The 57,671-nt window shown below is 74.1% G+C and carries 33 protein-coding genes and 2 pseudogenes (1 of these 35 running past the window's edge); 30 read left to right on the top strand and 5 right to left on the bottom strand.

Translation table 11 applies throughout. The annotated features are described in order from the left end of the window. The 6 genes in view from ACVV2G_RS09385 to ACVV2G_RS09360 are tightly spaced (at most 50 nt apart) and all read left to right on the top strand, a layout consistent with a single transcriptional unit that may run on beyond the window. Positions 1-1,265 carry the 3' portion of an alpha/beta fold hydrolase gene (locus tag ACVV2G_RS09385; RefSeq protein WP_453842151.1) on the top strand. It extends 466 nt beyond the left edge of the window, so only the last 1,265 of its 1,731 coding nucleotides appear in the window; its start codon lies beyond the left edge, outside the window; the stop codon is at positions 1,263-1,265. Next, positions 1,262-1,840 carry a hypothetical protein gene (locus ACVV2G_RS09380; protein ID WP_453842150.1) on the top strand — a complete coding sequence of 193 codons (579 nt, stop codon included), beginning with the start codon at positions 1,262-1,264 and terminating at the stop codon, positions 1,838-1,840. Before ACVV2G_RS09385 ends, ACVV2G_RS09380 begins: the two co-directional genes overlap by 4 nt. Before the next feature lie 50 nt (positions 1,841-1,890). Beyond that, positions 1,891-2,646: a class I SAM-dependent methyltransferase gene (locus ACVV2G_RS09375; protein ID WP_453842149.1), complete on the top strand. Its 756-nt coding sequence runs from the start codon at positions 1,891-1,893 to the stop codon at positions 2,644-2,646. After that, the gene (locus ACVV2G_RS09370) at positions 2,643-4,370 is read left to right on the top strand and encodes an ABC transporter ATP-binding protein (protein ID WP_453842148.1); all 1,728 of its coding nucleotides are present in this window, start codon (positions 2,643-2,645) and stop codon (positions 4,368-4,370) included. The genes ACVV2G_RS09375 and ACVV2G_RS09370 overlap by 4 nt, the downstream gene beginning before the upstream one ends. Continuing rightward, the gene (locus ACVV2G_RS09365; RefSeq protein ID WP_453842147.1) at positions 4,367-5,851 is read left to right on the top strand and encodes a phytoene desaturase family protein; all 1,485 of its coding nucleotides are present in this window, start codon (positions 4,367-4,369) and stop codon (positions 5,849-5,851) included. Before ACVV2G_RS09370 ends, ACVV2G_RS09365 begins: the two co-directional genes overlap by 4 nt. Next, positions 5,848-6,699 carry a nuclear transport factor 2 family protein gene (locus tag ACVV2G_RS09360; RefSeq protein WP_453842146.1) on the top strand — a complete coding sequence of 284 codons (852 nt, stop codon included), beginning with the start codon at positions 5,848-5,850 and terminating at the stop codon, positions 6,697-6,699. Before ACVV2G_RS09365 ends, ACVV2G_RS09360 begins: the two co-directional genes overlap by 4 nt. Here ACVV2G_RS09360 and ACVV2G_RS09355 read toward each other — a convergent pair. Further along, on the bottom strand, positions 6,684-7,511 hold the full coding sequence (locus tag ACVV2G_RS09355) for a M23 family metallopeptidase (RefSeq protein ID WP_453842145.1): 828 nt from the start codon (positions 7,509-7,511) through the stop codon (positions 6,684-6,686). The genes ACVV2G_RS09360 and ACVV2G_RS09355 overlap by 16 nt on opposite strands. 147 nt (positions 7,512-7,658) lie before the next feature. Here ACVV2G_RS09355 and ACVV2G_RS09350 point away from each other — a divergent pair, with 147 nt between their 5' ends. From ACVV2G_RS09350 to ACVV2G_RS09295, 12 genes are all read left to right on the top strand, one after another. Next, a complete protein-coding gene (locus ACVV2G_RS09350; RefSeq protein WP_453842144.1) occupies positions 7,659-8,702 on the top strand; it encodes a 3-oxoacyl-ACP synthase in 1,044 nt (347 codons plus the stop codon). Then, positions 8,699-8,980, top strand: a complete 282-nt coding sequence (locus ACVV2G_RS09345) for an acyl carrier protein (protein WP_453842143.1) — start codon at positions 8,699-8,701, stop codon at positions 8,978-8,980. Before ACVV2G_RS09350 ends, ACVV2G_RS09345 begins: the two co-directional genes overlap by 4 nt. Then, on the top strand, positions 8,964-10,118 hold the full coding sequence (locus ACVV2G_RS09340) for an acyl-CoA dehydrogenase family protein (protein WP_453842142.1): 1,155 nt from the start codon (positions 8,964-8,966) through the stop codon (positions 10,116-10,118). The genes ACVV2G_RS09345 and ACVV2G_RS09340 overlap by 17 nt, the downstream gene beginning before the upstream one ends. Then, positions 10,115-11,194, top strand: coding sequence for an HAD-IIIC family phosphatase (locus ACVV2G_RS09335; protein ID WP_453842141.1), 1,080 nt, complete (start codon positions 10,115-10,117; stop codon positions 11,192-11,194). Before ACVV2G_RS09340 ends, ACVV2G_RS09335 begins: the two co-directional genes overlap by 4 nt. Beyond that, positions 11,184-13,286 carry a non-ribosomal peptide synthetase gene (locus ACVV2G_RS09330; RefSeq protein ID WP_453842140.1) on the top strand — a complete coding sequence of 701 codons (2,103 nt, stop codon included), beginning with the start codon at positions 11,184-11,186 and terminating at the stop codon, positions 13,284-13,286. The genes ACVV2G_RS09335 and ACVV2G_RS09330 overlap by 11 nt, the downstream gene beginning before the upstream one ends. 16 nt (positions 13,287-13,302) lie before the next feature. After that, positions 13,303-17,988, top strand: coding sequence for a condensation domain-containing protein (locus ACVV2G_RS09325; RefSeq protein WP_453842139.1), 4,686 nt, complete (start codon positions 13,303-13,305; stop codon positions 17,986-17,988). A gap of 38 nt (positions 17,989-18,026) precedes the next feature. Further along, complete coding sequence (locus ACVV2G_RS09320) at positions 18,027-18,953, top strand: 3-hydroxyacyl-CoA dehydrogenase family protein (protein WP_453842138.1); 927 nt, start codon at positions 18,027-18,029, stop codon at positions 18,951-18,953. Next, the gene (locus tag ACVV2G_RS09315; RefSeq protein WP_453842137.1) at positions 18,946-25,950 is read left to right on the top strand and encodes an amino acid adenylation domain-containing protein; all 7,005 of its coding nucleotides are present in this window, start codon (positions 18,946-18,948) and stop codon (positions 25,948-25,950) included. Before ACVV2G_RS09320 ends, ACVV2G_RS09315 begins: the two co-directional genes overlap by 8 nt. Then, positions 25,947-35,330, top strand: a complete 9,384-nt coding sequence (locus ACVV2G_RS09310; protein ID WP_453842136.1) for an amino acid adenylation domain-containing protein — start codon at positions 25,947-25,949, stop codon at positions 35,328-35,330. The genes ACVV2G_RS09315 and ACVV2G_RS09310 overlap by 4 nt, the downstream gene beginning before the upstream one ends. Then, positions 35,327-35,542, top strand: a complete 216-nt coding sequence (locus ACVV2G_RS09305; RefSeq protein ID WP_453842135.1) for an MbtH family protein — start codon at positions 35,327-35,329, stop codon at positions 35,540-35,542. Before ACVV2G_RS09310 ends, ACVV2G_RS09305 begins: the two co-directional genes overlap by 4 nt. A 65-nt stretch (positions 35,543-35,607) precedes the next feature. Next, positions 35,608-36,144, top strand: coding sequence for an ArsR/SmtB family transcription factor (locus ACVV2G_RS09300; protein WP_453842134.1), 537 nt, complete (start codon positions 35,608-35,610; stop codon positions 36,142-36,144). Between the two features lie 396 nt (positions 36,145-36,540). After that, positions 36,541-37,455, top strand: a complete 915-nt coding sequence (locus tag ACVV2G_RS09295; RefSeq protein WP_453842133.1) for a HipA family kinase — start codon at positions 36,541-36,543, stop codon at positions 37,453-37,455. 71 nt (positions 37,456-37,526) lie between these two features. Here ACVV2G_RS09295 and aceB read toward each other — a convergent pair whose 3' ends face one another. Both aceB and ACVV2G_RS09285 read right to left on the bottom strand, forming a co-directional pair. Next, positions 37,527-39,149, bottom strand: coding sequence for a malate synthase A (aceB, locus tag ACVV2G_RS09290; RefSeq protein ID WP_453842132.1), 1,623 nt, complete (start codon positions 39,147-39,149; stop codon positions 37,527-37,529). A gap of 183 nt (positions 39,150-39,332) precedes the next feature. Next, positions 39,333-39,932 carry a nucleotidyltransferase family protein gene (locus ACVV2G_RS09285; RefSeq protein ID WP_453842131.1) on the bottom strand — a complete coding sequence of 200 codons (600 nt, stop codon included), beginning with the start codon at positions 39,930-39,932 and terminating at the stop codon, positions 39,333-39,335. A gap of 212 nt (positions 39,933-40,144) precedes the next feature. Here ACVV2G_RS09285 and ACVV2G_RS09280 point away from each other — a divergent pair, with 212 nt between their 5' ends. Further along, entirely contained in the window at positions 40,145-40,459 is a 315-nt protein-coding gene (locus ACVV2G_RS09280) for a DUF5955 family protein (RefSeq protein WP_453842130.1), read from the top strand. A gap of 199 nt (positions 40,460-40,658) precedes the next feature. Here the strand turns inward: ACVV2G_RS09280 and allR are convergent, their stop codons facing one another. Further along, positions 40,659-41,462 carry an allantoin degradation transcriptional regulator AllR gene (gene allR, locus ACVV2G_RS09275; RefSeq protein WP_453842129.1) on the bottom strand — a complete coding sequence of 268 codons (804 nt, stop codon included), beginning with the start codon at positions 41,460-41,462 and terminating at the stop codon, positions 40,659-40,661. 232 nt (positions 41,463-41,694) lie between these two features. Here allR and allB point away from each other — a divergent pair, with 232 nt between their 5' ends. Together allB and alc are read left to right on the top strand one after the other, a co-directional pair. Further along, the gene (gene allB / locus ACVV2G_RS09270; RefSeq protein ID WP_453842128.1) at positions 41,695-43,050 is read left to right on the top strand and encodes an allantoinase AllB; all 1,356 of its coding nucleotides are present in this window, start codon (positions 41,695-41,697) and stop codon (positions 43,048-43,050) included. A gap of 43 nt (positions 43,051-43,093) precedes the next feature. Then, on the top strand, positions 43,094-44,224 hold the full coding sequence (alc, locus tag ACVV2G_RS09265; RefSeq protein WP_453842127.1) for an allantoicase: 1,131 nt from the start codon (positions 43,094-43,096) through the stop codon (positions 44,222-44,224). 321 nt (positions 44,225-44,545) lie between these two features. On the opposite strand, the pseudogene ACVV2G_RS09260 reads toward alc, so the two are convergent. Then, positions 44,546-45,544, bottom strand: a pseudogene (locus tag ACVV2G_RS09260) (Gfo/Idh/MocA family protein); the annotation flags it as partial. Between the two features lie 129 nt (positions 45,545-45,673). On the opposite strand from ACVV2G_RS09260, the gene ACVV2G_RS09255 reads away from it, so the two are divergent. The 9 genes and pseudogenes from ACVV2G_RS09255 to ACVV2G_RS09215 all read left to right on the top strand — a co-directional run bounded on the left by ACVV2G_RS09255 (position 45,674) and on the right by ACVV2G_RS09215 (position 57,610). Continuing rightward, positions 45,674-46,411: a myo-inositol degradation transcriptional regulator gene (locus ACVV2G_RS09255; RefSeq protein WP_453842281.1), complete on the top strand. Its 738-nt coding sequence runs from the start codon at positions 45,674-45,676 to the stop codon at positions 46,409-46,411. A 206-nt stretch (positions 46,412-46,617) separates the two neighbouring features. Further along, entirely contained in the window at positions 46,618-47,622 is a 1,005-nt protein-coding gene (locus ACVV2G_RS09250) for a sugar ABC transporter substrate-binding protein (RefSeq protein ID WP_453842126.1), read from the top strand. Further along, positions 47,619-48,659, top strand: coding sequence for an ABC transporter permease (locus tag ACVV2G_RS09245; protein ID WP_453842125.1), 1,041 nt, complete (start codon positions 47,619-47,621; stop codon positions 48,657-48,659). Before ACVV2G_RS09250 ends, ACVV2G_RS09245 begins: the two co-directional genes overlap by 4 nt. Beyond that, entirely contained in the window at positions 48,656-49,450 is a 795-nt protein-coding gene (locus ACVV2G_RS09240) for an ATP-binding cassette domain-containing protein (protein ID WP_453842124.1), read from the top strand. The genes ACVV2G_RS09245 and ACVV2G_RS09240 overlap by 4 nt, the downstream gene beginning before the upstream one ends. Positions 49,451-49,601: 151 nt before the next feature. Next, on the top strand, positions 49,602-50,750 hold the full coding sequence (locus ACVV2G_RS09235; protein ID WP_453842123.1) for an ROK family glucokinase: 1,149 nt from the start codon (positions 49,602-49,604) through the stop codon (positions 50,748-50,750). Further along, positions 50,747-51,328 (top strand): sugar kinase, encoded by a 582-nt coding sequence (locus ACVV2G_RS09230; protein WP_453842122.1) that lies wholly within the window; start codon positions 50,747-50,749, stop codon positions 51,326-51,328. Before ACVV2G_RS09235 ends, ACVV2G_RS09230 begins: the two co-directional genes overlap by 4 nt. 111 nt (positions 51,329-51,439) lie before the next feature. Beyond that, positions 51,440-54,487 (top strand): DEAD/DEAH box helicase, encoded by a 3,048-nt coding sequence (locus ACVV2G_RS09225; RefSeq protein ID WP_453842121.1) that lies wholly within the window; start codon positions 51,440-51,442, stop codon positions 54,485-54,487. 1,511 nt (positions 54,488-55,998) lie between these two features. Beyond that, a pseudogene (locus ACVV2G_RS09220) lies at positions 55,999-57,318 on the top strand (SWIM zinc finger family protein); the annotation flags it as partial. A gap of 136 nt (positions 57,319-57,454) precedes the next feature. Next, positions 57,455-57,610, top strand: a complete 156-nt coding sequence (locus tag ACVV2G_RS09215) for a hypothetical protein (RefSeq protein ID WP_453842120.1) — start codon at positions 57,455-57,457, stop codon at positions 57,608-57,610. Positions 57,611-57,671: the final 61 nt, after the last annotated feature.

The raw sequence follows: 57,671 nt of genomic DNA, 5'->3' as shown, positions 1-57,671 counted from the left end.
AGATCACGCAACACGCGGTCCTGGCCATGGAATGCCTCTTCCCCGTCGTGTACCTCGCCGGCGGGCGGATGACCCGGCCGATGATCGGCGCAGCCGGTAGCTTCCACGTGGTCAATGCCTTCGTGATGGGGCTGGGCCGCTTCATGACGGCGTTCCCCGCGATGCACCCCATGGTCGCGTACACGTCCGCGCCCAAGACGTTCCCGGTGGTCGCCGGCCGCGACGACCGGATGGTCAAGACTGCGCTCATGCTCCTCGCGGCCGGGGTCACCGCTGCTGGTGTCGCGGCCACGCAGCGCCGCGCCCACGCGCTGGCCGGCTGGCCCAACTCCCGTACCATCACCACCCGGTACGGCAACACGCTCTCGTACGACGTCGGCGGCCGGGACCTGGCCGGCCGCCCCGTCCTGGTCTTCAACCACGGCCTCGCCTCCACCACCGAGCACTTCTCATGGATGATCGAGCGACTGGCGTTCGACTTCGGCCAGCCGGTGCTCAGTTACGCGCGCGCGGGCTACGGGCCCAGCCGTCGGCTGCGGGACGCCCCCTACTCCGTACAGGAGTCGGTGGACGACCTGGAGGACCTGATCCGCGAGGCTCTGCCGGACGACCGCCAGGTGGTGCTCGTCGGGCACTCCCTTGGCGCCGAGCTCAACCGTCGGGTGGCGCAGCGACTCGGCGACCGCGTGGCCGGCGTTGTCTACCTCGACCCGACGCACCCGGCGCAGCTGATCCGATCGGACCGGCAGCGGCGAGGCAGCGAGCTGTTCACCACGTCGCTGGCCGAGCTGGCACGCTGGACGCGGCTGGGCACCGGTGCCCTCATGACCCGCCCCAACTGGGTGGACCACCTCCCGTCCTCGTACCGGGACAAGGCCTTCGCTCTGTACACCGACGCGCGCCTCTGGCAGGCGGCCTCCCGCGAATGGCAGGCCGTTCGCGCGGAACTGGAGGCCTACGAAGGCGACCTGGCCCCTGTGCGGGCCCCAGGGCTGGTCGTCGCCGCGCAGGTCACGGTCGACATGGACCCGGACCAGCTGCTGATGTATCACGACATCGTCCGGTCCCACCAGCAGGCCGGCGGCCACGGTGACGTGACGGTCGTCGAGCAGGGCGGGCACGACACGATCCTCACCGACGCCCGGCACGCGCGGACGGTGGCCGACCTGATCATGGGCTTCGTGGAGGAGCACTGCACACCGCCGGCCGGCGACGGCGGCGAACCGGCCGGGAGCGTCCCGGAGAAGGTGGAGGAATCGAAGTGAAGGCCGCCGCATTCGTCAAGGACACCCTCACGGGACCGGGCGCCGTCACGCGCGCGATGGGGGCCGCGCTGCTTCTGACGACGCTGGCCGCGCAGCATCCGCACCCGGCGTTCGAGCGCGGGCGGAACAAGGACCTGTTCTCGCTCGTTCCGAACTGGAAGTTCTTCGCGCCGAACCCCGCGACGCACGACTACCACTACCTCTACCGCACTCTCGACGAAAACCGCGAAACCTCGCCCTGGATCGAGTTGGACCTGATCCAGAACCGTCGGATGATCCAGGCGATATGGTTCTCGTCCCGGCGGACCGAAAAAGCGGTTTTCGATATCTGCAGTGCCATCATCAAAAACATCGCGAAGGGCGAGGACCCGACAGGTTCTCCTTCGTTCCGGGTGCTGGCCGAATTCATCAGAAAGCAGATCAGGGACGCTCAGGACGTTTCCGCCGCGCGGGGATTCCAGTTCTCCGTCGTGCGTGCCAGCGGTCATGACGACAGCGAGGATCCCGAGGTTCTCTACGTCTCCACTTATCAGCCGATGGTCGCCCCTGCGCCCGGATTCCTGAAAGCCGCCTGAGAGATCAGAATTCCGCACGGCGGTATCACTCACGCAGGAACGGAGAAGCAATGACTATTGCGGACATCGGGTACGGCAAGCAGTTCGACGGCTGGTACGACCGGATCTTCCAGGACGACGCCTCCACCCGGGCCGCCGTCGACGGACTCGCCGCGCTCCACCCGGATCCCGCCTCGGGGACGCTGGAGCTCGGCGTCGGCACCGGCCGGATCGCGTTGCCCCTGTCGCACCGCGTCGGTCCCGTGCTCGGTGTCGACTCCTCGCCGGAGATGCTGACCGCTCTGGAGAAGAAGGGCGACCGGGGGGAGGTGACCGGTGAGCTGGCGGACATCCGGACCTACCGCTCCGGCCGCGAGTTCGGCCTGGTCTACTGCGTCTGCTCCACCCTCTCGCTCGTCCTTGACCCCGACGGCCAGCGGGAGGCGATCGCCCGCGCCGCCGAGCAGCTGCGGCCCGGAGGCCGTCTGGTGGTCGAGGCGCACAACCGGCCGGGCATCGTCGCCCAGCACGAGGGCCAGACGCGTGCGTCGATCTTCCTGCCGTACGCCGAGCCGAACACGGCCATCCACCTGCACGCGATGCTCGTGGCGGACCAGCGGATCTGGCAGGTGTCCACGGTCTGGTACGAGGCGGACGGCACCCACCGCATCGGCACCGAGACGGTGCGGCTGCTGACGCCTGACGAAGTGGACGGGTACGCCCGGGACGCCGGCCTGGTTCCCGAGGGGCACTACAGCGACTGGGAGCGCGCCCCGTACGTCCCCGCCGCCGGCCTGTTCATCGCCTCGTACACCAAGCCCGCGTGAACCTGCGGGAGATCGTCCGCGGCCACCGGGTCCTGCTGATCGTCGGCGTCGGCATGGGCCTGGTGGGCGCGGCCGCCACGCTCGCCCAGCCCTGGATGCTGGGCCGGCTGATCGACGGCGTGGCGTCGGGCGAGCCGATCGCCGGCACCATCACACTCATCGCGGTCTTCTTCGTCGCGGACGCGGCGCTGAGCGCGGGGCACGCGTACACGATCGGCCGGGCCGGCGAGAACATCACGTTCGACGTACGGCGCATCCTCGGCGGTCGGCTGTTGCGCAGTCAGTTCCCGCACTTCTCACGCCTCGAACAGGGGGACGTCTTCTCGCGGACCGTGTCCGACACCTCCATCGCCTGCCTGGTCATCACGCAGGCCCTGGCGCAGGTCGTGTCCTCCGTGTTCATGGTGATCGGCTCGGTCGTCCTGATGGCCCGGCTCGACTGGAAACTGCTGCTCGCGACGGTCGCCTGCCTGGGCCTGGCGAGCGGGATCGCGCTGCTGCTGGCCCGCCAGGTGCGGGTGGCCGCCCTGCAGGCCCGGGAGAACGTGGGCGCGTTCGGTTCCGGCCTCCAGCGCGTGCTGGGCGCGATCACCACGGTCAAGGCATCGCGCGCGGAGGAGCGGGAGACCGAGGAGCTGGGCCGGCTCGCCGGGCGGGTCCGGGTGAGCGGGATCCGGGTGAGCGGGTTCAGCGCGCTGCTGACCCCGATGATGAACGTGGGGACGCAGCTGTCGCTGGCCGTGGTCATCGCCTGGGGCATGGCGCGGGTCGCGACCGGTTCGCTGTCGCCCGCCGACCTCACCGCGTTCGTGATGTACCTCTTCTACGTGGTCGCGCCGCTGGTGATGCTGTTCATGTCGATCGGCCAGATCCAGCAGGGGCGCGCAGCGGTCCAGCGGGTCAAGGAGTTGGGCGGCATCCCGCAGGAGGAGGAGGGCGACGCCCGGGCGGTGCCGGAGCGCCGACCGGTCGCGGACACCATGCCGGCCGTCGAGTTCGAGGGGGTCGGCTTCGCGTACCGCGAGGGCGTGCCGGTCCTGAGCGACGTCTCCTTCACCCTGCCGCGCCGCGGTCTGACCGCGATCGTAGGTCCTTCGGGCGCCGGCAAGACGACGATGTTCCAGCTGATCGAGCGCTTCTACCGGCCGGAGTCCGGCACGATCCGGGTCGGGGGCCACGACACGGCCACGCTCGGGCTCGCCGAACTCCGCGCGATGGTGGGGTACGTGGAGCAGGACGCGCCGCTGCTGCGCGGCACGATTCGGCAGAACCTCACGTTCGCGAATCCGGGGGCGGACGACGCTGACATCACTCGGGCGCTGCGGCTGGCGAGCCTGGAGGAGTTCGTGGCCGGACTGCCGGACGGTCTGGACACGGAGCTCGGCGAGCGGGGTGCCGGTCTCTCCGGCGGACAGCGCCAACGGCTCGCGATCGCCCGCACGATGCTCCAGCGGCCCGAAGTGATCCTGCTGGACGAGGTCACTGCACACCTGGACAGCGACACGGAGGCCGCGCTGCGGGACACGATGACGGAGGCGGCGGGGGAGTGCGCCGTGCTCGCCATCGCACACAGGCTGTCGACGGTGGTGCACGCGGACCGGATCCTCGTGATGGAGGACGGCCGGATCCGGACGATCGGCACCCACCACGAGCTGGTCGAGTCCGACAAGGTGTACCGGCGGCTCGCCGGGCAGCAGTTCGCCACCGAGGCGGCGCCGGCATGACCCGTCCCGATGTCGCGGTGGTCGGCAGCGGGCCCAACGGGCTGGCAGCCGCCGTCACCATGGCCCGCGCCGGTCTGACGGTGCACGTCCACGAGCAGGCCTCCACCCCGGGTGGCGGCCTGCGCGGGGAGGCGCTGTTCGACTCAGAGGTGTGGCACGACGTGTGCGCGGCGGTCCACCCGATGGCGGCGGCATCCGCCTTCTTCCGTGAGTTCGACCTGGGAGCACGCGGGGTCGACCTGCTGCACCCGCCGGTCGGCTACGCGCACCCACTGGACGGCGGTGTCTCCGGGCTCGCCCCCCGCGACTTGGCGGAGACGGCGTCCCGGCTCGGCGCGGACGGGCCACGCTGGCGGCGGTTGATGGCCCCGCTGGTGAGGCACAGTAGGGGAGTGACCGACTTCGTGCTGTCCGGCCAGCGGACCTTTCCGGAGGACCCCGCCGTACCCGCACTCCTCGGTCCCCGTCTCCTGGGCCACCTTGCACGGGGCAGCGGGCTGCGTACCGAGGCCGGCCAAGCCCTGCTCGCCGGCGTCGCCGCGCACGCTGTGGGGCGGTTGCCAAGCTTTCCCGGCGCAGCCATCGCGCTGTTGCTCGGGCACCTCGCTCACGCGAGCGGCTGGCCCCTGCCGCGGGGTGGCAGCGTCCGGATCGCCGAGGCGCTGGTGGCGGATCTGCGGGCGCACGGAGGAGTGGTGCACACGGATCACCGGGTAAGGGATCTGGCCGAGCTGGACGCCCCGGTGATCATGCTGGACACGACGCCGAAGGGGTTGCTCGTCCTGGCGGGAAACCGGCTTCCGGCGTCCTACCGGCGGGCGTTGGGCCGGTTCCGCTACGGTCCCGGCGCTGCCAAGGCGGACTTCCTGGTCAGCGGGCCCGTGCCGTGGACCGACCCCGAGGTGGGACGGGCCGGGACCGTGCACCTGGGCGGCACCCGTGCCGAGACGCTGGCTGCGGAGAACGCCGCCGTCCGCGGCGAGCCGACCGACGAGCCGTTCGTCCTGCTCGTCGACCCGGCGGTGGCGGATCCCGGGCGCGTGGTGCGCGGCCGCCGCCCGCTGTGGGCGTACGCGCACGTGCCGAACGGCGACGACCGGGACCCGGTGCCACTGATCACTCGCCGTATAGAAAGGTACGCCCCGGGCTTCGCCGACACGGTGATCGCCGCCCGGGGCATCTCTGCGGCCGCGTACGAGGCGTACAACCCGAACTATCCGGGGGGCGACATCGGCGCGGGGGCGATCACGCTCACGCAGTCCGTGTTCCGGCCGGTGCCTGCCTGGAATCCGTACCGCACGCCGCTGGCCGGCGTGTATCTCTGTTCCGCGTCCACTCCGCCCGGGCCGAGCGTGCACGGCATGTGTGGCTACCTCGCCGCCCGGGCCGCGCTGCGGCGCGAGTTTCATTTGTCCACCCCGCCGCCCCTCGGGCCGCAGGGTGGTGCCACGTCCCGCCCGACAGCCAGGAGAACAGCATGAGTACCGCCGACCACATCCTCGCCGCCGAGGACTTCACGGGATATCTGCGCACCTTCCATGCCGACGCGTTCGATGGTTCGGAGCCGGTCGAGCAGGTCTGGGACCGCTACCACCTGCCCGCGGGGACCCATGTGGTCAACGGGAAGGTGTGGGACCGGAAGAAGATGCTGCGCGACATCGAGTCGCGGCGGGCCCTGGGTGCGCCGTACGAGCTCCACATCCACGAGGTCGATGTGGAGGGACGCCTCGCTGCCGTGCGGTACACGGTCAGCACGCCGATGATGTGGAAGGTGCAGAGCGCGACGGAGAAGGCCGTCTTCGCGGAGATCGCCGAGGACGGGCGGGTGGCGCGCACCATGACCTTTGCGACGACGGGAACCGGCTGGTCCGGTGCCGGAGGAGAGATCCCGTACGACAGTGCGGCCCGTCCCGCGCCGGGCACGGTACCCGCGCCGCGGCCCGAGGCGGGCGTCGAGCCGACGCCGGCGCAGGACCCCGCGCACTTCCTGAACACCTACTACGCGGACGGGTACGACAGCGCGTTGCCGGTGGCCGAGGTGTACGACCGGCTCTTCACCCCCGACGCCGTGCACGTGATCGGGGGGGAGACGATGCAGCGGTCAGGGGTGCTGAAGGCGCTGGAGGAGGGCCGCGCGCGGAAGCACGCGTACCCGGTGGAGGTGCACGAGGCGCTGCGGGACGGCAACCGCTTCGCGGCCCGGTACACCACCAGCCGGGGCGGTAAGCCGTCGAAGACCCAGGAGGTCTTCGTCTTCGGGGAGTTCGCCGAGGACGGCCGCGTGAGGTTCGCCCGCTTCCTGCTCGAACCGGGTCACGGGGCGGTGTAGGGGACCGTCGGAAGCGAGTCGACCGGGACGAAGCAGGTGTTGTCGGCGGGGGCGCCCTCGTGCTCCTCGCCGTTGTCGTCCCGGAACCGCCAGGTGAAGCGGAGGCCGCGGGCCGAGGTGAAGTCGGGGCCGTCCATGAGCTGGAAGTGCAGGTGCGGTTCGGCGGAGTTGCCCGAGTTGCCGCACTCGGCCAGCGGCTGGCCACGCTTCACCAGGTCGCCCGCGGCCACCTTGACCGAGTGCCGCCGCAGATGCGCGAAGACCGCGTACGTGCCGTCGCCGAGATCGAGGACGACGTGATTGCCCAGTAGGTGCCGGGGACCGCCGAGGGAGCGGATGAACGTCTCGGCGAGAACGTACAACAGTCCGCCCAGCGAGGTCCGCGTGAAGTGATCCCGTTGCCGGTCCGATACGGACTCGACGCGGGCATCGGCGGGCGCGTACAGGGGTTCACCGAAGGTCGGGTAGGACTCGGGGCGACGGGCCACCGGCCAGAGCCAGACGGGCTCCGGCGCCGGGCGCCGGGCAAGGTCGATGGCGTAGGTCTGCGCGAGGTTGTGGGTGTGGCTGGGCACCTTGGTCGCGGGGCCGTTACGGGCCATCCAGCGGCCGGACACCGGGATCGCGAGCGGCAGCGGAGGGACCTCGTCGCGCGGCCGCTGACCGAGGGTCATGGCACGGCGCATCAGCAGGCCGCCGACGAGCAGGGCGATCCCGGTGAACCATAACGGGCCCATTCCCTGGCGGTTGACGAGGATGCACACGGCACCCGCGACCAACACGAGGCCGTGGCGTTTCCAGAGGGTCTGCACGATGGCGCCTTTCGCGGTGGGAGACGTCGGGGAGGACCTCAGCATTCCAGATGCAGACCCTCTCTGGTTAAGTTATTACGTACTTGCGCAATACCGTATGACGGCCCTAGTGTTCCGCTGACGAAGCGTCGAAACGCGGGGGGCCACATGGGCGCCGAGGGCACGTTCCGCACCACCGCACCGAGGGTCGCGATCAACGCGGTCGGCCGGCACCTGCCGGACCGCCCCCGGCCCCTCGCGGACCTCCCCGAACTCGCCGGGCTCGACGAGGCCGAACAGCTCACCTGCCGCGGACTCGGCATCGACACCGTCGCCGTCGACGAGGGCCTCACCGCCGCCGGCCTCGCCGAACGGGCCGCCCGCGACGCCCTCGACACCGCCGGGATCCCGGCCGCCGCGCTCGGCGCCCTGATCCTCGTCGAACCGCGCGCCCCCGAGACCCTGATCAGCTCCGAGGCCACCCGGCTCCAGCACGCGCTGGGCGCCGGCACCGCGCTCACCTTCTCCGTCGGCGGACTCGGCTGCGTCTCCTCCACCCCCGCGCTGCTCACCGCCCGCGGCCTGCTCGCCGCCGACCCCGGCCTCGGACCCGTGCTCGTCGTGCACGGCAGCAAGCCGGCCGCCGCCCGGCGCTACCGGCACCCGGTGACCGTCAACGGCGACAGCGGCCTGGCGCTCCTGCTCGGCCGCCCCCACACCGCCGCGCCGGTCCACCTCCTCGACCTCCTCCAGTGCACCAACGGCCACTACTGGGACCTCTTCGGCCTGGAGTACCGCGACCGCCCCACCGCGGAGTGGCGCGAGAGGTGCTCCGACCTGCCGGGCTACTCCTTCCGGCTCGCCATGGAGACCAGGAACCGCCTCGCCGACCTGGTCGCCGAACTGCTCGCGCGCAACGGACTCACCCGCGCCGACATCGCCGGTTACGTCAGCCAGAACCTCTCGGCCGGCGGCCTGGCCTTCATCGAGGAGTCCCTCGGCATCGCCCTGCTGCCGTCCTGCCGGGACAACCTCCGCGCCCTGGGCCACCTGGGCGCCAACGACACCTTCCTGAACCTCTCCACCGCCCTGGACCGCAAGGAACTGGCCGAGGGCGAACTCGCCGTCCTCATCAACGTGAGCCCGGTGGCGGCGTGGAGCGTCCTGCTGGTCGAGACAGGTCCGCCGAGCGGACCGGGGAGCATCGCATGAGCCGTGGACCCGCGGAAACCCTCGACGAGATCACCCGCTTCCTGACCGAGGCCCTGCGCAGGGAGGTCGGCCCCGACGACGACTACTTCGCCCTCGGGCTCGTCGACTCGCTGTTCGCGCTGGAACTCGTCACCTACGTCGAGGACCGGTTCGAGCTGACCGTCGAGGTCGAGGACCTCGATCTCGACAGCTTCCGCACCGCCCGCCGCCTCACCGCCTTGGTGCACGCCAAGAAGGCCGGCGCCGAAACCGCCCCGGCCCATGCCGGCGACAGCTGAGGCGGACGGCGCGACCGGGACCTCGCCCCTGGTCGCCGCCGCCGCCGAACTGGCCGCCCGGGTCCGGGAACCCGCGAGCCGGTGGGACGCCGAGGGCCGCGTGCCGCCGGACGCCCTGCGTGCCCTCGCGGCCACCGGCCTCCTCGCCGCCGACCTCCCCTCCCGACACGGCGGACGGGACCTCACCCCGGCCGACCTGGGAGAGATCGCCGCCCACCTCGGCGGTGTCTGCAGCGCCCTGCGCGGCCTGCTCACCGTCCAGTCCATGGTCGCCGCGGCACTGCTGCGCTGGGGGACCCGGGCCCAGCGCGCCGACTGGCTGCCACGCCTGGCCGACGGCACTCTCACCGCCGGTTTCGCCGCCACCGAGGACGGGGCCGGCAGCGCCCTCGGCGAGGTGACGACGGCCGTCGAGGGCTCCGGCGACGGACTCCTCGTCACCGGCCGCAAGAGATGGGTCACGTGCGGGCAGAACGCCGACGTCCTGCTCGTCCTCGGCCGCCACGCGGAGGGACTCACCACCGTCCTCGTCGAGACCGACCGGCCCGGCGTTCATCGGGAGTCCGTCACCGGCCAGCTCGGCATGCGCGCCGCCGGGATCGCCCACGTCACCCTGGACGGCGTCCGGGTCCCCGCCGGCCACCGGATCGCCCCGCCCGGCGCCGGACTGTCGCACGTCGCCGCGACCGCTCTCGACCACGGCCGCTACACCGTCGCCTGGGGCTGCGTCGGCATGGCGGAGGCCTGCGTCGCCGACGCTGCCGCGCACGCCGCGACCCGGCTCCAGGGCGGAGTGCCGCTCGGCCGCCACCAGTCGGTCGGCGCACTCCTGGCCCGGAGCGCGGTCCGGGCCGCCGCCGCCCGCGAACTCGCCGCCCGGGCCGCACGCGCCAGGACCCGCGGCCCCGGTCACGGCGTCACCGAGACGATCATGGCGAAGTACGCGGCTGCCGACGCCGGCGCCGAGGCCGGACGGGCCGCCGTGCAGGTCCTGGGCGCCGCCGGCATCGCCCCGGACAGCCGCGCCGGACGGCACTACCGGGACGCCAAGGTCATGGAGATCATCGAAGGAGCCCAGGAAGTGGCCGAATCCCATATGGCCGAACAGCTCTTACGCCGCTTCGGAGCGGTCACATGACCGCCACCGCGGCACGGCCCACCGTCAAGTGCCTCGTCTGGGACCTGGACGACACCCTCTGGGACGGCGTGGTCCTGGAGGGCGATCACCCCCCGCCCTTCCCGCCGGCGACGACGACCCTGAAGACCCTGGACTCCCGCGGCATCCTGCACGCCGCCGCCAGCCGCGGCGACCACGCCACCGCCACCGCTCACCTCGACGCCACCGGGCTCGGGGAATGGTTCTGCGCGGCGCGGATCGGCTGGGGCGACAAATCGGCCGCCGTACGGCACATCGCCGAGACCCTCAACATCGGCCTCGACACCGTCGCGTTCATCGACAACGACCCCGCCGAACGGGCCGAGGTCCTCGCCGCGCTCCCCATGGTCCGCTGCTATCCCGCCGACCTCGCCGGGCAGCTCCCCGGACTCCCCGAGTTCCGTCCCGCGCACGTCACCGCCGAGGCGGCCGGCCGACGCCTGCTCTACCGCACCGAATGGCGCCGCCGCCAGGCCGAGGAGGAGTCCGGGGGCGACCGGCGGGCTTTCCTCGCCTCGCTCGGCCTCGTCATGGAGATCGCCCCGGCCACCGAGAGCGACCTCGCCCGCGCCAGCGAACTCACCGTGCGTACCCACCAGCTCAACAGCACCGGCCTGGTCTACGGCGAGGAGGACCTGCGCCGCCTGATCGCCGCACCCGACCACCAGGTCAGGCTCGCCCGGCTCAGCGACCGATTCGGCGACTACGGCATCGTCGGCCTCTCCGTCACCGAACTCACCCCGACCGAGTCCGTGCTGCGGCTGCTGCTGATGTCCTGCCGGGTCGCGTCCCGGGGCGCGGGAGAGCTGATGCTCTCCCACATCGTCCGGCAGGCCCGCGCCGAGGGCCGCAGACCCGTCACCCACTTCGTACCGACCGCGGTGAACCGCACCATGCTCGTCACCCTGCGGTTCGCCGGATACGCGCCCGTCACGCGGGACACGGGCGACGGGGCGCCGATGGTGCTCGAAGTGCCGGCCGACCATCCGGTCCGCGAGCCCGGCAGCCACGTCCGACTGCTCGTCCGTTCCGTACGAGGAGACCGAAGTGACCGCTGAGCGGGCCGGAGCGAGCGAGCGGGCCGAAAGGACGGGAGCACCCGCCGGCCCGGTCCGCAGGACCGCAGCGGCCGGACCGGGCCAAGGCACCGAAACGGCCGCCGAGGGCACGGATGTGACCGCCGGGCGGGCCGGCGGGGCCCCGGCCCTCTCCGGGTCGCTGCTCGACGCCTTCCTCGCACAGGCCGACCGCACCCCACGGGCCACCGCCCTCGTCATCGGCGACACCGCGCTCCGCTACCGCGAACTGGCCGACGCCTCCGCCGGACTCGCCGCACGACTGCGCGCGGCCGGAGCCCGCCCCGGGACCACGGTCTGCCTCCGGCTCGAACAGTGCGCCGTCGCGGTCGTCGCCGTCCTCGCCGCGCTCCGCGTCGGCGCCGCCTGGGCCGCGCTGGAGCCCGACCTTCCCGAAGCCAGACTGCGAGCCCTCCTGCACGACACCGACTGCGCCGTCGTCATCGGCAGCCGGGACGACCGGACGCTGGCCCGCCTTCCCGACCCACCGCCCCTCCTGCCCGCCGAGGACCTCGACCCCACCGCCCTCGCCGAGGCCGGGGCCCGCACGGCCGCGTCCACCGCGCCCCCGGTCCCGGAGAACGCCCCCGCCTACCTCATCTACACCTCGGGATCCAGCGGCCCGCCCAAAGGCGTCGTGGTCACCCGCCGCCAGCTCGCAGACTCCGTCCGCCCGCGCGGCACCGTCTACGGCACCGCCCCCTCGGTCTTCCTGATGGCGATGCGCCTCTCCTTCGACGGCATGCTCGCCGGCATGTTCTGGTCGTTCTCGCACGGCCACACCCTGCTGCTGCCGACCGCGCGCGAACTCCGGCTCGCTCCCGAGTTCACCCGGCTCGCCCACCGCCACCGGGCGACCCACCTTATCGTCGTACCGTCCTACTACCGGCTGCTCCTCGCCGGCTCCGAACGACTCCCCGACAGCCTCCGGGTCGTCGTCGTCGCCGGTGAGGTCTGCACGCCCGAGCTGGTCAGGACCCATCGCACGCAGCTGCCGGGCGCCCGGCTCGTCAACGAGTACGGGCCCACCGAGACCGTCGTCTCCTGCACCGTCGAGAGCCGGCCCGACCCCGACGCGGAACGCGTCCCCATCGGCCGCCCCTGGCCCGGCGCCACCGCCCACGTCCTGGACGACCGGCTGCGCGAGACGGGCCCCGGAGAGAGGGGCGAGCTGTACATCGGCGGAGCCTTCGTCGCCCTCGGCTACGCCCGCGCGCCCGGCCTCACAGCCGAACGCTTCGTCGCCTCCCCGTTCGGCCCCGCCGGAGCCCGCCTCTACCGCACCGGCGACATCACCCACCGCGACGCCACCGGCGCCCTGCACTACCACGGCCGGACCGACCAGCAGGTGAAGATCCGCGGCACCCGCGTCGAACTCGGCGACGTCGAGGCCGCCCTCGAAGCCCATCCCGCCGTCGACCAGGCCGTCGTGACCTGTACACGGCCGCAGGACGGCGAACCGGTCCTGACCGCGTTCCTCACCCCCGCACCGGACCGGACCGTCCCCGCCCCCCGGGAACTGCGCCGCCACTGCCGCTTCCACCTCGTCGAGCAGGCGCTGCCGCACCGGTTCGTGGCGCTCGACCGGATGTCCCTCACCTCCACCGGCAAGGCCGACCGCAGGTCCCTCGCCGCCCTCGTGCCCGCCCCGGGAGAGCCCGGCTCCCGGCCTGCCGACAGGGACGGGGACACGGACGGGGACACGGACGGGGGCGGGGGCGGGGGCGGGGGCGAGCGGACCGCGTCCCGTAGCGGAGCGCCCAGGCCCGGGACCGAGGACGGGCCGTCCGCGCTCCGGAACACGGTCCGGGAGATCTGGGCCGAGGTGCTGGGACACGAGGACGCAGGCCCCCACGACAACTTCTTCGGCGTCGGCGGCAACTCGCTCAAGGTCATCGAGCTGTACAGCGCCCTGGAGGAGCGGTGGCCCGGAACGGTACGCGTGGGGGAGCTGTTCGACCTCACCACCATCGCCGTCCAGACGGCCGCCCTCGAAGAACGGACCGCGAACACCGGCGACGCCGGCCCCCCACCACCGCCCGCCCGCCCCGCCCCGGTCGCCTACGAGCTGTGACGAAGGAGTGTTCCGCGTGAAGGCGCAGACAACCGGTGCCACCCCCGGCGGCATCGCGGTGATCGGCATCGCGACCCGCCTGCCCGAGGCGGCCGACCTCACGACCCTGCGCGCGAACCTGCGCGCCGGGCGGGACTCCGTACGCCCCGTCCCCCCGCAGCGGATCGCCGCCACCGGCCTCGACCCGGAACCTGACTATCCCGACATGGGCTACCTGGACCGGATCGACCTCTTCGACCACGAGCGATTCGGCCTCTCCCGCCACGAGGCGGAGGTCACCGACCCGCAGCACCGGCTGGCGCTCCACCTCACCCAGGAGGCGCTGGAGAACGCCGGGTACACCTCCGCGGCGCTGCGCGACAGCCGGACGGCCGTGGTGTTCAGCTCGCCCGGCAACGGATACCTGCCGTTCGTCAGCGAACCCGGCACCCTCAGCCTCATGGGCAACATGCCCTTCGCGCTCCCCGCCCGCGTCGCCCACCGCTTCGCCCTCACCGGGCCCTGCTACGGCGTCGACACCGGGTGCAACGGCTCGCTCGTCGCCGTCCACCAGGCCTGCCGCGAACTCCGGGACGCGGAAGCGGGGTACGCGGTCGTCGGCGGCGTAAGCCTGCGCCACGCCATCGCTCCGGCGGCAGCCGTCGGCGACTTCCCCGGCATCGCCTCGCCCACCGCCCGCTCCCGCGCCTTCGACGCGGCGGCGGACGGCGCGGGCGCCGGAGAGGGCGGCGCGGTCCTGCTCCTCACCACCCTCGAACGCGCCCTGGACGAGGGCGCGCACGTGCACGCGGTGATCCGGGGCACCGCCACCGCGCACAACGGCCGCCACTCCGCCACCATCGCCACCCCCAGCGCCCGCGCCCAGGCCGACGTCATCAACCGTGCCTGGGACCGGGCCGGCCTCGACCTCGCCACGGCAGGCTACCTGGAGGCCCACGGCTCCGGCACCCGGCTGGGCGACGCCGTCGAGGTGGAGGGCCTGGCCCTCGCGCGCCGAGGACGGGGCGGCACCCTCCCGATCGGCTCCCTGAAGACCAACCTCGGCCACCTCGACCACGCGGCCGGCATCGCCGGTCTGGTCAAGGCGATCCTCAGCGTGCGGCACGCGGAGCTGTACCCGTCCCTGCACTTCCGGCAGGCCGCACCGGAGGTGGACCTGACCGGCGCCGGCCTCGACGTGGTGACCTCGCTGCGGCCGTGGCGGTCCGCCGGCCCCCGGCGAGCCGGCGTCAGCTCCTTCAGCCTCGGCGGGGTCAACGCGCACTGCGTGGTCGAGGAGCCGCCCGCGCTGCCGCGCCCGGCCCAGGACGGCACGGCCCGGCTGATCGGCGTCTCGGGACGCACGGAGGCCGACCTGTACGCGGTGTGCGAGCGGCTCTCGCTGGCGCTCCGCTCCGGCGATTTCACCCTCGACGACGTGGCACGGACCCTGAACACGGGCCGGGAGCACCATCCCTTCCGGCTGGCCGTGGTGGCCGACCGCACCCGGCACCTCGCGGCCGAACTGGCGGCGGCGGTGACCTGGAGCGGGGCGGGCGGGGGAGGGACGGGGCCGTCCCCGGCGTGGCCGGAGGCCGCCGCGGCCTCGGGAGCCAAGGCTGCTCCGGAGCCGCAGGGGGCCCAGGGGGCTTCCGTGCCCGCGCGGCCCCGTGTCGTGTTCCTCCTGTCAGGCGACGCGGCACTGCCCTCCGGGCTTTCCGGCACGGACCCCCTGCCCGGCGCCCTCCCGCTCCCGGAGCACGACGCCGATGCCGTGAAGGGACAGCTGGCCGCCCACGCGGCGCTGGTCCGGGCGGGGATCACCCCGGACGGACTGATCAGCTCCGGACTCTCCCGCTACGCGGTCCGTCACCTCAACGGCACCCTCACCGACGAGGACCGCACGCAGCTGTCCGAGGGGGACGTCACCGCCCCGCCCCTGCACGCGGACCGTCTGAGGTCCGTTGCCGATGAGCAACTCGCCCTTGGCCCCGTGGTGTTCGTGGAGCTGGGCTCCCGGGGCGAGCTCAGCGACCTGCTGGCCGAGCACCTGGCCGGCCGGCCGGGCGCCGAGGTGCTCACCGCCGCAACCGCCACGGACGGCGTGCCCGGCATACTGGCCCGGCTCTACGAGCGGGGCCACGACCTGGACTGGAGCACCCAGACCCCGCCGGAAGCCCGGCTGGTGCCCCTGCCGGGCGAGCCGTTCCGGGGCGTGCCGTGCTGGGCGCGGCGCCCCGCCCCGGCCGTTTCCGCTGCCGCTGCCGCTGTTCCGGCCGCTCCCGCGGAGGCCGTCACGTCTGCCGCGTCCACGGCGCCCACCACGCCCGCCGTTCCCACCACGCCCGCCATCCCCACGGGTCCCACGGCCGCCACGGCTGCCACGGGTCCCACGGCTGCCACGGGTCCCACGGCTGCCACGGGTCCCACCGTCCCCACCGAGCCCATCGCCCCCACCGAGCCCGTCGCCCCCACCAAGTCCACCGGTCCCACCAAGCCCACCGGTCCCACCGAGCCCACCGGTCCCGGCTCCTCCGACGTGCTGCCCTGGCTGCGGGAAACGCTCGCCGAGCTGCTCTACGCGGACGCCGTCACCCCCGGCGACGACTACTTCGCTCTCGGCGGCAACTCGATCATCGCCCTGCTTCTCCTCAGACGCGTCGAGCAGCGCTACGGGATCGGGCTGCGCATGATCGACGTCTACGACCACCCCACCGTCGCCGACCTGGCGGCCGCCGTCGAGGCCCGGTGGCCGACCGCCGGCACCCCGGCCGTGCCCCCCGCACCGGCACCGGCGGTCCCCGACGGAGACGCGCTCCCGCCGATCCGGCGGACCGACGCGCAGGTGCTCTCGTACGGGCAGGAGCGCATGTGGTTCCACCACCAGCTCGACGCCGGCACCACCCTCTACAACCTTCCCGGCGCCTCCCGCCACCGCGGCCCGATCGACGCGAACGCCATGCGCCTCGCCTGGGAGGATCTGGCCGAGCGGCATGAGGTACTGAGGTCGAACTTCGTCTCCGTGGACGGCCGCGCACGGCTCTCCGTCCGTCCCGAACTCGGTGACTTCTTCCGCTTCGAGGACCTGACCGGACGGCCCGACGCCGAGCGGACGGCCCGCGAGATCCTCCGTACCGAGTCCCAGCGCTCCCTCGACGTGGAACGCGACCCGCTGGTCCGGGTCACCCTGATCCGGCTCGCCCCCGACGACCACCTGTTCTGCTGGCTGACCCACCACGCCGTCAACGACGGTTGGGCCCCCCAGATCCTGATGCGCGAACTGATGGAGTTCTACGAGGCCCGCCGCGAGGGCCGGACGCACCGGTTCGAGCCCCTGCCCGTCCAGTACCGCGACTACGCCCACTGGCAGCGCGAACTGATGGACCGGGGGCTCCTCGAAGGCCAGCTGCGGTACTGGCGGGAACGGCTCACCGACCCCCCTGTGCTGACGCTGCCCACCGACCGCCCGCGCGCAGCGCGGAGGGACTACGCCGGCGCCGCGCACAGTCTCACCCTCCCGCCCGGGCTCGTCGACCGGCTCCGCGCGGTCGGGGTCGCGGAGTCCGCCACTCTCTTCTCGGTACTGCTCACCGGCCTCAGCATGACGCTGTCCCGGTGGTCCGGCCAGGACGACATCGTGGTCGGCACCCCCACCATCGGACGCACCCGCCCCGAACTGTGGGGTCTGCTCGGCTTCTTCAACAACACCATCGCGCTGCGGGCGGACCTGTCGGGCGACCCGGGGTTCCGCAGACTGCTGCGGCGGGTACGCACCGACGTCATCGAGGGCCTGGAGAACCAGGAGATCCCCTTCGACGCCGTCGTCCGCGAGATCGCGCCCGACCGCGATCCGGCCCGCAATCCGATCTTCGACGTCATGTATGTCCACCAGACCCTGCCTCCGCACTTCGTCTTCGGCGAGAGCCTGTTCGGCCCGGCCGTCGACGAGGAGGGCGGCCCGCTCTTCCCGGGACTGCCGCCGGGGACGTCCAAGTTCGACCTGTCGGTGGTCGTCGGCGAACGCGCTGGTGCGGACGACCTGGACGTGGTGGTCGAGTACAGCACCCACCTGTTCGACCGGAGCACGGTCGCCGACCTCGCTCGGTCCTGGGTCGACCTGCTGTGGGCCGTGACGGAGGACGCGGACGTCCCGCTCTCCGCGTTGCCCGGCCGGCCCGCCGGGCCCGGACCTGACGACGCCCTGACCGGTTTGCGGCCGTTCGAGCCGCCCACCGACAGGCCGCGGCCCCAGGGCGGCGGCACCGGTGCGACGGCCCGTCACACGCTCGCCCTGCCGGACGGCACCCTCCCGGGCCTCAGCGCGTCGGGGCTGCTCGCCGCCCTCGTCACCCTGCTCACCGACCGGGCGGAGGCCGACGGGCTGCTGCTGGGGCTCGTCCGCGCCGACGGCCCGCCACTCGCGCTGCGGGTCGACGTGGCGGACGAGCCGTCCCCGACGGAGCTGGCCGCGCGGATCGCCCGGCTGACCGCCGAGGCGGAGGCCGCCCCGCCCACCGAGGGACCGTGGCCGTTCGACGTCACCGCCGATCCGCACGGCACCGGCGGCCGCACCGACGGGCCCGTACCCGACCTGCACTGGAGCGTCACCGACGACGGGGTCACCGTCGACTACCGCACCGAGCTGTTCGACGAGGCGACCGTGCTCGCCCTCGCCGACGACCTCGTCGCCCTGGCGCGCGTCGTCGCCGCGTCCGCCGCATGACACCACGAGCCCGCACCGACCGGGAAGGAACCCCCCACGTGGGTGAGAGCAAGGACAGTGAGCCGTTGGACACGGTCGGGGTACCGGTCGGCATCGTCGGAGCCGGCACCATGGGCGCCGGCGTCGCACAGTGTTTCGCCGCCGCCGGACACCCCGTCGTGGTCGTCGACCCGGCCCCGGCGGCGCGGGCGGGCGGGCCGGAGCGGATCCGCTCCTGGACGCGCGCCGCCCGGCTGCTGCGCGGACAGGACGCCGGCCCGGTCGAGCAGCGGGTGGTCTGGGCGGCCGACCCCGCCGCCCTGTCCGGCGTCCGTCTCGTCGTGGACTGCGCCCCCGAACGCGTCCCCGTCAAGGAGGAGATCTTCCGGACGCTGGACCGGGTCTGCCCCGCCGACGCGGTGTTCGCCTCCTGCACCTCGGCGATCCCCATCAGCCACCTCGGCTCCGTCACCGGACGCCCCGAACGGGTCGTAGGCACCCACTTCATGAACCCGGCGCCGCTGAAGGACACCGTCGAGGTTGCCGCCTCCCCGGCCACCGCCGGCCGGACCGTCCAGTGGATCCTGGACGTCCTCGCGGGCCTCGGGAAGAAAGCCGTCGTCGTCGGCGACGGCCCGGGATTCGTCAGCAACCGGGTGCTGATGCTGACGGTCAACGAGGCGGCGGCCGTCGTCGAGGCCGGCACCGCCGACGCCGCCACCGTCGACCGCGTCTTCCAGGACTGCTTCGGACACGCGACCGGGCCGCTGCGCACCGCCGACCTCATCGGCCTCGACACCGTCGTCGACACCCTGGCCGTCCTCGGCCGGTTCACCGGCGACGCGCGGTTCCGCCCGACCCCGCTCCTCGCCCGGCTCGTCGCCGAGGGGAACGTCGGCCGGAAGGCCGGCCGGGGCTTCCACCCGTACCCGTCGAACAGGTCCCCCGTCCCCTCGCGGCCCGCAGGAGCTGACACCCATGTCTGAGCACGCCCACGCACGGACCACGACCGGGGACTTCGTCGCGGAGGCCGTCCACATCGAGGGACCGGTGGACATCGCCCTGCTGCAGCGAGCGATCCGGCAGGTCACCGGAGAGGCGGAGGCCGTACGCCTGCGCTCCGACGGCGGCGCTTCCAGCGGTACGGAGCTCACCGACGGCGGCGCCGTGCCACTGGACCTGGTGGACCTGGCCGGCACACCGGACCCGGCCGCTGCCCGCGAGGACTGGCTGAGCGCCGCGACCCGGGCCGGCCGGGCGGCGTCACGCTCCTCCCAGGCCCTGCTCCGCCTCGCCGACGACCGCCACACCTGGTTCCACCTGCACCCCCGGCGTGCTCTCGACAGCTGGGGCTGCGCGCTCATCGGCCGCCGCACCGCCGAGGTCTACACCGCGCTCGCCGCCGACACCCCGCCGGACGAGGGGGAGCTACCCGGCCTCGCCCGGCTCACCGCCGCCGAGGACGCCTACCGGGCCTCGTCGGCACCCGCCGAGGACGCCGCCTTCTGGCGGGACCGTCTCGCCGGCCTCACCCCGGCCCGACCGGCCGGAGCCCCCGCCGCCACGAACGCGTCGGCCGTCGTGGCGCTCCCGCCCGCAGGCACGGAACGCGTCCGCGCCACCGCCCGCTACTGCGGCACCCACCCGCGCGCGGTCCTGCTCGCCGCCGTCGCCGCCCACCTGCACCGGACCACCGGCACCACCGACGTGGTCCTCGGCCTGCCCGTGGACGGACGGTACGAGCGGACCCTGCGGCGCGTGCCGGGCGCGGCCGAGGACATCGCCGCGCTGCGCCTGGACGTACGGCCCGACGCACCCTTCGCCGACCTCGTCCGCCAGGTCGGCCGCGAGTCGCGCCGGACCCGGCGCCACCAGCGGCTCCGGCACGCCGAGGTCTGCCGCGCCCTCGGGGCGACGGAGCCCGGAGCCCGGCTGTACGGGGCGATCGCCGACGTACGGGAGGCGGCGCCCGCCCTCCGGTTCGGCGACCACCCGGCCACCGTCCGGGCCCTGGGCCTCCAGCCGTCCACCGCGCCCCGGTTCCTGCTGGAGGAGGCGCCCGACGGGCGGACCCTCCTCGTGGTCCTCGGAGTCCTCGGACCCGAAAACCCCGGCGACGGACCCGACACGGACGCCCGGCGGCTCCACGCCCTGCTGACCGCGGCCGTCACCGCGCCGGGCCACACCGTGGCCTCCCTCACCGCGGCGCGCCCCGGGGAACCGGTCGCGGCGGACGCCCCGGCGCTGCCGGACACCGCCAACCCGACGGAACGGGCCACGCTGACCTCGCTCCTCGAAGCGGCGGCGCACCGCGCCCCGGACACCGTCGCGGTCCGCGACGCGCACGGCGAGTTGACCTACCGTGAGCTGCACGAGCGGGCCAACCGGCTGGCCCGGCTGCTCGTCGGCCGGGGGGCGGGCCCCGAACAGCTCGTCGGCCTGCTGCTGCCCCGCTCCGCCGACACGCTCGTGGCGATGCTGGCGGTCCTGAAGTCCGGCGCCGCCTACCTGCCGCTCGACCCCGCCTACCCCGACGAGCGCCTCCGCCTCATGGTCGAGGACGCCCAGCCCGCCTGCCTGCTCACCGACACCGCCCACGCCGAACGGGACCTCGGCGCTCCCGCCGGCGCGGCCGTGGTCCTCGACGACCCGGCAGTACGGGCAGAACTGGCCTCGGCCGCCTCGCACGACCTCACGGACGCCGACCGGGCCGCACCGCCGGCCCCCGGCCACCCGGCGTACGTCATCTACACCTCGGGCTCGACCGGCACCCCCAAGGGCGTCGTCGTGGCGCACCGCAGCGTGCTGCCACTGCTCGCCTGGACGGAGAAGGAGTTCGGCGCGGACGCGCTGCGGCACACGCTCGCCGCGACCTCGTTCAGCTTCGACGTCTCCGTCGCGGAGGTGTTCACACCGCTGGCCGCCGGAGGCACGGTCGAGATCGTCCGGAACCTGCTGTCCCTGCTGGACGGCGACCCGCCCCGCTGGTCCGGCGGCCTTGTCTGTGCGATCCCCTCGGTGCTCGGCAAGCTGCTGGAGCGCACGGACCTCGACCTGTCGGCCCGGACCCTGGCCCTGGGCGGCGAGGCGCTGCCCGCCGCGCTCGCCGAGCGGATAGCCGCGACCATGCCCGACACGCGCCTGATGAACGTGTACGGGCCGACCGAGTCGACCGTGTACGCCACCGCGTGGCGCCCGGACGGCCCGTTCGACGGGTCGGCGCCGCCCATCGGCCGGCCCCTCGGTCACGTCCGCGCCCATGTGCTCGACGCGGCCCTGGCAGAGGTCGCCCCGGGAGGCACGGGGGAGCTGTACCTGGCGGGCGACGGGCTGGCCCGGGGCTACCTGGGCCGGCCGGCGCTCACCGCGGAACGGTTCACCGCCGACCCGTTCGGGCCGCCGGGAACGCGGATGTACCGCACCGGCGACCTGGTCCGCCGCCGGGACGACGGGCAACTCGACTTCCTCGGCCGGGTGGACGAGCAGATCAAGGTCAACGGCCACCGGGTGGAGCCCGGCGAGGTGGAGGCGGTGCTGACCCGCCACCCCGGGGTCGCCGAAGCGATGGCCGTCGTCCGCGCCGACCACGTACGCGACGCCCGGCTCATCGCCCACCTGGTGCCGGCCGACCCGTTCGCGCCCCCCGCTTCGGAGGAGCTGCGCGGGTGGCTCGCGGCGCTGCTCCCCGCCCACCTGGTGCCGGCCGAGCTCCGGTTCACCGCCGCGCTCCCGCGGACCCCCAACGGCAAACTCGCCCGCGAGACCGACCCGGAACCGCTCGCCGCGCCGGCCGAGCGGGCCCCGGCCCCGCAGGCAGCCACCCCGCAGGCCGCCACCTCCGAAGCCACGACCCGCGAGGCCACACCTGCGGTGTCAGCCACATCCGCCGTGTCCGCCACTCCGGTCCTGTCTGCCGTGTCCGCCACTCCGGTCCCGTCTGCCGTGCCGGCCACTCCGGTCCCGTCCGTCGCGTCCGCCGCACCGGCCCCGGACGACGTAGCCCCCTCCCGGGAGGACCTCGTCGCCGCCGCCTTCGCCGCAGTGCTCCGCGAGACCGACGTCCCGCGCGACCGAAGCTTCTTCGACCTCGGCGGCGACAGCATCATGTCCATCCAGCTGGTCAGCCACCTGCGCCAGTCCGGCCTCGTCCTCGTCCCGCAGGACATCTTCGAGCACAAGACCGTCCAGGCCCTCGCCCTCGTCGCCCGGGAGTCCGCACGCCGTACCACCGACGAGGATGCGGCGGCCGTCGGCGACGTCCCCCTCACCCCCATCGTCCACTGGCTGCGCGACCAGGGCGGGCCCGTCGACGGCTTCCACCAGGCCGTGCTGCTCCGGGTCCCCGGCGGCCTGCGCGCCGACCGGCTGACCACCGCCGTCCAGGCACTGGTCGACCACCACGACGCGTTCCGGCTCCGCCTCGACCGCTCCGCCCCCGGCTGGTCCCTGGAGGTCCGCCCGGCCGGCAGCGTCCTGGCCGCGGACTGCGTGCGCCGCGTGCCCGCCGGGGGCGTCACCGGCGACGGGCTGCTGCGACTGCTGTCGGAGGAGACGGCGCGCGCCCAGCGGGAACTCGACGTCGCGGAAGGGCGCATGATCCGCGTCGTCTGGTTCGACGCGGGCCCCGACCACCCCGGCCGGCTCCTCTTCATGGCCAACCACCTCGCCTGCGACGGCGTCTCCTGGCGGGTCGTCGTACCCGACCTCGTCGGCGCCTACCAGGACGCCGAGGCCGGACGCACGCCCGTCCTCCGCCCGGTCGAGACCTCCCTGCGGCACTGGAGCCGGTCCCTTTCCGAGCAGGCCCGCACCCCCGAGCGGCAGGCTGAACTCCCCCTGTGGGAACGGATGCTCGACGTCCCCGGCCCCCGGTTCGCCCGCCGCGCCCTGGACACGGCCCGGGACACCACCGGCACCGCCCGCTCGCGCACCGTCGTCTACGAAGCCGAGCGCGCCCGCCACCTCTTCACCACCATCCCGTTCGCCTTCCACTGCGAGATCAACGACGTGCTGCTCACCGCGCTGGCTGTGGCCGTGCAGCGCTGCCTCGGCACTACCGGGGACGTACTCATCGACATCGAGGGCCACGGCCGCGAACCGGTGGTGCCCGGGGCCGACCTGTCCCGCACGATCGGCTGGTTCACCAGCATGTACCCGGTACGCATGGCACCCGGCACCGCGGCGGCGGGCACGGGCGCGCCCTTCGGGGCCGCGCTCGGCGACGCCCTGCGCCGGGTGAAGGAACAGCTTCGCGCCATCCCCGACAAGGGCATCGGCTTCGGCATGCTCCGCCACCTCGGCCCCGAGGAGGGACGCCGCAGACTGGCGGCCGCCGAACCCCGGGACATCGGCTTCAACTACTTCGGCCGCTTCCTCCTGCCGTCCGAAGGCGGCGAGGAGGACTGGTCGCCCGCCCCCGAGACCGGCATGACGGCGGGCGCCGACGCCGACATGCCGCTCGACCACCCGCTGTCCGTCAACGCCCTCACCGAGGACACTCCGGAGGGCACCGCACTGCGCATCGCGTTCTCCTGGGCCGACGGCGCCGTGGACGACGACCGGGTCGACGAACTGATCGGCCACTGGTTCGAGGCGCTCGACGCGCTCGCTGCGCACGCCGCCGAACCGGGCGCGGGCGGCCGCACGCCCTCGGACTTCCCCCTCGTCGCCCTCGGACAGCGGGAGATCGAACTGCTGGAGCGCGAACACCCCGGCCTGGACGAGATCCTGCCGCTCTCCTCCCTCCAGCAGGGCATGCTCTACCACCTGCTGCTCGGCTCGCTGAACAGCTCCGAGGACGGCGGCGCCGAGGACTCCGCGCACACGCTGTACACCGTCCAGTTCTGGCTGGAGCTGGCCGGCGACCTGGACACCGGCGCTCTGCGACAGGCCTTCCGCGCCCTCCTGGACCGTCACCGCAATCTCGGCGCCGCCTTCGTGCACACCGGTGTCCCCCACCCCGTGCAGGTCTTCCGGCCCGGCGTGGACGTGCCCTGGCGGGAACGTGACCTCAACGCACTGCCGGAGGACGAGCAGGAGCGCGAGATGGAGCGCCTCCTGATCCAGGAGCGGTCTCGGCCCTACGACCCGGCCCGGGCGCCGCTGCTGCGGGTGCTCCTCGCCGACCTGGGCGGCGGAAACCGTCGCCTGGTGCTGTCGATGCACCACATCCTGCTGGACGGCTGGTCCCTGCCGGTTCTCGTCGGGGAGCTGTTCGCCCACTACCGGGCAGAAGTCACCGGCACACCGCACGCGCTGCCCGCGGGCACGCCGTTCCGCGAGTACATGCGCTGGCTGTCGCACGTGGACGACAAAGCCGCCGAGGACGCCTGGCGCACCGCGCTGGACGGCTTCACCCCCACCCGGATCGGCGACCGGGACCCCGGTGAGCCGCTGCCCTCCCGGCAGCTGCGGTTCTCTCTCGGCGAGGAGGCGACCGGCGCGCTGACGGGCACCGCCCGACGGCACGGCCTGACGCTCGCGACCGTGCTCCAGTCCTGCTGGGCGCTGGTGCTCGGCGAGGAGACCGGCCACCCGGACGTCGTGTTCGGCTCGGTGGTGTCCGGACGCCCGGCCGAACTGCCGGGCGTGGAGAAGATGGTGGGCCTCTTCATCAACACCGTGCCGACCCGGGTACGGATCGACCCGGCCGAGTCGCTCGGCGACCTCTTCGCACGGGTCCAGGACGAGCAGGCCAGGCTCCTGCCGTACCAGCACATCAGCCTCACCGACATCCGCCGCATCACCGACAGCGGTGACATGTTCGACACGATGATGTCCTTTGCCAACTACCCCTTCGACGGCGAGGCACTGCGCCACCCGGCACCCGGCCTGGAACTCGTCCGCGCCTCCGGCGACGACCGGCAGCACTACCCGCTGGGCGTGGTCATCAGCCACCGTGACGACCTCCTGACCGTGCAGGTCGAGTACCGTCCCCACCTCATCGATCCGGACCGGGCCGAAGACCTGGTCCGGCGCTTCGTCGCCCTGCTGCACCGGAGCGCGCGGGCCCCGCACACCACGGTGGGCACCCTCGGCACCGCCGCCCTGCTCGCGGCCGGCGCGGACGCGCCCGCCGCCGAGGAACGCGCGGCCGACCCGTCCGCCCTCGACGGCGGGACGGGCGTGCTGCTGCCGCTGCGCGAGGAGGGCAGCCGCCCGCCGCTGTTCTGCGTGCACCCCGCGGCCGGGATCGCCTGGTCGTACGCCGGCCTCACCGGGCCCCTGGGCGCCGACCAGCCGCTCTACGGGCTCCAGGCGCGCGGCCTGGACGGGGCACGGGTCCTGCCCGGGTCGATCGCCGAGATGGCCGCGGACTACGTGACCCAGATCCGCACCGTGCGGCCGACCGGCCCGTACCACCTGCTCGGCTGGTCGTTCGGCGGCGTCGTCGCGCACGAGATGGCCGTGCAGCTCCAGCGCATGGGGGAGAAGGTCGGACTCCTCGCCGTCCTCGACTCGATGCCGCTCGCCACTGCGGCGGACGACGGCCCCGACCCGTCCGCGCCGGCCGCCGGAGAGGGAGACTGCGGCGCGGACGCCGCCGCGCTCCGGTTCGGCCCCGACCACGTGATGCGGACGGTCCTGCAGTTCTTCGGGTACGACCCCGCTCTCTGGGCCGACGAGGAGATGACCTATCCGCGATTCCTGGAGATCGCCCGCGCCTACCCGGGCCTCCTCGCCACCTTCGACGAGGCCATGATCGAGACCCTCTGCCGCGTCTACACCAACAACGCCGTCCTTTCCCACGACCACACCCCCTCCCGCTACACCGGCGACCTGCTGGTCTTCACCGCCCTCGAAACCTCCCCCGAGGCGGCCGCGCGGCAGTGGGAGCCCTACGTCGACGGCGGCAAGCCCGAGGTCCGTCCCGTGGACTGCCCGCACGCCGAGATGGGGCGCCCCGGGCCGCTCGCGGAGATCGCCGAGACGCTCGTACTGCTGCTGCGGGACGAGCGCACGGGGTCGGACGTGCCCCGGTGAGCGGCCCCGACCACCCGCCGCTGCCACTGACGACGGCCCAGCGCGGCATCTGGCTGGGCGAACGGCTCGCGGAACCCGGGCGCTACCACGTGGGCGTGGCTCTCGACATCGCCGGGCCCGTCGACCCCGGCCTCCTCGAGACGGCCTTCGCCACGGCCGTGGCCGAGACGGCCCCGCTGCGCGCCCGGTTCACCGTCACCGACGGCGGCGAACCGGAGCAGCGGGACGGACCCCTGCCCCCGTGGAGCCTGACCCGCGTCGACCTGCGGGCCGCCCCCGTCCCGGCCGCCGCCGCCCTGGGATGGGCGCGGGCGGACGTGGCGCGGCCGTTCGACCTCGGCGGCGGGCCGCCCTTTCGCACGGCGCTGCTGCGGCTGGCCGACCAGCGGTACCGCTGGTACCTGGCCTGTCACCACCTGGTGCTGGACGGTCTGGGCAGTGCCCTTCTGATCCGGCGGGTCGGCCGGCTCTATGCGGCGCTGGAGCGCGGGGAGCACCCGCCGCCGGCCGCGCACCCGCTGGACGCGTTGCCTGCCGCCGAACGCGCCTACCGCGCCTCGGCCCGGGCGGAGGCCGACCGCGCGTTCTGGCGCTCCCGGCTCTCCGGCGCGGACACGGTCCGCCCCGCCGCCACCGGAGGAGTCGCCGCGCGCGGCGGCGCCCGCCTGCCCGCCGGGGGGTTCGCCCGGCTGCGGGCGGCCGCCCGGCGGCTCGACGTGGACTGGCCGGTGCTGGCCACGGCCGCCGGGGCGCTGCTCGCGCACGTCCGGACCGGGGCAGGTGCTCCCGCGGAGGTGGTGCTGGGCCTGCCGGTGCCGGCCCGCGACCGGGACGTGGCGCTGCTGGCCGCCGGCACCGCCTCGAACGTCCTCCCGCTGCGCATCGCCGTCCACCCGCACCGGCCGGCCCGCGAACTGGTGCGCGCGGTGGCGGACGAGATGGCGGCCGTCCTCCCGCACCGACGCCACCGGTACGAGGACCAGCTCGCCGACCTCGGCCTGACCGGCTCGGGCGGCTCGTTGTACGGACTGGCCGCGAACGTCCTGCCGTTCAGCTACGGCCGTGACTTCGCGGGCCGCCCGGCGGCGATGCGCAACGTCGCCATCGGGCCCGTCCAGGACCTGTCCGTCACCGTGTACCCGGACGACGGGCACGGGGGCCTGCGCGTCGACCTGGACGCCGACCCCGGCCGGTACGCCCCCGCCGAGGCGGCCGCCGAAGCCCGCCGTTACGTCCGGCTGCTGCACCGGCTGACCACCGGTCAGGACGGCGCTCTCCGTGACTGCGACGCCCTTTCCGCCGCCGAGCGCCGCCGCTCGGCGCCCGGCCCCGCCGCCCGCCGGCTCCGTACCGCCGCACCGGCCCCCGGCCCCGGCACCGGGCCCAGCACACTCCCGGACCTCTTCGCCCGTTCCGCCTCCCGCTTCCCCGACGCCGTCGCCGTCCAGGACGCCGTCACCGCCCTCACCTACCGCGAACTCGCCGCGCGCGCCCACCGCCTGGCCCGGGCCCTGGTCCGGCGCGGTGCGGGACCCGGCCGCACGGTCGCCGTCCAGCTGCCGCGCTCCGCCGACCTGGTGACCGCGATCCTCGCCGTGGCCGCGTCCGGAGCGGCCCTCGTCCCCCTCGACCCGGAGTGGCCCGACGAGCGCGCTGAACTCGTCCTGGCCGACACCCGCCCGGTCCACGTCCTGACGCCCGGCGAACCGGTCTCGCTGCCCGAGGCCGCGGACGCGGCCACCGCCCTCGTCGACGGCGACCGGCTCACCCCGCTGCTGCCCGCTCACCCCGCCTACGTCATCCACACCTCCGGATCGACCGGCCGGCCCAAGGGCGTCGTCGTCCCCCACGCGAGCCCGGTGGCCCTTCTCACGGACGCCGCCGCCCCCTTCGGCTTCGGAGCGAGCGACGTGTGGACGCTCTTCCACTCCTGCGCCTTCGACTTCTCCGTGTGGGAGATGTGGGGGGCGCTGGCACACGGCGGGCGGCTCGTCGTGGTCCCGCACGACGTGGCCCGCTCGCCCCGCGCCTTCCTCGACCTCCTGGCCCGCGAGCGCGTCACCGTGCTCAGCCAGACCCCGTCCGCCTTCGCCGCCCTGGACCGCGCCGACGCCGAGGACCCCGCGCGCGGCCGCGGACTCGCCCTGCGCTGGATCGTGTTCGGGGGAGAAGCACTGCGTCCCCGGACCCTGCGCGACTGGTACCGGCGCCACGACGGGCCGACCGCGCCCACCCTGGTCAACCTGTACGGGATCACCGAGACCACCGTCCACGCCACCCGCCGCGACCTGACCGCCCGGGACGCCGACCGCGACGGCAGCCCGATCGGGACCCCGCTGCCCGGGACCCGGCTCCACCTGCTCGACGACAGCCTGCGTCCGGTGCCCGACGGCGTCCCCGGCGAGTTGTACGTGGGCGGCCCGGGCGTCGCTCAGGGCTACCTGGGGCAGCCCGGCCTGACCGCCGCCCGGTTCGTCGCCGACCCCTTCGGTCCACCCGGCGCCCGGCTCTACCGCTCGGGCGACCTGGCCCGGTGGACGCCGGACGGGGAACTCCGCTACCTGGCACGGGCGGACGACCAGCTGAAGATCCGGGGCCACCGCGTCGAACCCGCCGAGATCGAGGCCGCGCTGCTCGCCCTGGACGGTGTGACCGCCGCCGCCGTCACCGCCGTACCCACCCCGGACGGGGCCCCGCGGCTGATCGGCTACGTCGTCGCACGCCCCCCGGACCGGCACGCCCCCGGCTTCACCGACCCCGGCCCCGGCCTCACCGACCCCGCCCCCGGCCTCACCGACCCCGACCCCGGCCCCACCGACCCCGGCCTCACCGGCCTCACCGGTCCCGGCCACGCCCCGCTCCGGGGCCGGAGCCGGGAGCCGCTCGCCGACCGGCTGCGCCGGGCCCTGCGCGCGCGGTTGCCCGCCCATCTGCTCCCCGCCCGCCTGGTGCTCGTCGATGCGCTGCCGCTCACCCCGAACGGCAAGCTCGACCGCGCCGCCCTGCCCGCCCCCGGCGATCTCCCGCCCCGCGCCCCCGCACACCCCGAGCCCGCGGCCGAGCCCGCCACACCGCTCGAACGCCAGGTCGCCGACCTGTTCGCCCGGCTCCTCGGCACGAGCCGGGTGCGCCCCCACGACGACTTCTTCGACCTCGGCGGAGACAGCCTGCGCGCCGCCCGGCTGGCCACCGCCCTCCGCGCCGCCCACCACACCGACATCGACGTCCGCGACATCTTCGACAACCCCACGGTCTCCGCCCTCGCGGCCCGGCTCACCACCCCCGCCGACCCCGGAGAACCCGCCGCCGCACGCCCGGAGCGGATCCCGCTCTCCCCCGGACAGCGGCGGCTCTGGTTCCTGCACCGCCACACCGCCGCCGACCGTGCCTACAACGTCCCCCTGACGATCCGCCTCACCGGCGACCTGGATCCGGTCGCGCTCGCCGCCGCCCTCGGCGACGTGACCGACCGGCACGAGATCCTACGGACCGTCATCGAGGAGGAGGACGGCAACCCCTACCAGCGGATACTGCCGCCCGAAGCCGGCCGCCCCCGCCTCGCCGAGACCACCGTCGATCCCAGCGAACTGCCCGCCCGGCTGGCCGTCGCCGCCCGGCACGCCTTCCGGCTCGACCACGAGACCCCGCTGCGCGTGACCCTGTTCACCACCGGCCCCGGCCGGCCCCGCACGCTGCTCCTTCTCCTCCACCACATCGCCTGCGACCACACCTCGCTCGGCATCCTCACCGCCGACCTGGAGACCGCGTACGCCGCGCGGCTGCGCGGTGCGGCACCCACGGACCCGCCACCCCTGCCGTACCAGTACGCCGACTTCGCGCTCGACCGCGCCGCAGACCCCGCTCCCGGCTCCACCGCCGAGGACGACGGCCTCGCCCACTGGACCCGCGCCCTGGACGGACTGCCGGACCGCATCGCCCTGCCCGTCGACCGAACGGCACCGCCGACGGACGACGGGGCCACCGTCGCCTTCCGGGTCCCCCCGGCACTGCACCGGCGCCTCGCCCGGCTCGCCGCCACCGAACGCGCCAGCCTGTTCATGGCCGTCCACACCGCGCTCGCGGTCCTCCTCACCCGCCTCGGCGCCGGCCCGGACATCCCCCTCGCCACCGCCGTCGCCGACCGGCCCGCCCCCCGGCTCGACGCGTCGGTCGGCTTCTACGTCAACACCCTCGTGCTGCGCACCGATACCTCCGGCGACCCCACCTTCCGTGAACTCCTCGGCCGGGTCCGTACCGGCGACCTGGACGCCTTCGCCCATCAGCACGTCCCGTTCGAACGGGTCGTGGAGGCCCTGGCCCCGCGCCGCCCCGAGACCGGCCCGCCCCTCTACCAGGTGATGCTGGTCCTCACCCCGCCACCCCCCGAGCGGCTCGACCTGCCCGGGCTGCGCGCCGAGGTCGCGACCGTCGCCACCGGCACCGCCAAGTGCGACCTGGCATTCAGCCTGTACGAGCGCCGCGGACCCGGGGGCGACGGCGGGGGCCTCGACGGCGTGCTGGAGTACCGCACCGCCCTGTTCACCCCGGAGACCGCCCGCGCCCTGGGCGAACGCCTCGTCCGGCTCCTCACCCGGTTGGCCGACGCCCCCGACACCCCCATCGGCACCGCCGACCTGCTCGCCCCGGAAGAACGCGCTCGGATCCTGGACCGCTGGAGCAGGACACCCGCCCGCCCCGCGCCGCCCGGCCCCACCCCCCGGAGCGTCATGGAGGGGATCACCGCCCACACCCGCCGCACCCCGCAGGCCGTCGCCCTGCGCTCCGACACGGAGACACTGACCTACGCGGAACTGGAGACCCGCTCCGACCGGCTCGCCGCGCACCTCACCACCGCCGGGGTGCGCCGGGAGACCCGCGTCGCCGTCCTCATGGAGCACGGCGTGCTGTACGCCGTCACCGCCCTTGCCGTCCTCAAGAGCGGCGGCGTCCATGTCCCCCTCGACACCCGCGCGCCGCACGCCCGACTGTCCCGTGTCATCACCGAGGCGGACGCCGCCGTCCTCGTCGTCGGGCCCGGCCCGGCGCCCGGGAAGCAGCCCGCAGGCGCGCCGGTCGTCCTCGACGCCGCCGAGGCCCTGGCCGCGCCGCCTCCACCTGGCCCGGCCGCCCCGGCCGGCCCCGCGGTCCCCGGACAGCTGGCCTGCGTCATCTTCACCTCCGGGTCGACCGGCGTCCCCAAGGGCGTCGCCCTCACCCACGACGGCATCCTCGCCCTCGCCGCCGACACCTGTTACGAACCCACCACCGCCCGCCGGATGGTGATGCACTCCCCGCACTCCTTCGACGCCTCCATCATGGAACTCTGGGTGCCCCTCCTCAACGGCGGCGAGGTCGTCGTCGCCCCGCCCGGCGACCTCGACCTGCGGACCCTGCGGCGGCTGATCACCGAGACCCGCCCCACCAGCCTCTGGCTGACCGCCGGCCTCTTCCAGCTCGTCGCCGAGGAGGACCCCGGCTGCCTGGGCGGCCTCGACGTGGTGTGGACCGGCGGCGACGTCGTCTCGCCCCGTGCCGTCCGTGCCGTCCGGCGCCACTGCCCGGACACCGCGGTCGTCAACGGCTACGGCCCGGCGGAGATGACCACCTGCGCCGCCTGGCACCAGGTCACCGACGCCGACCTGGCCGCCGGCACGGGCCGCCGGGGCCTCCCCGTCGGCCGCCCCCTGGACGGCGGCCGGAGCTACGTCCTGGACGCCGGGCTCCAGCCGCTGCCCGCCGGGGTGACGGGCGAGCTCTACCTCGCCGGGACCGGCATCGCGCGCGGCTACCTCGGCCGTCCCGGACTGACCGCCGAACGCTTCGTCGCCGACCCCTACGGCCCGCCCGGCACCCGCATGTACCGAACCGGCGACCTGGCGTGCTGGCTGCCGGACGGCACCCTGGCGTTCCGTGGACGCGCCGACGGACAGGTCAAGCTGCGGGGCTTCCGCATCGAGACCGACGAGGTCGCCGCCGCGCTCGTCGAGCACACCACCGTCGCCCAGGCCCTCGTGGCGGTCCGCGAGGAACGGCCCGGCAGGAAACGGCTGGCCGCCTGGGTGGTCCCCGCCGACGGCGCGGAGGCCGACCCGGCGGCGCTGCGCCGGCACCTCGCCGAGACGCTCCCCGACTACATGGTCCCGGCGCAGTGGGCCGTCCTGGCCGCGCTGCCGCTCACCCGCAACGGAAAACCGGACCGTGCCGCCCTGCCCGAACCGGCCCCGGCATCCCGCCCGCACACCCCGCCCGGCACCGCCGGACCCGGCGAGGCCACCGCACCCCGTACCGCACGGGAACACCTCCTCCTGGCCCTCTTCGCCGAACTCCTCCACGCCCCGGCGATCGGCGTCCACGACGGCTTCTTCGACTCCGGCGGCGACAGCATCATCGCCATCCAGCTCGTCAGCCGCGCCTACGAGGCCGGGCTGCGCATCACCGTGAACGACCTCTTCCGCGCGCCCACCGTCGCCGGCCTCGCCACGCGCGCCGAGGCCGTGGACCCCCCGGCCCCCGACGCCGCAGGCCCCGACGACGACGCCGGACCGCTCCCGCCGACCCCCATCGTCCACTGGTGGCGCGAGCAGGACGGCGACCTCGACACGTTCAGCCAGCACATGCTGGTCCGCACCCCGGCCGGGCTGACCACCGGCCGGCTCACCGCCGCCCTCCAGGCGCTCGTCGACCGGCACGCGGCCCTGCGGATGCGTCTCGACCCCACCGGCGGGGAGTGGCGGCTCGACGTCCGGCCGGCCGGCCGGATCCGCGTCGACGACCGGGTGCGTCACCTCCCCGCCCCCGCCACCTCCCCGCCACTGCTGCCCCCCGACGCGCTGGACGAGGCCGTCGGACGGCTCGCCCCGACGGAGGGCCACCTGCTCTCCGCAGCCTTCCTCGACCGGGGACCCGATGCGACCGGGCGGCTGCTGCTCGTCGTCCACCACCTCGCCGTCGACGGCGTCTCCTGGCGGATCCTGCTCTCCGACCTGGCCGCCGCCGACCGGGCGCTCGCCGCCGGAAAGACCCCCGAGCTCATCCCCCCGCCCGTGACCTTCCCGGAGTGGGCCCGCACGGTACGGGCCCAAGGAACGGAGGGAACGCGCCGGATTGAACTGCCCCTGTGGACGAAGGCACTGACGGGCACGGACCCCGCTCTCGCCGACCCCCGCCCCGCCCCGGCCCCCGCCCCCCTCGCCGAAACCCGCTCCGCCCCCCGCGCTCGCGGAACATCCTCGCCGGCGCACCCGCCGACGCACGCCCTGACCGCCACCCTGCCGTCCGGCCGGACCTCGCCCCTGCTCACCGAGGTCGGCGCCGCCTTCCACTGCGGGGTCGAACCCGTCCTCCTCACCGGCCTGGCCCTCGCCGTCGAGGAGTGGCGCCGCCGCCGCGGCAGGCCGCCCGCCCCGGACGGCCTGCTCGTCGACCTGGAGTCGCACGGCCGCCCCGACCACCCCGGCACCGACCTGTCCAGGACCGTCGGCTGGCTGACCGCCCTCTATCCAATCCGGCTGCCCGCCACCGGCTGCTCCTGGACCGACGTGCGCAGCGCGGGGACCGGCCTCGGCCGCGCACTGCGGCAGGTCAAGGAGACACTGCGCGCGATCCCCGACCGGGGCCTCGGCTACGGCGTCCTGCGCCACCTCGACCCGGCGGCCCGGCCCGCGCTCGACGGCCGCACGCCGCCGCAGCTCGGCTTCAACTACCTGGGCCGCCTCGCCACCGCCGCCGACACGGACTGGAGCATCACCGGGGAGCAGGCTCCCTCCCGTACCGCCGGAGCCCCCGGCCGGCGGGGCGGACACGTCCTCGACATCAACGCGCTGACGACCGACGGACCCGACGGCCCCCGGCTGACCGCCACGGTGGCCTGGACGGACGGCCCGCTCACCGAGGCCGAGGCCCGCCTTCTCATCGATCTGTGGTTCGCCGCCCTCGACTCCCTCGTCCTGCACGCACGAATCTGCGGCGGCGGCCGAACGCCCTCCGACTTGTCGCTCGTCCAGCTTGCGCAGGAGGAGATCGACCGGCTGGAGAGGGCTCACCCCGGACTGGCGGACGTTCTTCCGCTCACGCCGCTCCAGGAGGGGCTGCTCTTTCACGCTCTGTACGCCCCCGACGCCCCCGACGTCTATCAGGCACAGTGCGTCCTCACGCTCCGAGGCGACCTGAACCGGGACGCCCTGCGCGCCGCCACCGCCGCTCTCACGGCTCGCCATCCCCACCTCGGCGCCGCGTTCGTCCACCACGGCCTGCGCCGCCCCGTCCAGGTCGTCCCCGCCACGACCCCGCCGGGATGGCGGCTGCTCGACCTCACCGGCGTCTCCGAGAAGCGCCGGAAGCAGGTCTTCGACCGGATCAACCGGGCCGACATGGCCCGCCGCTTCACTCCCGACCAACCGCCGCTGCTCCGCTTCACCCTCGCCCAGTGGGGCCCTGACGAGCACCGTCTCGTCCTGACCAACCATCACCTGATCCTCGATGGCTGGTCCATGCCGCTCCTCGTCGGGGAGCTGCTCGACCTTTACGCGCACGGGGGCAACCCAGACGCGCTGCTCCCGGTCACCCCCTACCGCGACCACCTTGCGCTCTTGGCGACCCGGGACGCGCCCGCCGCCGGCGCGGCGTGGCGCGCCGCCTTCGACGGTGCCCCTCCGCCCCGGCGGCTGACCGGAGCCGTGCTCGTCGGTGACGGGCGCGCGGCCTCCCTGAGCGCGGTGCTGTCCGAGGCCGCCACCGCAGCGCTGCGCGCCCTGGGCGGCGACGGCGTCACGCTCAACACCGTGGTCCAGTACGCCTGGGGCCTGCTGTTGGCCCGTCGTCTCGGCATCGACGACGTTGTGTTCGGCGCGACTGTTTCGGGCCGCCAGCCGGAGCTGCCCGGGATGGGTTCGATGATCGGTCTGTTCATCGACGCGGTGCCGGTGCGCGTGCGCTTCAACGGCACGGAGACCGGGCGCGAGGCCCTGCGCCGGCTGCGGGATGAACAGACCCGGCTGCTGCCGCACCACCACATCGGGCTGAGCGGGATCCAGCGCGCGCTCGGGCGCAGGGAGCTGTTCGACACCCACCTGGTGTTCGAGAACTACCCCCTGGACCGGGCCGTCCTCTCGCGTCCCGTCCACGGCCTCAGGGTCTCCTCCGTGACGGGCCGGGACGCCACCCACTACCCGCTGACCCTGGTGGCGTTCGCCGTCGACGGCGCACTGCACCTGCGCCTCGACCACCGGCTGGGCGCGCTGGAACCAGGTGCCGCCCACGCTCTCCTGCACGAGTTGACCGACCTGTTCGACGCCCTCGCCACCCGCCCCGGGGCGACGGTGGCCGAGCTGCTCGGCGCGCAATTCCGGAACGACGACCGAAAGAGAGAGGCCATCCCATGACCAATCCGTTCGACGATGAGACTGCCGTCTTCCTCGTGCTCGTCAACGACGAGGGGCAGCACTCGCTGTGGCCCCGGTTCGCGAACGTGCCGGCCGGCTGGACCCGTGTCTTCGGGCCTGACGACCGCGCGGCCTGCCTTCGGCACATTGAGGAGCACTGGACCGACATGCGGCCGAAGAGCCTGGTCGCCGCTTTGCCGACGGACACCTGATGCGCCCGGGGGCAAGGGCCCGCCGCAGTGGTCTGGTCCGGGCGGACCACCGATAGGCTGGCTTGATGAATGAGTGTGCGCCCTCCTGGGAAGCCCTGGCGGGGCAGGTCGCCGACATGTCGCGGCGGCTCTCCGACATCGAAGCCAGGCTGGACGGCGAGTACCGGGGCCCCAGCCCCGACGAAGCGCCGGCCGAGGCCTACTGGGCGCTGCCCCAGCTCCGCGGGCGGCTCCAGGAAGCGGCGCGCGGCGGAGTCCTGTTCGCCGGGTCCGTGGTCGGCCTCGACGGGGAGGTCGTCGAGTGGGAGCGGTCCGACGCCACCGACTCGATACTGAGCTCGGACTGGTCGGAGGCGGCCGACGCGTTGGGGGCGCTGAGTCACCCGGTGCGGTTGCGCCTCGTCCAGGCGCTGGCTGGGGGGCGTACGGCGGTCGCCGAGCTCATCGAGCTGGAGGGGCTCGGGACGACCGGCCAGATCTACCACCATCTGCGGCAACTCGTCTCCGCCGGCTGGCTGGAGACGACGGGGCGCGGCCGCTATCAGATCCCCCCCACCCGCCTCGTCCCTCTGCTGGTGATGGTCACCGCGGCGCGCCGCTGACTCCGCCCCGGTCCGTCGGCGTCGAGTCCACGTCCGACGTCAGGTCCAGGCGATCGAGGGTGCGGCCCCGAAGGAGGCTTTCACGTGCTGCGGAACACCTTTGCCTCGATCATGCTGGAGGCGGGGGAGTCCGTGGTGACGGTGGTCCGGTGGCCGGGCCACTCCTCACCGGTGATCACCCTCGGTTACTATGCACCCTTCATGCCGGAGGCCGGGAGCAAGGGGCGGACGGCCATCGACGTACTGCCGGGGAGAGAGGGAGATCAGCGTGCCGATCGAAACTCCCCGGATTCTCCCCGGGGCTGATGCGGGGTGGGTCATGGGCAAAGGCGCCCGGCCGGTACCTCGGAAGGTGGCCATGGATCGTAAGGATGAAGGGGTAGGGCGGCTGCGAAAATGCTGAGAAACGTCATCGCCGCCCGTTACATCACGCCGCTGAGTGAGGGTGGCTCGCTGCCGGGACTGGTCGAGGCCGACGACCTCGGGACCTACGTCGTCAAGTTCACCGGCTCCGCGCAGGGCCGCAAGGCGCTGGTCGCCGAGGTGATCGTCGGTGAGCTGGCCCGTGAGCTGGGGCTCAGGGTGCCCGAGCTGGTCCTCGCCCACTTCGATCCCGCGACCGCCGCCGACGAACCGCACCAGGAGGTGCGGGACCTGCTGAACGCGAGCGCGGGGCTCAACCTCGGTATGGACTACCTGTCGGGCGGCACCGACCTCACGCCGGAGATCGTGCGGGACTTCCCGGTCGGCTCCGGGGAGGCCGGCCGCGTCGTCTGGCTGGACGCCCTCACCGTGAACGTCGACCGGACCGTGCACAGCTCCAACCTCATGGTGTGGCCCACCCTCGGCGTCGCGCCCCCGCGCCTGTGGCTCATCGACCACGGGGCCGCCCTCGTCTTCCACCACCGCTGGGACGCCTCCGCGCCCGAGAAGGCGTACGACTTCCGCCATCACGCCCTCGGCCCCTACGCGCCCGACGTCCGGGCGGCCGACGCCGAGCTGGCGCCGAAGGTGACGGAGGAGCTGCTGCGCGAGGTGGTGGCGCGGGTGCCGGACGACTGGCTGACCCGCGAGGCCGGCTTCGGCTCCCCGGGCGAGGTCCGGGACGCCTACGTCGGCTACCTGTCCGCGCGCGTCCGCGCCTCGCGCGACTGGCTGCCCACGGACTTCCCGACCCGTGAGGAACTCGCCGCCGAGAACGCCGCGCGCGCGGAGCGCACCCGGCGTGGCCGCCCCGACTGGCTCAAGCGGGTGCCCGACCTGCACGGCAAGCCGCCCGCCGAACAGGACTGGTCCGCGCACCTGGGCTGACGTACGCGGCCCGCCCGCGCCCCCGGTGCCGTGCGGTACCGGGGGCGCGGGTGACCCGAGGGGCCCGGGCGTCAGCCCTTCAGCTGCTCGTACGCGGGCAGCGTCAGGAAGTCGGCGTAGTCCTGGTCGAGCGAGACCGTCAGCAGCAGGTCGTGGGCCCGCTGCCAGTTGCCGGCGGCGAAGGCCTCGTCGCCGATCTCGGCGCGGATGTTCGCCAGCTCCTCGGCGGCGACCTTGCGGGCCAGCTCGGCGGTGACCTGCTCGCCGTTGTCCAGGACGACCTCCGCGTTGATCCACTGCCAGATCTGCGAGCGGGAGATCTCGGCGGTGGCCGCGTCCTCCATCAGGTTGAAGATGGCGACCGCGCCGAGGCCGCGCAGCCACGCCTCGATGTAGCGGATGCCGACCTGCACGGCGTTGACCAGACCCGCGTGCGTCGGCTTGGCGTCCAGCGAGTCGATCGCGAGCAGGTCGGCCGCCTCGACGTCGACGTCCTCGCGCAGGCGGTCCTTCTGGTGCGGCCTGTCGCCGAGGACCTTGTCGAAGGACTCCATGGCGATCGGGACCAGGTCGGGGTGGGCGACCCAGGAGCCGTCGAAGCCGTCACCGGCCTCGCGGTCCTTGTCGGCACGGACCTTCTCGAAGGCGACCTTGTTGACCTCGGCGTCGCGGCGGGACGGGATGAACGCCGCCATGCCGCCGATCGCGTGCGCGCCGCGCTTGTGGCAGGTGCGGACGAGCAGTTCGGTGTACGCGCGCATGAACGGCGCGGTCATCGTCACGGCGTTGCGGTCCGGCAGCACGAACCTGGCGCCGCCGTCCCGGAAGTTCTTGACGATGGAGAACAGGTAGTCCCAGCGGCCCGCGTTCAACCCGGCCGCGTGATCGCGCAGTTCGTAGAGGATCTCCTCCATCTCGTACGCGGCCGTGATCGTCTCGATCAGGACGGTGGCGCGGACGGTGCCCTGGGGGATGCCTAGGTAGTCCTGCGCGAAGACGAAGACCTCGTTCCAGAGGCGGGCCTCCAGGTGCGACTCCGTTTTCGGGAGATAGAAGTACGGGCCCTTGCCGAGGTCGAGCAGGCGCTGGGCGTTGTGGAAGAAGTAGAGGCCGAAGTCGACCAGCGCGCCCGGGACCGCACGGCCGTCGGCCTGGAGGTGGCGCTCGTCGAGGTGCCAGCCGCGCGGGCGCATGACGACCGTCGCCAGCTCCCCGTCCGGGCGCAGGGCGTACGACTTGCCGGTGCGCTCGTCGGTGAAGTCGATGGTGCGGGTGTAGGCGGCGGTCAGGTTGAGCTGGCCCAGGACGACGTTCTCCCAGGTCGGCGCGGAGGCATCCTCGAAGTCCGCGAGCCAGACCCGCGCGCCCGAGTTGAGCGCGTTGACGGTCATCTTGCGGTCGGTCGGGCCGGTGATCTCGACCCGGCGGTCCTGCAGCGCGGCCGGTGCCGGTGCCACCTTCCAGGAGTCGTCCGCGCGGATGGCGGCGGTCTCCGGGAGGAAGTCGAGCGTGGAGGTGTGGGCGATCTCGGCGCGGCGCTCCGCACGGCGGGCGAGGAGTTCGTCACGCCGGGGCGTGAACCGCCGGTGCAGCTCGGCCACGAAGGCGAGCGCCGCATCGGTGAGGACCTCCTCCTGCCGGGGCAGGGGCTCGGCGTCGACGATGGCCAGCGGGGACGGCGCTGGTGCGGACATGAGCTGTCACTTCCTTCAGCGGTGGCACCGGGTGCCAGAGGGCGCGTAGGGGACATAGCGCACCCGATGTGCGGGTGGGTGCTTCTGGTCAGTGGATAGTAGTTTCCTCATTGTGGAACTTCAAGGTGTGTTGATGTCGAGATTCTCCGGTTCGAGGAATGGTGGCGCCCAGTGCCACACCCCTCACTCGAGGTGGCGCAGGTCGGCCTCGGTGTCGATGTCGTACGGCAGCGCCACGTCCCCGCACTCCACGAGCGCGATCTCCGCCTCGCGCTCCCTCAGGTAGGCGCGTGCCCCCCGGTCCCCGGTGGCAGTCGCCGTGATCCCCGCCCAGTGGGCCGCGCCGAGGAGGACGGGATGCCCGCGCACACCGGCGTACGCCGCCGAGACGAGCGAGTTCTCGTCGCGGTACCCGGCACGCACCCGGGCCATCGCCTCCGCGCCGATGCCGGGCTGGTCCACCAGCGACACCAGTGCGGCCCGCGCGCCGGTGCCGGCCAGCGAGCCGAGCCCGGCACCCAGCGACGACCCCATGCCCTGTTCCCAGCCGGGGTTGTCCACGAGTACGCATCCGTCGAGCGCCACCCGCGCCCGTACGTCCCCGGCGCCCGCTCCCAGGACGACGTGTACGCGGGCGCAGCCCGCCGCGCGCAACGCGGCGACCGCGTGTTCGGCGAGTGGCCGTCCGCGGTGGTGGAGCAGTGCCTTGGGCCGTCCGCCGAGCCGCCGGCCGCCCCCGGCGGCGAGCAGCAGTCCCACCACCTGGTCTTCGTTGTCCGTCATGCGTCCTGCATACCCGACCGCCCGCCGGACGCCGCGGTGTTCGGCGGGTCCGGCGGGCGGTCGGGGGACTGGATTTCGCTCCGCCCGGTGGCGCGGGCGGCGCCGGGTGGCGTTTACTGGCGCGCGTCCCCTTGCGCCCGGTCGGCGACCGGGAGGGCACTCGGCACGTTCACCGCGTAGGGGTGCGCGACGGAGCGCGAGGGGGAGGGGCTGTGTTGCGGAGCTCGGAGCAGGAGCGGGTGGCGGCCGGCGGCGAGGAGGTGCGGGTGGCGGCACTGCGGACCGCGGTGTCCCGGTTGCGCCGCCAGCTCGCCCTGCTGCCCGCCGACTTCCCGGACCGGGCCGTGGCCGAGGACGAACTGGCGGACCTGGCCGCGATGACGGCGCACGGGGTCCCCGAGGTGCCCCGGCTGCACCGCTCCCTGCTGCTGATCGTCGGCGCGCTCGGTTCGGTCAGCGCCCTGGCGCGCGCCCTGGCGGACGTCCGCCGGGCCGTGGCCCTCTTCGGCGGGCCCGCGCACCGCTGAGCCCCGCCCTGCTGGACTCCGCGCGGCCGAACGTCGCACGGCTGGAGCGCCCGCCCCGTTGGACTCCGCACCGCTGAGCCCCGCCCTGCTGGACACCCCGCCCTGCTGGACCCCGCGCGGCTGAGCCTCGCATGGCCGGAGCCCGCCCTGCTGGACCCCGCGCCGCTGAGCCCCGCCGGGAGGTGGTCGGCGGCGCCGGTTACGCGGCCGGAGTGCCGTTCGAGGCCAGCAGTGCCTCCGACAGTTCCGCCGCGACCTGCTGGAGCAGCGGCACCATCCGGTCGGTGGCGGCGTCCGTGACCCGGCCGGCCGGGCCGGAGATCGAGATCGCGGCCGCGGTGGGGGAGTTCGGCACGGAGACGGCCAGGCAGCGGACGCCGATCTCCTGCTCGTTGTCGTCGATCGCGTAACCCTGGCGCCGCACGTCCTCCAGCGCCGCGATGAAGCCGTCCGGCGTGGTGATCGTCTTCTCGGTCGCCGCCGGCATGCCGGTGCGGCCCAGCAGGGCCCGTACCTCGTCGGCCGGGAAGTCCGCGAGGAGCGCCTTGCCGACCCCCGTCGAGTGCGGCAGGACGCGCCGGCCGACCTCGGTGAACATGCGCATCGAGTGCTTGGACGGCACCTGGGCGACGTACACGATCTCGTCCCCGTCGAGCAGCGCCATGTTGGCCGTCTCGCCGGTCTCCTCGACCAGCCGGGCCAGGTGCGGGCGGGCCCAGGTGCCGAGCAGCCGGGCGGCGGACTCGCCGAGCCGGATCAGACGCGGGCCGAGCGCGTACCGGCGATTGGGCTGCTGGCGCACGTAACCGCAGGCCACGAGGGTGCGCATCAGGCGGTGGATGGTCGGCAGCGGCAGCCCGCTGCTCGCGGACAACTCGCTCAGGCCGACCTCGCCGCCCGCGTCCGCCATCCGTTCGAGCAGGTCGAAGGCGCGTTCCAGGGACTGGACGCCACCTGTGGCGGACCTGGCGGAGTCGGTGGTGCTGGCGCTGGACGTCGGCACGGCACGTTCCTTTCGGGGCTGGCGGGAGAAAGAAGCGTACCCGGCGGCCGGTTGACTACCGGCTTGTACGTAGCTACGTTCTGCTTGCTGGAATTCTATTTCCGCTTTGTGGAAACATCCAGGGCTACGCCCCGGTCACGCCCGCCCAAAGGGTGCCTCTTGACGCGGGGGAACCGGGAATGAAGACTCCTTCAACAGAACGTTGAAATCGACGGCAGAGAGAGGGGTTCGGGTGTCCGACGCTGAACTGGTGCTGCGCTCGACGCGCGTCATCACTCCCGAGGGGACGCGCGCCGCGTCGGTCGCGGTGACCGGGGGCGAGATCACGGCCGTCCTGCCGCACGACGCCCCCGTCCCCGCGGGCGCCCGGCTGGAGGACGTCGGCGACCACGTCGTCCTGCCCGGCCTGGTCGACACCCACGTGCACGTCAACGACCCCGGCCGCACCGAGTGGGAGGGCTTCTGGACCGCCACCCGCGCCGCGGCGGCCGGCGGCATCACCACCCTCGTCGACATGCCGCTCAACTCCGTCCCGCCGACCACCACGGTCGCGCACCTGCGCACCAAGCGCGAGGTCGCCGCCGACAAGGCGCACATCGACGTCGGCTTCTGGGGCGGCGCCCTGCCCGACAACGTCAAGGACCTGCGCCCGCTGCACGAGGCCGGCGTCTTCGGCTTCAAGGCGTTCCTGTCGCCGTCGGGCGTCGACGAGTTCCCGCACCTCGACCAGGAGCAGCTCGCCCGGTCCCTCGCGGAGATCACCGCCTTCGACGGCCTCCTGATCGTGCACGCCGAGGACCCGCACCACCTGGCCGCCGCCCCGCAGCAGGGCGGCCCCAAGTACTCCCACTTCCTCGCCAGCCGCCCGCGCGACGCCGAGGACACCGCGATCGCGGGCCTCCTCGCCCAGGCCAAGCGGTTCAACGCCCGCGTGCACGTCCTCCATCTCTCCTCCGGCGACGCCCTGCCGCTGATCGCCGAGGCCCGCGCCGAGGGCGTACGGGTCACGGTCGAGACGTGCCCCCACTACCTCACCCTCACCGCCGAGGAGGTGCCGGACGGCGCGAGCGAGTTCAAGTGCTGCCCGCCCATCCGCGAGGCCGCCAACCAGGACCTGCTGTGGCGGGCGCTGGCGGACGGCATCATCGACTGCGTGGTCACCGACCACTCGCCGTCCACCGCCGACCTCAAGACCGACGACTTCGCCACCGCCTGGGGCGGTATCGCCGGCCTCCAGCTCAGCCTGCCGGCCATGTGGACCGCGGCCCGCGAGCGCGGCCACGGCCTGGAGGACATCGTCCGCTGGATGTCGGCGCACACGGCACGCCAGGTGGGGCTCGACGGGCGCAAGGGCGCCATCGCGGCCGGCCACGACGCCGACTTCGCGGTCCTCGCTCCCGACGAGACGTTCACCGTCGATCCGGCCGCCCTCCAGCACCGCAACCGTGTCACCGCGTACGCGGGCAGGACCCTGTACGGCGTCGTGAAGTCCACCTGGCTGCGCGGACAGCGCGTGGTGGCGGACGGCGCGTTCACCGAGCCGAAGGGACGGCTCCTCGACCGGGCCCGACGCGTCCGGACCCCCTGAACCACACACACCCCGAACGACGTGGAAGGAACACCTGATCACCGTGACGGCCCAGCAGAACACCTCGTTGGCGAGCTTCACCGGAGACGCGAACCCCTACGGAGGCGGCGACCCGTACGCGGACTACCGCACCGCCGACCTCCCCTTCACCCAGTACGCCAACCTTGCCGACCGGCAGCTCGGCGCGGGTGTCGTCGCCGCCAACGACGAGTTCTTCGCCCAGCGCGAGAACCTGCTGGTGCCGGAGCCCGCCGCGTTCGACCCCGAGCACTTCGGGCACAAGGGCAAGGTCATGGACGGCTGGGAGACCCGCCGGCGCCGTGGTGCCTCGGCCGGGCACCCCTGGCCCACCGAGGACGACCACGACTGGGCGCTCATCCGCCTCGGCGCTCCCGGCGTGATCCGCGGCATCGTCGTCGACACGGCCCACTTCCGCGGCAACTACCCGCAGGCGGTCTCCGTCGAGGGCGCCTCGGTCGCGGGCTCCCCGTCGCCCGAGGAACTGCTCGCGGACGACGTCAAGTGGACGACCCTGGTCCCGCGCACGGCGGTCGGCGGCCACGCGGCCAACGGCTTCGCCGTCTCGGCGGAGCAGCGCTTCACCCACCTGCGCCTCAAGCAGCACCCCGACGGGGGCGTCGCCCGGCTGCGCGTGTACGGCGAGGTCGTCCCGGACCCGGCGTGGCTCGCGGCCCTCGGGACCTTCGACGTGGTGGCGCTGGAGAACGGCGGCCGGGTCGAGGACGCATCCGACCTCTTCTACTCGCCGGCCACCAACACCATCCAGCCGGGCCGTTCCCGCAAGATGGACGACGGCTGGGAGACCAGGCGCCGTCGCGACCAGGGCAACGACTGGATCCGCTACCGACTGGTCGACCGCTCGCGGATCCGCGCGATCGAGATCGACACGGCGTACCTGAAGGGCAACTCGGCCGGCTGGGCGACGGTGTCCGTACGCGACGGCGAGGACGGCGAGTGGCGCGAGGTCCTGCCGCGCACCCGCATGCAGCCCGACACCAACCACCGGTTCGTCCTGCCCGAGGCGGCCGTCGGCACCCACGCGCGCGTGGACATCTTCCCCGACGGCGGCATCTCCCGGCTGCGCCTGTTCGGTTCCCTGACCGAGGACGGCGGGGCCCGCCTCGCCGCCCGCCACCAGGAGCTCGGCGGCTGACCCACCCGACCTGTGGGGTGCGCCCGGCCTGGACAGCACCGGCGCGCCCCACGCGCACGACCACCGGCTTCCTGGGTGCGCCGCGGGTGTCACGTCACCGTCGGCAGTGTCCTGTGTGCGCCGCGGGCGCGCGTTCCCCCAGTACTGGTACGCGTGTCGTCGTGCGGGCCTCCATGCGCTCCACCGGCGCACCCGGGCGCCCGCGAGCGGCACCACGAAGGCCGTGCCCCGCGTCCTGCGGGGAGGGCCGGTCGCCGGGCCGTCGCCGGTGCCCGGGCGGCGGGCAGCCCTCACCCCCCCCGGTTCCCCGGACGCCCCGGCCCCCGGGACCTCCGCCGGCCGCACGGGTCTGCGCTCCCGCCGGGAGATCTCGCAGGCCTCGGCGATCAGCAGGGCCCGCAGCCCCTCACGCCCGTCGCACGGGTTGGCCCGCTCGCCGCGCACGACCTCCACGAAGGCGGCCAGCTCCGCCTCGTACGCGGGCCCGAACCGCTCCACGAAACCGGTCCACGGCTTGTCCGCGGCCGGCGGACCGGTGGGCTCCGTCGAGGTGATCGGCGTACGGTCGTCGAGGCCGACGACGATCTGGTCCAGCTCCCCGGCCAGTTCCATGCGCACGTCGTAACCCGCGCCGTTCAGCCGCGTCGCGGTCACCGTGGCCAGCGTGCCGTCGTCCAGCGTGAGCAGTGCCGCGCCCGTGTCCACGTCGTCCGCCGCGCGGAACATCGGCGGCCCGGCGTCGGACCCGACGGCGTACACGTCGGTGACCTCCCGCCCGGTCACCCAGCGCAGGACGTCGAAGTCGTGGATGAGCGTGTCCCGGTAGAGCCCGCCGGACTGCGGCAGATACGCGGCGGGCGGCGGCGCCTGGTCGCTGGTCACCGCCCGGACGGTGTGCAGCCGGCCGAGCCGCCCGGACCGCACCGCCTCGCGGGCCCCCGTGCAGCCGGCGTCGAAGCGCCGCTGGAAGCCCATCTGGAGAACCGTCCCGGCGGCCTCCACCTCGGCGATCGCCTGGAGCGTGCCGGGCAGGTCCAGCGCGACGGGCTTCTCGCAGAACACCGGCAGCCCCGAGCGCGCTGCCCGGCCGATCAGTTCGGCGTGGGCCGGTGTGGCCGTCGTGATCACCACGGCGTCCACGCCCCACCGGAAGATCTCGTCCACCCCGGGAGCCGCCGTCTCGCCGAGCCGGTGGGCCAGGTCCTGGGCCCGCCCGAGATCGGCGTCCGTGAGGATCAGGGACCCGACGTCGCGATGGCGGCTGAGCGTGTTGGCGTGAACGGTGCCGATGCGGCCCGTACCGATGACCCCGATGCGCATGGAATCAAAGTGGGCGCACGGCGCGCGCCCTGTCAATGCGTATGTCCGGACAACCGAACTACACAACTTCCCGTCAACAGCGCACGGAGCTACGCTCGGCGCGTGCCGAAACCAGAAGTGGACCCGACCGTGTCGCTGGACCTCAGCGTGGATCGCAGCAGCCCCGTGCCGCTGTACTTTCAGCTGGCGCAGCAACTGGAGGCCGCGATCGAACACGGCGCGCTGACCCCGGGCAGCCTGCTGGGCAACGAGATCGAGCTGGCCGCGCGGCTCGGCCTGTCCCGGCCCACCGTCCGCCAGGCCATCCAGTCCCTCGTCGACAAGGGCCTGCTCGTGCGCCGCCGGGGCGTGGGCACCCAGGTCGTGCACAGCAAGGTCAGACGCCCGCTCGAACTCAGCAGCCTGTACGACGACCTGGAGGCGGCGGGTCAGCGTCCGGCCACGAAGGTCCTGGTCAACACCGTCGTCCCCGCGACCGCCGAGGTCGCCGCCGCGCTCGGTGTGGCCGAGGGGAGCGACGTGCACCGGGTGGAGCGGCTCCGCCTGGCGCACGGGGAGCCGATGGCGTACCTGTGCAACCACCTGCCGCCCGGCCTCGTCGACCTGGACACCGGGCCGCTGGAGGCCACCGGCCTGTACCGGCTGATGCGCGCCGCCGGGATCACCCTGCACAGCGCCCGCCAGTGCATCGGCGCCCGCGCCGCCACCGCCGACGAGGCCGAGCGGCTCGGCGAGGACGTGGGCGCCCCGCTGCTCACCATGGAGCGCACGACGTTCGACGACACGGGACGCGCGGTCGAGTTCGGCGCCCACACCTACCGGCCGTCCCGCTACTCCTTCGAGTTCCAGCTGCTCGTGCGCTCCTGACCCGCGCCGGCCGGTGGCCCCGCGCCGGCGACCGTTCACCGCGCGCGCCGGTCCCCATGTCCGGACAATGTGACCGACACCTGCTCCCCGGCGCCGGGTGATCGTTTCCGGTGTCGGACAATGGGGCGTTTGGGTCGCCGGAACCCGGCCGGGTCCCCCGGCGCTCCGGCACGCACAGCACGGCACAGCAAGAAGGGCACGGCCTCGTGGCACGGTTTCGGACATGGGTGGGCATCGCGCTGGCAGGGGCACTGTCGCTGTCCCTGGCCGGCTGCAGCGGCACGGGCGGCAAGCGCGCCGAGGACGCCCGCAAGGCCGCCTCCGCCGGGGGCGGGGCCGCGGTGGACACGCCCCGCTGGACCTTCGCGATGATCACTCACTCGGGTGATGGCGACTCGTTCTGGGACATCGTCCAGAGCGGTGCCGAGCAGGCCGCGGTGAAGGACAACATCAACTTCCTGTACTCGCAGGACGACGAGGCCCAGCAGCAGGCGCAGCTGGTGGACGCGGCCATCGACAAGAAGGTCGACGGGATCATCGTCACGCTGGCCAAGCCCGACGCCATGAAGTCCGCCCTGGCCCGTGCCCGGAAGGCGGGCATCCCGGTGGTCACCGTGAACTCGGGCTCGCAGGAGTCCAAGGCCTTCGGCGCGCTCACCCACATCGGCCAGGACGAGACGATCGCCGGCGAGGCGGTCGGCGAGGAGCTGAACGAGCGGGGACGCGAGCGGGCGGTCTGCGTCCTGCACGAGCAGGGCAACGTCGGCCACGAGCAGCGCTGCGACGGCGTGGAGAAGACCTTCGACGGCCAGGTCGAGCGGCTCTACGTCAACGGCACCAGCATGCCGGACGTGCAGTCCGCCCTCGAGGCCAAGCTCCAGACCGACAAGTCCCTCGACGCGGTCGTCACCCTGGGCGCCCCCTACGCGGACACCGCGGTGAAGGCCAAGCAGGGCGCGGACAGCAAGGCCGAGATCGACACCTTCGACCTCAACGCCAAGGTGGCCGCGGGCCTCGAGGACGGAACCCTCGGCTTCGCCGTCGACCAGCAGCCCTACCTCCAGGGCTACGAGGCGGTCGACCTGCTGTGGCTGTACAAGTACAACGCCGACGTCCTCGGCGGCGGCCGGCCGGTGCTCACCGGGCCGCAGATCATCACCAAGGACGACGCCGCCGCGCTGACCGACTTCACGAAGCGGGGCACCCGATGAGCGTCACGCAGGCGAAGGACGCTGACGAAAGGATTCTGCAGACCTCGCCGCTGCGGAAACCGCTGAGCCGCCCCGAGCTGGGCTCCGTCGTCGGCGCGATCGCCGTCTTCGTCTTCTTCGCGTTCTTCGCCGACAGCTTCCTGAACGCCGCCAGCCTCAGCACGGTGCTCTACGCCGCCTCCACGATCGGCATCATGGCCGTCCCGGTGGCGCTGCTGATGATCGGCGGCGAGTTCGACCTGTCCGCGGGCGTCATGGTCACCTCGTCGGCCCTGGTCTCGTCGATGTTCAGCTACCAGATGACCGCCAACGTCTGGGTCGGTGTCGGGGTCTCCCTGCTGGTCACCCTGACGATCGGAGCCTTCAACGGCTTCATGCTCACCCGCACCAGGCTGCCCAGCTTCATCATCACGCTCGGCACCTTCCTGATGCTGACCGGCCTGAACCTGGGCTTCACCAAGCTGATCGACGGCACCGTCTCCACCAAGACGATCGCCGACATGGAGGGCTTCCCCTCCGCCCGGGACGTCTTCGCCTCCACGCTCACCCTCGGCGGCGTCGGCTTCAAGATCACCATCCTGTGGTGGCTCGCCCTGGTGGCCGTCGCCAGCTGGATCCTGCTGCGCACCCGGGCCGGCAACTGGATCTTCGCGGTGGGCGGCAACAAGGACGCGGCACGCGCGGTCGGCGTCCCGGTCACCAGGACCCGCATCGGCCTCTACATGGGCGTGGCCTTCGGCGCCTGGGTCTCGGGCCAGCACCTGCTTTTCTCCTACGACGTCGTCCAGTCCGGCGAGGGCGTCGGCAACGAGCTGATCTACATCATCGCGGCCGTCATCGGCGGCTGCCTGATCACCGGCGGCTACGGCAGCGCCGTGGGCTCGGCGGTCGGCGCCCTCATCTTCGGCATGACCAGCAAGGGCATCGTCTTCGCCGAGTGGAACCCCGACTGGTTCAAGTTCTTCCTCGGAGCGATGCTGCTCCTCGCGACCCTGCTCAACGCCTGGGTCCGCAAGCGCGCGGAGGCCACCAAGTGACGCAGACCGAAAACCGCACGGCGCTCGTGGAACTGTCCGGCGTCAGCAAGAACTACGGAAACGTCCGCGCCCTGGAAGGGGTCTCCCTGGAGGTCCACGCCGGGGAGATCACCTGCGTGCTGGGCGACAACGGCGCCGGCAAGTCGACCCTCATCAAGATCATCGCGGGCCTGCACCAGCACGACGGCGGCACCCTGCGCCTCGACGGCGAGGAGACCCGCCTCTCCTCCCCGCGCGAGGCCCTGGACCGCGGCATCGCCACCGTCTACCAGGACCTGGCCGTCGTCCCCCTCATGCCGGTCTGGCGCAACTTCTTCCTGGGTTCCGAACCGCGCAAGGGCGTGGCGCCCTTCAAGCGCATGGACGTCGACCACATGCGCCGCACCACCCACGCCGAACTCCTGCGCATGGGCATCGACCTCCGCGACGTCGACCAGCCCATCGGCACCCTCTCCGGCGGCGAGCGCCAGTGCGTGGCGATCGCCCGCGCGGTGCACTTCGGCGCGAAGGTCCTGGTCCTGGACGAGCCGACGGCGGCACTGGGCGTGAAGCAGTCCGGTGTCGTCCTGAAGTACGTGGCGGCGGCACGGGACCAGGGACTGGGGGTCGTCCTGATCACCCACAACCCGCACCACGCCTACCTGGTGGGCGACCGGTTCGTCCTCCTGAAGCGCGGCACGATGGTGGGCGACCACGAACGGGACGGCATCACCCTGGACGAGCTGACGAGGCAGATGGCCGGCGGAAACGAGCTGGACGACCTGCGCCACGAGCTGCGACGCCCCTCGTAGGGGCGCGGGCGCGGGCGCGCGGCCGTGCCGGTCCGCGCCGCCGCCGTGCGGGGCGCGGCCGGCCACGACGCGCCCGTACCCGGCGGCGAGCCGTCGCACCCACCCCGTCGTATTCGGCACCCGGCACAGCCGTGCGGCACAATCGCACCCGATGAGCACCTACCGCGACTTCACCGCCCCCATCGGCTCCCGCCGCGCCCCGGTCCTGCGCACCGTGGGCACGAAGGAACGCCGCTCGCACCTCACGGCGCCCCGCGTGCCCACGGTCGGCATCGACATCGGCGGCACGAAGGTCATGGCGGGCGTCGTCGACGCCGACGGCAACATCCTGGAGAAGCTCCGCACGGAGACCCCGGACAAGTCCAAGAGCCCCAAGGTCGTCGAGGACACCATCGTCGAACTGGTCCTGGACCTGTCCGACCGGCACGACGTGCACGCCGTCGGCATCGGAGCGGCCGGCTGGGTCGACGCCGACCGCAACCGCGTCCTGTTCGCCCCCCACCTGTCCTGGCGCAACGAGCCGCTGCGCGACCGCATCGCCGGCCGCCTCGCGGTGCCCGTCCTGGTGGACAACGACGCCAACACCGCCGCCTGGGCCGAGTGGCGCTTCGGCGCCGGCCGCGGCGAGGACCACCTCGTCATGATCACGCTCGGCACCGGCATCGGCGGCGCGATCCTGGAGGACGGCCAGGTCAAGCGCGGCAAGTACGGGGTCGCCGGCGAGTTCGGCCACATGCAGGTCGTGCCCGGCGGCCACCGCTGCCCCTGCGGCAACCGCGGCTGCTGGGAGCAGTACAGCTCCGGCAACGCCCTGGTGCGGGAGGCCCGCGAACTGGCCGCCGCCGACTCGCCGGTGGCCTACGGGATCATCGAGCACGTCAAGGGCAGCATCGGCGACATCACCGGCCCGATGATCACCGAGCTGGCCCGCGACGGCGACGCCATGTGCATCGAGCTCCTCCAGGACATCGGCCAGTGGCTCGGCGTCGGCATCGCGAACCTCGCCGCGGCCCTCGACCCGTCCTGCTTCGTGGTCGGCGGCGGGGTCAGCGCCGCCGACGACCTGCTGATCGGCCCCGCACGCGACGCCTTCAAGCGCCAGCTCACCGGCCGCGGCTACCGCCCCGAGGCCCGCATCGTCCGTGCCCAGCTCGGCCCCGAGGCCGGCATGGTGGGCGCCGCCGACCTGGCCCGGCTGGTCGCCCGCCGGTTCCGCCGCGCCAATCGCCGCCGGGTGGAGCGCTACGAGCGCTACGAGCGGTACGCGGAGGCCCGCCGCACGTCCCGGGAGTCGCTGTGACGGACTCCCTGCCCCACCAGGCCGGCCCCCCGGACGAACCGGGCCCCCCGGCCGAGGACCGCCGCCACATGATCCGCCGCCGGTCGCTCACGCTGCTCATCATCGTGCTGCTCATCGGCATCCCGGCCGGCTACCTCGTGATCTCCGCCAACCAGAGCCGCGACAGCGGCCGGGAGAAGGAGGCGAAGTACGCGGCGACCGGCATGACCGAAGGCTGGCCGTCCAAGCTGCAGCGCCGCATCTACGAGGTCCCCGTCCCGGTCCCCTCCGACGAGGTCGCGTACTACGAGACGAACAACTGGAGGACCAGCCGCCTCTACGTCCAGTTCGAGACCACCGCCGCCGGCCTCGACGCGTTCCTGGCGGGGCTGGGCGTCGACCGGGGCGCCCTTGAGCGGGACAGGATCGCCATCAGCGACCGCGCCCAGCGGGTCACCGGCTGGGAGTTCGGCGGCTCCGGCTCCTGGTGGGGCCTGGTCAACGAGCAGCGGGACCCGGCGCCCACCCAGGACGTCGTCGTGAACATGGACAACCCGGACCACCCGATGGTCTACGTCGTCTCCCGCACGGTCCCCTGACCGGGCACGCCTGACGAGCGGGCCCGGCAGACCGCCGGGACCGATTGTCAGAGCCCGCCCGTAGAGTCGAAGACATCTGATCCGGCAGGCGGGCGGGAGGTGACAGGACGTATGAGCGACATGGCTGTGGTGGACACGACGGCCGCAGGACCGGCGGGGGAACGGGGAGCGCCCGAGCAGGCGGAGGGCGCCCTTCCCTCCGTCCCCCTCCGGCTCGCGGCCGTCTTCCTCCCCGCGCCCCTCCCGCGCGACGGGCGGATCGTCTTCTGGGACCCGGAGGGCGGTCCCGTCGCCACGGCACCTGCCGAGTACGCGCATGCGCCCGCGGGACCGGAGCCCGGCGCCGCGTCCACCGGGGGAGGGGCCGCCGGGGCCCCGGCCGCCGGGTCCTGGGCGGACACCGCCCGGTCGCGCGACGGCGGGTCCGTTGCCGTCCCGTCTCCCCCGGGCGGCGCCCGGCCCGCCGGACCCACCCGGCTCACCGTCGTACGCCGGCACGGCGCCGGGGTGCGGCGCAGGACGACGCCCGCGCTGTCGCTCCCCCTCGACGCGGCGCTGCCCCTGCTGGTGCGCGCCCGGCACGATCCGGCCGCCCACCCGGCCACCGCCTGCTGGGGGGCCGCGGCCCTGCACGCCCTGCGGCTCACCGCACGCGGCCGGCTGCTGCCCGGTCTGACGGCGAGCGGGCACGACGCCTGGCGGGCCGGCCCACTGGACCCCGACGACATCGCCCATCTGCGGGCGGTCGCCGCCGCCCTGCCACCGGAGGGCCACGCGGTGCCGCTGGACGGCCCCGGCCCGATCCGGCTGCCGCAGCCGGAAGCACTGGTACGCGCCTTCCTGGACGCCGTGGCCGACACCCTGCCCCGCACCCCGGCCGCGCCCCACGCCTCGGGCCGCCCCTTCGCCGCACGCGGCGCGCAACGCCTGCCCGGCGCCCACGACTGGGCCGCGGAGGTCGCCGCCGGCATGGACGCGGGCGTGCGGATCTCGCTCCGCCTGGACCTGTCGGCGTACGACCTGTTCGACGCGGACGGCGACGGCGGCGGCGTACGCGGCGCCGGAGCGGCGATCGTGCAGGTGCACAGCCTCGCCGACCCCCTCCTGGTGACCGACGCGGCGGACCTGTGGTCGGGATCGGCCGACGCGGCGTTCGGCCCCCGCGCGCGGGTGGACGCCGCCCTCGCGGTGCGGCGCGCGGCGCGCGTCTGGCCGCCGCTCGACCGGCTCACCGAGCAGGACGTGCCCGACGTCCTCAGCCTGTCCGAGGACGAGGTGACCGACCTGCTGGGCGTGGCCGCCGGCCGCCTCGCCGCCGCCGGGGTCGCGGTGCACTGGCCCCGCGACCTGGCCCAGGACCTCACCGCGACCGCGGTGGTCCGCCCCGCGCCCGGCTCGGCGACGGACGGCACGGGCTTCTTCGAGAGCGAGGACCTCCTCCAGTTCCGCTGGCAGCTGGCCATCGGCGGCGACCCGCTCACCGAGGCCGAGATGGACTCCCTGGCGGAGGCCCACCGCCCGGTCGTCCGGCTGCGCGACCGCTGGGTGCTGGTCGACCCGGCCCTGGTACGCCGCGCCCGCAAGCGCGACCTCGGCCTGCTCGACCCGGTCGACGCCCTGTCCGTCGCCCTCACCGGCAGCGCGGAGGCGGACGGCGAGACGGTCGAGGTGGTGCCGGTGGGCGCGCTGGCCGCACTGCGCGACCGGCTCACCGCCGGGGTGGGGCCCGCCGAACCGCCGCCCGGCCTGCGCGCCACCCTCCGCGACTACCAGCTGCGCGGCCTGTCCTGGCTCGACCTCATGACCTCGCTCGGCCTGGGCGGCTGCCTCGCCGACGACATGGGGCTCGGCAAGACGGTCACCGTCGTCGCACTGCACCTCAAGCGGGCCCGGACCGAACCGACACTGGTGGTCTGCCCGGCCTCTCTCCTGGGCAACTGGCAGCGGGAGATCACCCGGTTCGCGCCCGGCGTCCCGGTCCGCCGCTTCCACGGCACCGACCGCACCCTGGACGACCTGACCGGCGGCTTCGTCCTCACCACCTACGGCACCATGCGCTCCACCGCCGCCACGCTGGCCGAGCAGCGGTGGGGCATGGTCGTCGCCGACGAGGCACAGCACGTCAAGAACCCCTACTCGGCGACGGCGAAGGCCCTGCGCACGATCCCGTCCCCCGCGCGCGTGGCGCTGACCGGCACGCCGGTCGAGAACAACCTCTCCGAGCTGTGGGCGCTGCTCGACTGGACCACCCCCGGGCTCCTCGGCCCCCTCAAGTCCTTCCGCGCCCGGCACGCGCGAGCGGTGGAGAACGGCGAGGACGACGAGGCGGTGGAGCGCCTCGCCCGGCTGATCCGCCCCTTCCTCCTGCGGCGCAGGAAGTCCGACCCGGGCATCGTCCCGGAGCTGCCGCCGAAGACCGAGACGGACCACCCCGTCCCCCTCACCCGCGAACAGGCCGCGCTGTACGAGGCCGTGGTGCGCGAGTCGATGCTCGCCATCGAGTCGGCGGAGGGCATGGGGCGCCGGGGCCTCGTCCTCAAGCTCCTGACCTCGCTGAAGCAGATCTGCGACCATCCCGCGCTGTTCCTGAAGGAGGAGCATCCGCCGGGCGGCGGCGACCGCCTGAGCGCCCGCTCCGGCAAACTCGCGTTGCTGGACGAGCTGTTGGACACGCTCCTCGCGGAGGACGGCTCGGCACTCGTCTTCACCCAGTACGTCGGCATGGCCCGCCTCATCACCTCCCACCTGGCCGCTCGCGCGGTCCCCGTCGAGCTGCTGCACGGCGGTACGCCGGTCCCGGAGCGGGAGCGCATGGTGGACCGCTTCCAGAGCGGGGCGACGCCCGTCCTGGTCCTGTCCCTCAAGGCCGCCGGCACCGGCCTGAACCTCACCCGTGCGGGCCACGTCGTGCACTTCGACCGGTGGTGGAACCCGGCCGTCGAGGAGCAGGCCACCGATCGCGCCTACCGCATCGGCCAGACCCAGCCGGTCCAGGTCCACCGACTCATCACCGAGGGCACCGTCGAGGACCGCATCGCCGAGATGCTCCAGTCCAAGCGTGTCCTGGCCGACGCGGTCCTCGGCTCCGGCGAGTCCGCCCTCACCGAGCTGACCGTCCGTGAACTGTCCGACCTGGTGTCCCTGCGGAGGCCGTCATGACCCCCCGGCCCGCCGACGAGGCCCGCCGCGCCCTGCGCGCGGCGCGCGAACGCGGTGAGGACGCGCCGGGCTCCCTCTCCGCCGCGGCGGCGGACGACGAAGGCTCCACCACCGACCCCGACGCCAGGGAGCAGGAGCCGGCGGGGGAGCAGGGCGGCAGCGGGAGCCGCTCCCGCGGCCCGGGCCGTCACGAGGGTCGGACCCGTGGACAGGAGCGGGGCCGAGCCCAGGACCGCGACCGGGAACGCGTGCCAGAGCGGGAACGGGACCGCGAACTCGATCGTGACCGTGACCGTGACCTGGAAGGGGGCCTGGATCGGGGCCGTGCCCTGGAACAGGGTCGTGCCCTCGATCGGGAGCGCGACCTCGATCGGGACCAGGCGCAGGACCACGATCGCGGTCGTGACCAGATCCGCGACCGGGATGGGGGCCGGGACCAGGGCGGCCCCGACGAGGAGCGCACCACCGGGCCGCGCCCGGGGGACATCGCACGCGCGGCGCTGCGCAACGCCCGCACCGCGCAAGGGATCGAGGCGGCACCGAAGGAGCCCTCGGACAGCCCGTCTGACACACCCGGCGCCCCGGGAGAGCGGGCCGGCCGGTCCGAGGACGCGCCGGTGTCCGCTCAGCCGGGCACCGCCGGCGGGAACGCGACGCCCACTCCGGCGGGCCGTTCCGGCGACGTACCGGACAGCCGGCCGGCGGACGTGGCACGTGAGGCACTGCGGGCGGCACGTCGGCAGGCGCAGGCGGACTCGGAGTCGGAGTCGGAGTCGGCGGCGACGGGCGCGGCGGGTCCTCGCCGGCCGTCCCGCCCGGTCCTCGGTCAGCAGGGGGCCGGCGGTTCGCCCACCGCCGCCGCCCGCGCCCGTGCCCTGCGGGACTTCGTGGCGGAAGCGTTCCGGCTGCCCCCGGAGGCGGACCCCGGCGGGGAGACCCTGCCTCCCGGGGAGGCGCCGACCACCGGGGCGAGCCTGCCGGCCGGGGCGAACCTGCGGGCCGGGGAGTACCTGCCCGCCGGGGAGGGCCCGGTCACCGGGGAGGCGCTGACCACCAGGGAGAACCTGTTGGCAGGGGAGAGCCCGATCACCGGGGAGAACCGGCCCGCCAGAGAGAACCTGCCCGTCGGGGAAGGCCCGGCCGCCGGGGAGGGCCCGGCCACCGGAGACGCACCGGCCACCAGGAAGAACCTTCCCGCCCAAGAGACCGCCCGCGGCCTTTCCCCGGACTCGGCCGCAGCTGCGAAGGCGCCGCACGCGGAGTCCGCGTCCGCACCCACCTCGTCGTACGAGCCACCGCGCCCGCCGAACCGTGGGGCGGCGGCGCACCCGGAGCATGAACCGGAGGGCCCGGACCGGGACCGGGATGCGCGTCGGACTCCACGCCGGGCACCGCACGAGACCCGGTCCCTGGAACCGCACGAGACCCGGTCCCTGGACCCGCAGGAAACTGGCCCCCGGGGGACGCACGACGAGGTCCGCCCCGCGGCGCTCCCCACAGCCCCCGCACTGCCCGCACCCCCCGCCTCGGCCGCTCACCCCCGTGCCCCCCGCTCGATGGCGGCCCCTGACCGGGACAGCGAGCTACGGCGTACCTTCCCCGCCCTTTCGCCCCGCTCGCCGTCACAGGACGCGCGGCCCGCGGACTTCGCCGGGACGTGGTGGGGGAACGCCTGGGTGACCGCCCTGGAGGAGGGCGCCCTGGACGCCGCGCGGCTGGCGCGGGGGCGCGGGTACGCCGAGCGGGGCCACGTCGACGCGATCACCGTGACGCCGGGCCTGGTCCTCGCCTACGTGCAGGGCAGCCGGCCCCGGCCCTACCGCGTGCAGGTGCGGCTGCGCACGCTGGACGACGCCGACTGGGAGCGGTTCCTGGACGCCGCCGTCGAGCGGCCCGGGCACATCGCCGCCCTCCTCGACAAGGAGTTGCCGCACTCCCTGGCCGACTGCGGCGTCCCCCTGCTCCCCGGCCCCGGCGACCTCTCCCCGCAGTGCAGCTGCCCGGACTCCGGGCACCCCTGCAAGCACGCCGCCGCCCTCTGCTACCAGACGGCGCGCCTGCTCGACGCCGACCCCTTCGTCCTGCTCCTGCTGCGGGGCCGGGGTGAACGCGAACTGCTGGACACCCTGTCCCGGCTGAACGCGGCCCGCGCCGCCCGTGCCGCCCAGGAGCGCGGACCGGCGCCCCTGCCAGGAGTGCGGGCCGGTGCGGCCCTGGCGGAGCGGACCCTGCCGCCCCTCCCGGCGCCGCTGCCCGCGCCCCCGCACCCCGAACAGCCGCCGGCCTATCCGGCGGCGCCCGGCGGCCCCGACCCGTTCGCGCTGGACCAGTTGGCGACCGACGCCGCCGCCCGCGCCCACGCGTTGCTCACCACGGGCCGCGACCCGGTCGGCGGGCTGACGCTGTGGCGGGACGCCGTCCGCCTCGCCGCGGCCCGCCCCGGCTCCGGTCTCACCGCGGGCACCCGGGCGCTCTACGCGTCCCTCGCCAAGGCCGCCGGCCGGGGCACGACCGAGCTGGCGCGCGCGGTGGCCGCCTGGCGCCAGGGCGGCCCGGACGGGCTGGACGTCCTGGAGGAGCCCTGGGACCCGCCGGCCGGCCGTTTCGACCGCGCCCGCCCGCTGCTGCTCGCCGCCGACCTCCCCGCCTTCCGCCCCTGGCGCAACCGCCTCACGCACCCCCTGGGCCACGTGCAGCTCCGGCTGGGCCGGGCCGGGCTCTGGTACGCCTACGAGTCGGAGCCCGGCCGCGACGACTGGTGGCCGCGCGGCACCCCCGACCTCGACCCGGTCGGCGCCCTGACGGGCCTGGGCGGCCCCGGCGATCTCTGACCGCCGGCCCGGCCCCCGGCCGGCTCCGGGGTCCGGCCGGATCGCGACGCCGGGGTGTGGTCCGTCTGGCGGAGGGTCCTCGTCTTTCGCGCGCCGTCCCTCTAGCGTGTGCGGCAGCCGTCGAAGGGAGGCCGCCATGTCGGACGAGCCGAGGGGCCCGCTGGGTACGGAGATGCGGGAGGTGACGTTCCCGGACCAGTCCCGCGGGATCATCCTGGTACGGGCGGGAACCCCGCAGGACGAGGCCGACGGAATGGCCGCACGCGTGTGGGCCGAGTTGCCGAAGAGCTAGAACCGATGGGCGGTGGGCGGGCAGCGGTCCAGAAGGACACCACCCACCCTCCCCATCCCCC

The sequence above is a fragment of the Streptomyces sp. JK94 genome (genome assembly GCF_053613315.1).
Note: the sequence above shows the minus strand (reverse complement) of the source record. Positions and strands in the feature narration are given on the sequence as shown.

Coding starts and splice junctions, on each gene's coding strand:
- ACVV2G_RS09375 (WP_453842149.1), top strand. CDS start 1,891: ATGACTATTGCGGACATCGGGTACGGCAAGCAGTTCGACGGCTGGTAC.
- ACVV2G_RS09365 (WP_453842147.1), top strand. CDS start 4,367: ATGACCCGTCCCGATGTCGCGGTGGTCGGCAGCGGGCCCAACGGGCTG.
- ACVV2G_RS09360 (WP_453842146.1), top strand. CDS start 5,848: ATGAGTACCGCCGACCACATCCTCGCCGCCGAGGACTTCACGGGATAT.
- ACVV2G_RS09350 (WP_453842144.1), top strand. CDS start 7,659: ATGGGCGCCGAGGGCACGTTCCGCACCACCGCACCGAGGGTCGCGATC.
- ACVV2G_RS09345 (WP_453842143.1), top strand. CDS start 8,699: ATGAGCCGTGGACCCGCGGAAACCCTCGACGAGATCACCCGCTTCCTG.
- ACVV2G_RS09340 (WP_453842142.1), top strand. CDS start 8,964: ATGCCGGCGACAGCTGAGGCGGACGGCGCGACCGGGACCTCGCCCCTG.
- ACVV2G_RS09335 (WP_453842141.1), top strand. CDS start 10,115: ATGACCGCCACCGCGGCACGGCCCACCGTCAAGTGCCTCGTCTGGGAC.
- ACVV2G_RS09315 (WP_453842137.1), top strand. CDS start 18,946: ATGTCTGAGCACGCCCACGCACGGACCACGACCGGGGACTTCGTCGCG.
- ACVV2G_RS09305 (WP_453842135.1), top strand. CDS start 35,327: ATGACCAATCCGTTCGACGATGAGACTGCCGTCTTCCTCGTGCTCGTC.
- ACVV2G_RS09300 (WP_453842134.1), top strand. CDS start 35,608: ATGAATGAGTGTGCGCCCTCCTGGGAAGCCCTGGCGGGGCAGGTCGCC.
- ACVV2G_RS09295 (WP_453842133.1), top strand. CDS start 36,541: ATGCTGAGAAACGTCATCGCCGCCCGTTACATCACGCCGCTGAGTGAG.
- aceB (WP_453842132.1), bottom strand. CDS start 39,149: ATGTCCGCACCAGCGCCGTCCCCGCTGGCCATCGTCGACGCCGAGCCC.
- ACVV2G_RS09285 (WP_453842131.1), bottom strand. CDS start 39,932: ATGACGGACAACGAAGACCAGGTGGTGGGACTGCTGCTCGCCGCCGGG.
- ACVV2G_RS09245 (WP_453842125.1), top strand. CDS start 47,619: ATGAGCGTCACGCAGGCGAAGGACGCTGACGAAAGGATTCTGCAGACC.
- ACVV2G_RS09235 (WP_453842123.1), top strand. CDS start 49,602: ATGAGCACCTACCGCGACTTCACCGCCCCCATCGGCTCCCGCCGCGCC.
- ACVV2G_RS09225 (WP_453842121.1), top strand. CDS start 51,440: ATGAGCGACATGGCTGTGGTGGACACGACGGCCGCAGGACCGGCGGGG.
- ACVV2G_RS09215 (WP_453842120.1), top strand. CDS start 57,455: ATGTCGGACGAGCCGAGGGGCCCGCTGGGTACGGAGATGCGGGAGGTG.